General features: G+C 44.0%; 36 protein-coding genes and 2 pseudogenes. 8 read left to right on the forward strand and 30 right to left on the reverse strand.

Annotation, left to right across the window (positions count from 1 at the left end):
* Positions 1-14 precede the first annotated feature (14 nt).
* The 4 genes from AC3E8G_RS08920 to AC3E8G_RS08935 all read right to left on the reverse strand — a co-directional run bounded on the left by AC3E8G_RS08920 (position 15) and on the right by AC3E8G_RS08935 (position 4,042).
* Positions 15-779, reverse strand: a complete 765-nt coding sequence (locus tag AC3E8G_RS08920) for a CPBP family intramembrane glutamic endopeptidase (protein ID WP_490677555.1) — start codon at positions 777-779, stop codon at positions 15-17.
* A 400-nt stretch (positions 780-1,179) separates the two neighbouring features.
* Positions 1,180-1,854 (reverse strand): potassium channel family protein, encoded by a 675-nt coding sequence (locus AC3E8G_RS08925; protein ID WP_414283919.1) that lies wholly within the window; start codon positions 1,852-1,854, stop codon positions 1,180-1,182.
* A gap of 9 nt (positions 1,855-1,863) precedes the next feature.
* Positions 1,864-3,246 (reverse strand): TrkH family potassium uptake protein, encoded by a 1,383-nt coding sequence (locus AC3E8G_RS08930; protein WP_490677534.1) that lies wholly within the window; start codon positions 3,244-3,246, stop codon positions 1,864-1,866.
* A gap of 31 nt (positions 3,247-3,277) precedes the next feature.
* Entirely contained in the window at positions 3,278-4,042 is a 765-nt protein-coding gene (locus AC3E8G_RS08935) for a nucleoside phosphorylase (protein WP_490677535.1), read from the reverse strand.
* 157 nt (positions 4,043-4,199) lie between these two features.
* Here AC3E8G_RS08935 and AC3E8G_RS08940 point away from each other — a divergent pair, with 157 nt between their 5' ends.
* On the forward strand, positions 4,200-6,914 hold the full coding sequence (locus AC3E8G_RS08940; RefSeq protein WP_490677536.1) for a DEAD/DEAH box helicase family protein: 2,715 nt from the start codon (positions 4,200-4,202) through the stop codon (positions 6,912-6,914).
* A gap of 58 nt (positions 6,915-6,972) precedes the next feature.
* On the opposite strand, the gene AC3E8G_RS08945 is transcribed toward AC3E8G_RS08940, so the two are convergent.
* Positions 6,973-8,010 carry a zinc-binding dehydrogenase gene (locus tag AC3E8G_RS08945; RefSeq protein ID WP_490677537.1) on the reverse strand — a complete coding sequence of 346 codons (1,038 nt, stop codon included), beginning with the start codon at positions 8,008-8,010 and terminating at the stop codon, positions 6,973-6,975.
* A 78-nt stretch (positions 8,011-8,088) separates the two neighbouring features.
* The gene (locus AC3E8G_RS08950) at positions 8,089-8,994 is read right to left on the reverse strand and encodes a cation diffusion facilitator family transporter (protein ID WP_154858382.1); all 906 of its coding nucleotides are present in this window, start codon (positions 8,992-8,994) and stop codon (positions 8,089-8,091) included.
* 136 nt (positions 8,995-9,130) lie between these two features.
* Here AC3E8G_RS08950 and AC3E8G_RS08955 point away from each other — a divergent pair, with 136 nt between their 5' ends.
* Together AC3E8G_RS08955 and AC3E8G_RS08960 are read left to right on the forward strand one after the other, a co-directional pair.
* A complete protein-coding gene (locus AC3E8G_RS08955; protein WP_490677556.1) occupies positions 9,131-9,694 on the forward strand; it encodes a TetR/AcrR family transcriptional regulator in 564 nt (187 codons plus the stop codon).
* Positions 9,695-9,706: 12 nt separating this feature from the next.
* The gene (locus tag AC3E8G_RS08960; protein ID WP_195324086.1) at positions 9,707-10,039 is read left to right on the forward strand and encodes a glucuronide permease; all 333 of its coding nucleotides are present in this window, start codon (positions 9,707-9,709) and stop codon (positions 10,037-10,039) included.
* A gap of 48 nt (positions 10,040-10,087) precedes the next feature.
* Here the strand turns inward: AC3E8G_RS08960 and AC3E8G_RS08965 are convergent, their stop codons facing one another.
* From AC3E8G_RS08965 to AC3E8G_RS09005, 9 genes and pseudogenes are all read right to left on the reverse strand, one after another.
* Positions 10,088-11,026, reverse strand: a complete 939-nt coding sequence (locus AC3E8G_RS08965; protein WP_490677538.1) for an AEC family transporter — start codon at positions 11,024-11,026, stop codon at positions 10,088-10,090.
* A gap of 225 nt (positions 11,027-11,251) precedes the next feature.
* Positions 11,252-12,769, reverse strand: a complete 1,518-nt coding sequence (locus tag AC3E8G_RS08970; RefSeq protein WP_490677539.1) for an ABC transporter permease/substrate-binding protein — start codon at positions 12,767-12,769, stop codon at positions 11,252-11,254.
* Entirely contained in the window at positions 12,762-13,490 is a 729-nt protein-coding gene (locus tag AC3E8G_RS08975; protein WP_490677540.1) for an ATP-binding cassette domain-containing protein, read from the reverse strand. Before AC3E8G_RS08975 ends, AC3E8G_RS08970 begins: the two co-directional genes overlap by 8 nt.
* 159 nt (positions 13,491-13,649) lie before the next feature.
* Positions 13,650-14,798: a DUF4767 domain-containing protein gene (locus tag AC3E8G_RS08980; protein ID WP_490677541.1), complete on the reverse strand. Its 1,149-nt coding sequence runs from the start codon at positions 14,796-14,798 to the stop codon at positions 13,650-13,652.
* Between the two features lie 110 nt (positions 14,799-14,908).
* A complete protein-coding gene (locus AC3E8G_RS08985; protein WP_490677542.1) occupies positions 14,909-15,769 on the reverse strand; it encodes an alpha/beta hydrolase in 861 nt (286 codons plus the stop codon).
* A pseudogene (locus AC3E8G_RS08990) lies at positions 15,756-17,049 on the reverse strand (PTS transporter subunit EIIC). Before AC3E8G_RS08990 ends, AC3E8G_RS08985 begins: the two are co-directional and overlap by 14 nt.
* A 122-nt stretch (positions 17,050-17,171) precedes the next feature.
* Positions 17,172-18,170 (reverse strand): UDP-glucose 4-epimerase GalE, encoded by a 999-nt coding sequence (gene galE, locus AC3E8G_RS08995; RefSeq protein WP_490677543.1) that lies wholly within the window; start codon positions 18,168-18,170, stop codon positions 17,172-17,174.
* Between the two features lie 62 nt (positions 18,171-18,232).
* Complete coding sequence (galT, locus tag AC3E8G_RS09000; protein ID WP_490677544.1) at positions 18,233-19,705, reverse strand: UDP-glucose--hexose-1-phosphate uridylyltransferase; 1,473 nt, start codon at positions 19,703-19,705, stop codon at positions 18,233-18,235.
* A gap of 12 nt (positions 19,706-19,717) precedes the next feature.
* Positions 19,718-20,884: a galactokinase gene (locus AC3E8G_RS09005; RefSeq protein WP_490677545.1), complete on the reverse strand. Its 1,167-nt coding sequence runs from the start codon at positions 20,882-20,884 to the stop codon at positions 19,718-19,720.
* A gap of 141 nt (positions 20,885-21,025) precedes the next feature.
* On the opposite strand from AC3E8G_RS09005, the gene AC3E8G_RS09010 reads away from it, so the two are divergent.
* Both AC3E8G_RS09010 and birA read left to right on the forward strand, forming a co-directional pair.
* Entirely contained in the window at positions 21,026-22,027 is a 1,002-nt protein-coding gene (locus AC3E8G_RS09010; RefSeq protein ID WP_490677546.1) for a LacI family DNA-binding transcriptional regulator, read from the forward strand.
* Positions 22,028-22,055: 28 nt separating this feature from the next.
* A complete protein-coding gene (gene birA / locus AC3E8G_RS09015; RefSeq protein ID WP_490677547.1) occupies positions 22,056-22,997 on the forward strand; it encodes a bifunctional biotin--[acetyl-CoA-carboxylase] ligase/biotin operon repressor BirA in 942 nt (313 codons plus the stop codon).
* Between the two features lie 1,133 nt (positions 22,998-24,130).
* Here birA and AC3E8G_RS09020 read toward each other — a convergent pair.
* The 5 genes from AC3E8G_RS09020 to udk form a co-directional block, all read right to left on the reverse strand.
* Complete coding sequence (locus AC3E8G_RS09020) at positions 24,131-24,343, reverse strand: DUF3272 family protein (protein ID WP_048690913.1); 213 nt, start codon at positions 24,341-24,343, stop codon at positions 24,131-24,133.
* A gap of 38 nt (positions 24,344-24,381) precedes the next feature.
* Positions 24,382-26,058: a DNA polymerase III subunit gamma/tau gene (dnaX, locus tag AC3E8G_RS09025; protein WP_490677548.1), complete on the reverse strand. Its 1,677-nt coding sequence runs from the start codon at positions 26,056-26,058 to the stop codon at positions 24,382-24,384.
* Entirely contained in the window at positions 26,058-26,555 is a 498-nt protein-coding gene (locus tag AC3E8G_RS09030) for a GAF domain-containing protein (RefSeq protein WP_272078723.1), read from the reverse strand. Before AC3E8G_RS09030 ends, dnaX begins: the two co-directional genes overlap by 1 nt.
* Before the next feature lie 150 nt (positions 26,556-26,705).
* On the reverse strand, positions 26,706-27,377 hold the full coding sequence (locus tag AC3E8G_RS09035; RefSeq protein WP_048691382.1) for a YoaK family protein: 672 nt from the start codon (positions 27,375-27,377) through the stop codon (positions 26,706-26,708).
* Positions 27,378-27,443: 66 nt separating this feature from the next.
* Positions 27,444-28,079, reverse strand: a complete 636-nt coding sequence (gene udk / locus AC3E8G_RS09040; RefSeq protein ID WP_048691384.1) for a uridine kinase — start codon at positions 28,077-28,079, stop codon at positions 27,444-27,446.
* A gap of 207 nt (positions 28,080-28,286) precedes the next feature.
* On the opposite strand from udk, the gene AC3E8G_RS09045 reads away from it, so the two are divergent.
* A complete protein-coding gene (locus AC3E8G_RS09045) occupies positions 28,287-29,264 on the forward strand; it encodes a Gfo/Idh/MocA family protein (protein ID WP_490677549.1) in 978 nt (325 codons plus the stop codon).
* Between the two features lies 1 nt (position 29,265).
* Positions 29,266-30,354, forward strand: coding sequence for a DEAD/DEAH box helicase (locus tag AC3E8G_RS09050; protein ID WP_490677550.1), 1,089 nt, complete (start codon positions 29,266-29,268; stop codon positions 30,352-30,354).
* Between the two features lie 32 nt (positions 30,355-30,386).
* Here the strand turns inward: AC3E8G_RS09050 and AC3E8G_RS09055 are convergent, their stop codons facing one another.
* The 5 genes from AC3E8G_RS09055 to AC3E8G_RS09075 all read right to left on the reverse strand — a co-directional run bounded on the left by AC3E8G_RS09055 (position 30,387) and on the right by AC3E8G_RS09075 (position 35,466).
* The gene (locus AC3E8G_RS09055; RefSeq protein WP_490677551.1) at positions 30,387-31,757 is read right to left on the reverse strand and encodes a polysaccharide deacetylase family protein; all 1,371 of its coding nucleotides are present in this window, start codon (positions 31,755-31,757) and stop codon (positions 30,387-30,389) included.
* A gap of 210 nt (positions 31,758-31,967) precedes the next feature.
* Positions 31,968-32,354, reverse strand: coding sequence for a lactoylglutathione lyase (gene gloA / locus AC3E8G_RS09060; protein WP_023022851.1), 387 nt, complete (start codon positions 32,352-32,354; stop codon positions 31,968-31,970).
* Positions 32,355-32,719: 365 nt separating this feature from the next.
* Positions 32,720-34,093, reverse strand: coding sequence for a sensor histidine kinase (locus tag AC3E8G_RS09065; RefSeq protein WP_490677552.1), 1,374 nt, complete (start codon positions 34,091-34,093; stop codon positions 32,720-32,722).
* Complete coding sequence (locus AC3E8G_RS09070; protein ID WP_006596563.1) at positions 34,083-34,757, reverse strand: response regulator transcription factor; 675 nt, start codon at positions 34,755-34,757, stop codon at positions 34,083-34,085. The genes AC3E8G_RS09065 and AC3E8G_RS09070 overlap by 11 nt, the downstream gene beginning before the upstream one ends.
* A 112-nt stretch (positions 34,758-34,869) precedes the next feature.
* Positions 34,870-35,466 (reverse strand): hypothetical protein, encoded by a 597-nt coding sequence (locus AC3E8G_RS09075; protein ID WP_490677553.1) that lies wholly within the window; start codon positions 35,464-35,466, stop codon positions 34,870-34,872.
* Between the two features lie 208 nt (positions 35,467-35,674).
* Here AC3E8G_RS09075 and AC3E8G_RS09080 point away from each other — a divergent pair, with 208 nt between their 5' ends.
* Positions 35,675-36,217: a biotin transporter BioY gene (locus tag AC3E8G_RS09080; RefSeq protein WP_490677554.1), complete on the forward strand. Its 543-nt coding sequence runs from the start codon at positions 35,675-35,677 to the stop codon at positions 36,215-36,217.
* A gap of 55 nt (positions 36,218-36,272) precedes the next feature.
* Here AC3E8G_RS09080 and AC3E8G_RS09085 read toward each other — a convergent pair whose 3' ends face one another.
* The 5 genes and pseudogenes from AC3E8G_RS09085 to AC3E8G_RS09105 form a co-directional block, all read right to left on the reverse strand.
* On the reverse strand, positions 36,273-38,816 hold the full coding sequence (locus AC3E8G_RS09085; protein ID WP_490677557.1) for a M1 family metallopeptidase: 2,544 nt from the start codon (positions 38,814-38,816) through the stop codon (positions 36,273-36,275).
* A gap of 131 nt (positions 38,817-38,947) precedes the next feature.
* Complete coding sequence (gene phoU / locus AC3E8G_RS09090; protein WP_006596567.1) at positions 38,948-39,601, reverse strand: phosphate signaling complex protein PhoU; 654 nt, start codon at positions 39,599-39,601, stop codon at positions 38,948-38,950.
* A gap of 14 nt (positions 39,602-39,615) precedes the next feature.
* A complete protein-coding gene (gene pstB / locus AC3E8G_RS09095; RefSeq protein ID WP_048717263.1) occupies positions 39,616-40,374 on the reverse strand; it encodes a phosphate ABC transporter ATP-binding protein PstB in 759 nt (252 codons plus the stop codon).
* A 36-nt stretch (positions 40,375-40,410) separates the two neighbouring features.
* Positions 40,411-41,214, reverse strand: a complete 804-nt coding sequence (pstB, locus tag AC3E8G_RS09100) for a phosphate ABC transporter ATP-binding protein PstB (protein ID WP_048689960.1) — start codon at positions 41,212-41,214, stop codon at positions 40,411-40,413.
* A gap of 11 nt (positions 41,215-41,225) precedes the next feature.
* Positions 41,226-41,494: pseudogene (locus AC3E8G_RS09105) on the reverse strand (phosphate ABC transporter permease PstA); the annotation flags it as partial.

Consider the following 41,494-nt stretch of genomic DNA (forward strand, 5'->3'; position numbering starts at 1 on the left):
TTTCAACTCTTTTATTAACTTCCCCAGTTGATTAAAAGATAGAGGATGCTAGAACCAAACATATCAGCCAAAGCATGCATGAGGAAGAATGGCAAGAGGTTTTTGATCACCTTCTTGTAGAGGACATAGTAAAAGAGTCCATAGATCACTCCAATGACCACTGCCCAAAGCAAACCTTGGTAGGTATGGAAGGAAATCCGAATCAAGGTCGAATAAGCCAGTGCCCACCACTTGTACTTCTGATTAACAGATGTCATGACTCCTAAGAAGAAGAACTCTTCGTAGAAACCATTGAGCAAGGCGTAAGCAATCGCTATTGGACTAAGCGCTAAGAACTTGTGAATAATCTGCATGGGATCGATATAAGAGAGGAGATTGATATTGAAGTAATCGTACTCTCCACTCACCGTTGTCACGATATCCCCAAACAAACCGACGATGGCAAAGATCAAGGGGACCCAAAAGAGAACGGACCATTTAAAGCGAATCGGAAGCTGTTTAAAGTCGAAATTCCGGAGAAATAAGTAGGCCAAGGCAAGGGCTAATAAGATAATCTGCAGGGTGAAGTTGCTCGAGTATGCTGCCCCATCCGTAGCTGTATTGGTGGCCGTTTCAGTAGCTGCGGTGACGGTTTGGGCGACTGGCTGAAGACTGGCAAGGAAGAGCTCTGTAGACCAGACAATAAACTGCCCAAACATGATCGCAGTCACAATAGCGATATCAAACCACTTAAGCTCTTTTAAAGGCTTTTCAGGTCGTATCAACTTTAAAATTTTCATCATTCATCCTTCTATTCCCACATTGGAAGTGTTTTTGATAGTTCTACTATAAAAGAAGTAGCTTAAAATAACTTTAATTTTTTGCTAGTAATAAATATGTATCAGTATAAAACGACCATTTGGTCGTTTTAGAATGGAGACAAATTATTATTTTACATACAACAGTTAGATGATTTCCCAAAAATGAGTTTTATTTTCAGTCATTTAAGAAGATCAAAAACTATCCGCTGTGAGAAAAATGCCTGAAACGTAATTGTTTCAGGCATTCGGAATTATTGAGACCTTAGGCTCAATAATTAGTCATGGAACTTTTAAAAAGTTCGCTGACGTCCGTACTCACCTAAGGAAAGTTTTTTAGAAGACTTTATCTTCAATCTGAAACGATCATTCGGTCGTTTTCCTAGTTTGTCTCCTCTAAGAGGTCTTGGATTCTATCCAGATACTGGTTGTCTGTCACCGCCATCACGCGCACCCCTTCTGGCCAGATAAAGTCGGGACCAATCTGACTTCGCAAAGGCTGGTCTTCCGCATCTCGATAGCCAATAATATTGAGTTGATATTGGTCTCTGATTTCCAAGTCTCGGATGCTTTTTCCTACCCAGCTAGCTGGAACTGTAAACTCGACCACCACCACTGCTTCATCCAACTGGAAGACTTCAATCCCGTGTTGGAAAAGGATCATCTTAGCTAGAGACATCCCCGCTTCTACCTCTGGTAGGATGACCAAATCAGCCCCAATCTTCTCAAGGACTTCCTTGGTCACTTCATTCTTGACCTTGACAATGACTCGCTCAACACCAAGGGCCTTACAGTGCATGACCGCCAGCACACTGGACTCCAGGTTTTCCCCCGTCGCGATCACGACTGTGTCACAGGTACCGATATCAGCCGCATCCAAGAGGTCCATTTCTGTAATGTCTCCAACAATTCCAGTCGTAATCATGGATTCATATTGGTTGATCACATCTGCGTGATCGTCAATTGCAATAATATCCACATCCTGATCCTGCAGAGTTTTCAGGACACTCTGTCCAAAAATTCCTAATCCTAAAATTCCAATGGTTCGATTCTCCATAAGTTTCTCCTATCCAATAATGATGTCTGCCTTGGCATACTGCAAGGTATCTGCTTTCTTGGCTTGGTAATTGTTCAAGCTAACCATGAGGGTCAAAGGACCAATCCGTCCGATAAACATGAGGACCATGATAATGCCTAGTCCAGCTCCATTTAAGGTTGAGGTTACATTGGCGGTCACTCCCACTGTCGCTAGAGCGGATACCACCTCAAAGACCAAATAAATAAAGCGTTGGCCATCAGGCGTCACCAAACAGATTCCTAATAGCCCCACTAAGAAGGTCAACTGGAAAATCACCGCCGTCCCAAAGGAACGTTGAACAATGTCTGGTGAAATCGTACGTTTTCCTAAATTGGTATGTGGTAGCCCCAATAGTTCCTTCCGAGCCAGGAGCAAGAGGACCAGGAAGGTGGTGATTTTCATCCCCCCTGCTGTCCCACCTGGTGCTCCACCTAAAAACATCTGCAAGAGATAGACGAAGAGCGTCACTGGTCGGACTGCTGTATAATCTAAGGAAGCAAAACCAGCTGTCCGCATGCTGACGGTTTGGAAAAAGCTGACTAAAATTTTCTCTCCCAAGGGGAGGGCCCCAATGGTTGCCGGATTATCAAACTCGGTCAAGAGACTGGTGACTGTCCCAAAGAGGAGGATCGCAGCTGTTAACCAGAGAACCACCTTGGTATGGAAGCGAAGAGTCCGCCGTCCTGATTGATTGCGGGCCTTGGTAGCCAGGTCAAACCAAACCATAAAACCCAAGCCCCCAGTAATAATAAGGGCAGACAGGGTCAGGTTCACCAGCCAATCGGTCTGGAAACTCATCATACTATCGCCCCCAAAATTATCGAATCCCGCATTACAAAAAGCTGAAATCGCGACAAAGATGGAGTTAAAGATTCCATGCCCCCAGCCGAAGCGAGGAATGAAGCGAATCATGAGGAGCAAGGCCCCCAGTCCTTCGATGGTAAAGGTGGTTATGAAAATAGAACGGACAAAACGGGCCAAGCTCTGGTTATTGCTAAAGCTAAAGCTGTCCCGAATGGTCTGTCGGTCCTTGTAGCTGAGCTTTTGACGACTTTCCATAAAGAAGAGACCGATAAAGGTCAAGATCCCCAGGCCACCGATCTGAATCAAGAGCATACAGATCAACTGCCCCCAGGCATTGTAGGTCGAGGCTACTGATTGGGTAAAGAGCCCTGTCACACAGACCATGGAGACTGCTGTAAAAAGGTGGTCGACATAACCTGCTTTTGAGCTTGCTTGCTGGACAAAAGGCAGACTCAATAAGAGGGAGCCAATTAAGATAACCAAGAAAAAGCTGAAAAAGAGCCTCCTTGCTGGAGATAGACTTTTAATCTTGGACTGCCATTGTTTTAAAAATAATTTGACTAACATAGCTTCATTGTACCATAAAAAGAGAATAGACCTACAAGTGAAGAACCATTTCTAGGCACAATTCTAAGGCTTTATCGAATGCTTCAGATCCCCAATCACGCTGGTCATAATTTTCCAGGTCTGCAAGAGAATCTGCGGTAAATAGGAGCAAGCCCCAAACCGCATCACGAAGCTGGGCTACAGCTGCAAGTGAGGCACACTCCATCTCCACAACGCTACACCCTTCTTCAATACGATAAGCAACCTTGTCGGGCGTCTCTCTATAAAAGCCGTCCGTCGACCAAGTCAGGACCTCTTGATAAGGAATTTCTTTTCCTTTCAAGACAGTTTCAATGGCGGTCAGCGCTTGACGATCCACCTCTATATAGCGAGATGGCGCCACATAATGGTAACTAGCTCCCTCATCTCGCAAGGCCTTGGTCGGGATCAAGAAGGTATTTTCTTCCAAGTCCACCAAGACGCCACAACTTCCTGAGGAAATAATTTTCTTCACCCCATAGCCGATCAACCAATCCATGAATTGAGCTGCAGGGGCTGATCCGACTGGCGCTTGCGCCAAGCAGATATCCTCTCCTTGGTGCTCCATGACATAAACCGGATAGGTCTTGGTAGCTGAGACAAAGCTAGCCACTTGCTCAGCACCGACAGCTTCGGCAAAGCGCTCAATCTCATCCTCCAAGAAAGCGTACACACATTTTTCAGGTAGATGCAGATTTAGTCCCTCATGAGTCGGCATAATGACAGCCTGCGGATTGTCGTCAAACTCTAAAATAGGAATTTCATGTTTATGGATCATCTATTGCCTCCAAACTTGTTTGTAACATTATATAAGTCCATCTAGTCTGTGTCAAGGAGAGATAGCGAAAAGGACTATTTTCCTTCCACAGCAACTCCCCATATAACTGAATACTTTCAACTATGATATAATGGGGACAGTACAAGTGAGGAAACCAATGTTACAAGAACTAACCTTTACAGGCCAATGGAGACACTATCAAAAACGCGTTCTCGATAAGAGCGACGCTTTTATGGCGGATGGCCACCTGCATTTAGTAGCAGCTCCTGGCTCTGGAAAAACAACCCTGGGAATCGAATTTATCAGACGCTTTGGGCAACCAACCCTGATCTTGGCTCCTACGGTCACGATTCGTCAACAATGGGTGGACCGGATTATCCAAGCATTCCTAAGTGATGAAAGCCAAGCGGAGCAATTGATCTCTCAAGACCTCAAACATCCTAAGCTGATTACAGTGGCTACCTATCAGGCCCTACACAGCGCCATGAACCAAGTCGTCGGTCAATCACAAGCTGAGGATACCGATGACCAGGCAGAGATTGAAACGTTTGATTTCAAAGACTTTGATATTTTTACTACTTTCAAAGCCATCTCACTCGGGACCCTTTGTTTAGATGAGTGCCATCACCTGCGCAATGAATGGTGGAAGAGTTTGGAAGCCTTTCGTCAAGCCTTCCCTGACTTAAAGATGATCTCCCTCACCGCTACCCCTCCCTATGAAGGAGACCCTGCCCTTTGGGATCGTTATATCCGCATGTGTGGTGAGATTGATGAGGAAATTACGGTTCCCGAATTGGTCAAGGAAGAAACCCTTTGTCCCCATCAGGACTATGTCTACTTTGCCTTTCCAACCAAGGAAGAGCAAGAGCAGTTGGACGCCTTTAGCCAACAAAAGAATGCTCTCTTACAGCAACTGACTTCCGATCCCCTCTTTTGCCAATACCTGCAAAACTGCCAGGCCTTATCGGGTCAGATCAGCGATGATGAATTGCTCAATGATCCCCAATATCTCTCTGCTACCCTGATCTTTCTTCGAAGCAAGGGAATCGCCTTTCCCAATCGTTTCCAGGACCTTTTAGGAGCCAAGAAACTACCTGCTTTCACCATGGACTGGCTTGAAATCCTCCTGCAAGGTCTGCTCTTTCAGGTGCCACACTGGTACAATCTACCAGAGGAATATGAAAAACAAGTCCTCCATGAACTAAAAGCAGCGAGCTTAATCGATCGAAAACAAGTTAAACTGGTCCGCAATAAAAAACAAGACCTTCTGCTGAATCAATCCCTCGGAAAACTCAATGCCATTCGAGAGATTTTCAAGGCGGAATACCAGGCCCTCGGAAGCCAACTGCGCCAACTAGTATTGACAGACTATATTCGCCAAGACTTTGAAGTTCATCTCGGGGACAAGGATGCCCAATTTACTCAATTGGGAGTGCTCTCTTATTTCGAATCTATTCGCAGGGAAAGCATAGAGCTAACTACTCCTCCTGCCATCGCTGTCTTGACCGGCAGCATCGTCATCATCCCGACGGTTGCTAAGCCAAGATTAGTAAAACTTCTAGGAGAGAATCGTTTGACTTACCAAAGTGTCGGCCAATTATCTCCTGATGACTTTCTCAAGGTTCGCTTGGTTGGTTCTCAACATAATTTGGTGACAGCTGTAACCCAGCTCTTTCAAGAAGGGCTCATCCAAGTCGTCATTGGAACCAAGTCTCTTCTAGGAGAAGGCTGGGATGCTCCTTGCGTCAATTCCCTGATCCTAGCGAGCTTTATCGGTAGCTTTATGCTCAGCAACCAAATGCGAGGTCGTGCCATCAGAGTGTGGCCCGAAGATCCAGACAAGACCAGTAATATCTGGCATCTAGTCTCCATCAATCTTTCCCTAAAGAAATGGTATGAAAAGTCCGATCTTGAAAAAGAAGAGATCGAAGCCCTCACTGATCAGTTGAAAGAATACAGTCCGGATCTGGAGCTCTTAGAAAGACGGATGAAGCAATTTTTAGGTCTCCATTACAAGGAGCCCTTCATCGAATCTGGTATTGAACGTCTAGCCTTTGACAATATCCGCTATACAAAAAAACAGTTGCAAAAACTCAATGAAGAGACCTTAGAGCGCTCCACCCATCGTCAAGAACTCCGAGACGGCTGGCAAAAAGCCCTGCCTATTCTGGAGAATATGGAGATTGCAAACGAGGTCCAAGTGGATAAACACTTCCTGCCCCTGGCCCTATTTTTTGACGCCAGGAAGCTAGCTCGCTGGCTGACGGCCGCTGCTTTGACCGATGCTTTCTCCAACCTGATTTACTATTCACATAGAGGAGGAGGGAATAAAGCGTCTCTAATTCTTCTATTCGTCTTAGCTGTTCTCGCTCTCCTTGCTTGGCTCCGCTACTATCTCTATAAGACCCCTTATAAACGGTTAGAAGTCTTTGGGCAGGCTATTCACCAAGCCCTGCTCCTTTCAGGTCAGATCCAGACCCAAGAAACCCGCATCCAAGTGGTCCGAGATAGAAAGGATGCCATCAACACGCTGATTTATTTGAAGGGCGGAACCATGCGGGAGAAGGAACTCTTCTCGCAAACTATGATTGAATTTTTCGCGCCGATTGAAAATCAGCGCTATATCTTGAAAGCACAAGAAAAGGTATCCGATCAGACAGAATATTTCGCTGTACCAAGCCTCTTTGACAAACGAAAAGAGGACGCCCAAGCCTTTGTGGCGCAAATTCGAAAGAGCCTAGGCAAGTATACCCTCGTCTATACCCGAAGTGCGGAAGGTCGTGCCATTCTCCTTGATGCGCGCATTAAGGCCTTAGCTAATAAACAAGAGCGTATCTTCACCAAGAAACAAGTCATGTCGGATTTGAAATAAGAATTTATTTCACAATAGAAGAAAAGTCTAGCAGAAACGATTCTACTAGACTTTTTCATTACTCAATGATAATCATAGCCTTAATAGTCTTGCGTTCATCCATATCTTTATAGGCTTGATCAATCTCGTCCAAGCTATAACTATGGGTGAAGACGCGACCTGGATTGATATCGCCATCAAGGACAGCCTTAAGCAAGAACTGTTTGTCGTAGGTAGTGACAGAGGCTGCTCCACCTGCTACCGAGATGTTTTGAGCAAAGGTCGAACCAAGGGCACGATTATTGTAATGAGGTACGCCGACAAAACCTAAACGTCCTCCATTGTGAAGAACCCCAAGGGCTTGATCGACAGCTACTGCGGTACCGACACATTCAAGGGCCGCATCTGCTCCGCCACCAAGGATTTCACGGACCTTGGCAATCCCTTCTTCGCCACGCTCCGCTACTACCGCTGTCGCACCAAATTCCAAAGCCATCTGTTGCCGGTCTTGGTGACGGCTCATAAGGACGATTTGAGACGCACCACGCATCTTAGCTGCGATAACCGCACATTGTCCAACAGCTCCGTCACCAATAACGACAACCTTGTCACCTTTTTGCACATTAGCTACACGCGCTGCATGGTAGCCCGTTGGCATGACATCAGCTAGCGTCAAGAAGGATTTGAGCATAGCTTCTGTATAATCAGATGGTTGACCTGGAATCTTGACAAGGGCCCAGTTAGCATACTCAAAGCGCATGTACTCCGCTTGCACCCCATCAGACCAGTTGGTGCCGATATGACGGTCACAAGTCCCATCGTAGCCAGCACGACAGGCATCACACTCCCCACAACCATGGGTGAAAGGTGCGATGACAAAGTCTCCTGGTTTGACCGTTGTAATGGCTTCTCCGATTTCTTCGACAATCCCAATGGCTTCGTGGCCACTATTTTGATGCCCTGCTTCAATATCTGGATTGCGGTAGCTCCAGAGATCGGATCCACAGACACATGTGCGGACGATGCGGAGAATAACATCATCCGGCGCTTCGATTTGCGGACATTCTACTTCTACTAGACCCACTTGCCCAGCTTTTGTATAGACTGTTTTCTTCATAGGAACAACCTACTTTCTATTGCTTACTTACCTATAGTATACACTTTTTCTTAGGCTTCTGCTCATACCAACTCTTCATTAATGGTGGTGATGATCATGCCCATGACCTTGATCAGCTTCCAGTTCTTCGATCTTGCGTTTATGGGCTCGGTGGGTTGCCAGATCTTCATCGACCTCAATAGTAACATTTTGAAAGCCACAGTCTTTAAGCAAGGTGCGGATAGACTCTTTACAGCCTTCCATATGCTTGACATGCTCTAAACAAACATGGACAATGGCGTTTTTTTCCAGGCCATCCATGGTCCAGAGATTGAGCTGATTGATACTAGTCACATAGTCCAGCTGCTCCAAATCACTCTTGACTTGCTGGATATCCACTCCTTCTGGCACAGCATCGAGGAAAATCTTGAGCGTACTCCAAAAACGTGGAAAGGCTTTGGACAAGATGAACGCAGAAATTAGAAGAGATAAGAGGGGATCGAGGAAGTACCAATCAGTGTAGCGCAAGATGATGGCGACGATAATCACCGCCAACCAACCTAGTGTATCCTCAAGGAAATGGAGACTCAGGATGGATTCATTCTTAGTCTGCCCCTTACGGACGATGAGACTGGCTGTTAGATTTATGGCAATCGCAATGACTCCCAACCAAAGCATCCCCTCATAATCCACCGGCTGAGGCTCGATTAGCTTGCTGATATTCTCTAGAATGACTAAACTAGAGCCTGTTATGAGGATGACTGCTGTCAGGATGGCCCCCAAGAGGCTAAAGCGCTTGTAGCCTAGGGTATAATGGCTGTCCTCCTCCCGATTGGAAATACTTTCGAGAAAAGCTGAGATACCAATAGCCAAGGCATCTCCCAAGTCATGGACAGCATCCGCTAAGATTGCACTGGAGCCAAAGAGACCGCCAAAGATAAATTCGATGATGGCAAAGCTAAAATTTAAGACAAAAGCCAGCCAAACAGCAAATTTTGAACTCATTTTTGACCTCCTTTAATATATGATATAATGGGAATAGATGATTTTCTCACTAGTATTATCTCCCACTCTACTTAGAAAGGATAGAAGCAAACCGTTCTTTGTGTACGTTACTGAACAGTTTGTTCAAATTGTCTATATGAGTCAAACTGACCGGCGGATTGCTAAAACAAAAAAAGCGATCTATACAGCCTTCTTAGAACTGTTAAATAGTAAAGGTTACCAAGCGACGACTGTTCAAGATATTATTGATCGGGCAGATGTTGGGCGATCTACCTTTTACAGTCATTATGAAAGCAAGGAACTCTTGCTGGACGAACTCTGCCACTACCTCTTCCATCACTTGTTTGAGAGAGAGGCACACCTAGCTGCAGAAGACTACCTGGCTCACATCTTTCTCCATTTTCGAGAAAATCAAGACCACGTGACCAGCCTCCTTCTCTCCAAAAATGATTATTTTCTCCGTCAACTTCATAAGGAATTAGAAGCCCATGTCTATCCTATGGTGGCAGATGATTTAAAAACAGCTCATCCTGCGATTCCAACTTCTTACCTCAAGCACTTTGTCGTCACCAACTTCATCGAAACCTTGACCTGGTGGTTGAGGAAAGGGAAAGCTTATAACGAGAAAGAAGTTGTCAGCTTTTATTTAGATGTCATGGAAATGACAGCTAAACAAGATAAACATTATTTTTCTAGCTAGAAAGGAAATCTTATGAACCTCCTTATTCTTCTTGGTATTTTTACAGCCTTCTTAGCCCTTGCCTTTCCCCTCCTTCATTTATTGGCTAGCCTTTCAGAATTAAGAAAGGGCAAGAATACTCTAGGAAATCAGCTTCTGTTCATTGGAAGTTGCCTTGCGACCTTTTCTCTTATCCTCTACTTCTTTTTGCCGATTGTTGCTTTATTCCTTTGGATGATTGGCTGTGGTTTGATTTGCTACGGGGCCTATTGGAATGGCAAGCACAAAGAAAACTTCAAACCAGTTCATCATGTTATTCGAGTAGGTATCGCTCTGGTCCTTACCATCTTGTTAGCCTTGTTATAAGAAAAGCTCAAGTTTTTAAAAAACTTGAGCTTTTGTATTTGCTATTTGTTAAGCCATCAACAGCATAAGAATAGGAATCACCACCATGGTAGCTAGTGTTGTCTCTGTCACCATGACCGCTGCATAATCACTATCAGCACCGTAGAGTCTGGCAACAACCGGCGCATTGGTCATCACAGGCATGGCGGACTGGATGATAAAGACTTGCTTCATCAAACTTGGAAGGGGCACCCAGTAGACGATGGAGGCCATCAAGAGAGGGGCAACCACGAAGCGACCTAGTAGAATCAGTAGCTGATCTTTTCCAAGTACCAACTGCTTTACACCTATATGAGACACTGACAAACCGATGAATATCATAGACAAGGGGGTCGTTAAATTACCCAGATACTGCAAATCACTGGCTATAAAGGCTGGCAGCTGGATATGAAGGATCACCAAGACTATCCCTAAGAGAAAGCCCATCAGAGGCGGAGAAAAGACTTTTTTCAGACTCGTTTTGAGATCAAACTGCGCTTCTCCCTCACCATCTCGCTGGATCAGGTAGGTTCCCAAGGTCCAGAAAAAGGTCGTATTGCACATGTAATAGATCAAAACATAGGGAATACTAGCATCTCCAAAGAGGGCCTGGTTAATAGGGAGACCAACGAAAATGGTATTGGAATTAAAAAACATGGAAATAAAAAGGCCACGACGGTCCTGTCTCACCGCAAAGATCCTGGCTACACCTGTCGCGATGCCAAGCAAAATAACCATAGACAGGGCAGGAAACCGCAAGCCTGGCAACATTTTAAGCAGATCTGCTGCTGTGAAGCGTTGCGTGATGGTGTAGAGCATATAGCAAGGTAGGGCGACTTGAGTGACTAGTTTAGCGATCAGGCCACGTGACTTGTCATCAAACCAACCTTTTTCACCGATGACAAAGCCCACTAAAATCATGCCCAGGATGACGAGAATCCCCGATATGCTCCTCAAAAAGATGTCCATGTATTCTCCTTTTACTTTTTTGAAATGAGAGTATGTCTACAAGTCTCAAAAACTATTCTAGTATATCATAAAAAGAGGTGGGCAACATGGCCAACCTCTAATGAGTTTTTGGTAATCCGTTTTTCTCCTTCTTAGTAACCTTTAAGCATTAAATAGATCAGGTTCATAGAGAAATCCTAGGTAAGTAACTTAAATAAAGTTTTTTTCAATTTAAAATTCGCATTATTACTTGATGATCCCTTCTTTCACCAGAAAGTCACGTGCCACTTGATTAGCTGACTTGCCTTCTACTCCGACTTGGTAATTCATCTGGCTCATTTGGTCTGCTGTGATTTTACCAGCCAACTTATTGAGAACAGCTTCCAACTCAGGGTGTTTTTCGAGCAATGCAGTTTTCATGAGGGGCGCCCCTTGATAAGGTGGGAAGAGTTGCTTGTCATCTTCAAGGACCACCAGGTCATAGCGAGCCAGCTCGGCATCTGTTGAGTAGGCATCTGTTATCTGGATATCGCCAGACTGGATAGCTTGGTAGCGAAGGGCTGGTTCCATGGTGGAGACTTGTAGATTAAGACCATAGACCTTCTGCAGGCCCTTGTTTCCGTCTTCTCGGTCGTTAAACTCCAAGGTAAAGCCTGCCTTGAGTTGCCCTTCCACCTTTTTCAAATCTGAAATGGTCTTAAGACCATACTCCTGGGCAATTTTCTTAGGCACTGCGACAGCATAGGTATTCTGATAAGCCATGGGTTTGAGCAAGGCTAGGTCGTCTTGTTGCTTGATCCCATCTCGGGCAGCTTTGTAGACTGCTTCTGGATCATGACCGACTTGTGGTGCTGGCTTGAGGAGACTTTCGGTCACGGTCCCTGTAAACTCTGGATAAATTGCGATATCTCCTTTTTTCAGAGCTTCGTAGAGGAAGGTGGTCTTACCAAAATTCGGCTTGACGGTCACTGTCATATCCGTATTTTCTTCGATCAAGATCTTATACATATTAGCTAGAATTTCGGGTTCTGGTCCTAACTTCCCAGCAATGACCAGGTTTTCTTTTTCTGGTTTTGAAAGAAGACTTGGTGTATAAGAAGCTCCTAATCCCAGGATCATTACCGCAAAGGCAGCAAAGATGGTCCGCAATTTGGCCTTTTCCATCCATTTGAGAAGAAGGTTAAAAGCGATAGCTAAGAAGGCAGAAGATAGGGCACCGATCAAAATCAGACTGGCATTATTGCGGTCAATCCCTAGAAGGATAAAGGAACCAAGTCCCCCAGCTCCAATCAAGGCAGCTAGAGTAGCGGTCCCGATAATCATCACAGCTGCTGTCCGAATCCCAGACATAATAACAGGCATGGCCAAGGGAATCTCGAACTTCTTGAGTCGTTCCCACTTGGTCATCCCAAAGGCGACCCCTGCTTCTTCAAGGCTTGGATCAATCCCTTGTAAACCAGTGATGGTATTTTGAAGGATGGGGAAAATGGAGTAGATGACGAGAGCTGTCAAGGCCGGAAGCGTCCCAATGCCCATAATGGGAATGAAGAGGCCGAGAAGAGCCATGGAAGGAATGGTCTGGAAGATCCCAGCCACCTGTAAGACCCAGTTGCTGGCTCTCTTGCGTGTACTTAAATAAACAGCTAGAGGGACAGCAAGAAAAATAGCAAGGAGCAAGGTCAGTAATGACAGTTGCAAATGTTGACCCAGTGCAGTGCCCCAGTCGCCAAATCGTTCTTGAAAGGTTGCAAGTAGTTTAGACATGGTGAGCACCTCCAAATAAATCTGCGACAAAGTCGTTGGCTGGCTGGGCTAGGATGGTTTTAGAATCCGCCACCTGCACAATCTCTCCTTCTTGCAACACTGCAATCCGGTCGCCTAATTTTAAGGCCTCGTCCGTATCATGAGTAACGAAGATGGTGGTCATACCAAACTCTTTGTGCAATTTTTTAGTCAGAGCCTGCAACTGCTTACGGGAAATAGCATCGAGAGCAGAGAAAGGCTCATCCATCAATAGAATTTTTGGTTCTCCAATGATAGCCCGCACAATGCCAATCCGCTGTTGCTCCCCACCAGACAATTCACTAGCCATGCGATTTGCATACTCTGCAACAGGGAGCCCCACCTTGGCCAAGAGTTCTTCTGTTTTAGAGGCGATTTGTTCTTTAGTCCAGCCCTTCATCTCAGGAATTAAAGCAATATTCTCAGCTACAGTTAGATTTGGAAAGAGAGCAATGGCCTGCAAAACATATCCAGTAGAAAGACGTAACTCCCGTTCAGCATAGTCCTTGATGCGCTTCCCATCCATATAGATATTACCATCAGTCGGCTCCAAGAGACGATTGACCATCTTGAGCATGGTAGTCTTTCCAGATCCTGAAGGACCCACTAGCACCATGAATTCTCCATTTTCAATGCGGAGATTGACATCTTTTAAAATGTTTTTATCCGTGTAGCGCAAGGCTACATGTTTGTATTCAATCATTCAGATTACTCTTTACTTTCTTCATTAATCTCAACTGAAGTTCCTAGTCTTTAACTTATACATGAAATTGTAATACTCGCCACTACATCTGTCAATTGATTTGATTTCAAATGCTGAAGAAAAAGAGCTTGGCCAAGACCAAACTCTGGATAATGAAAATTATTCTTCTTCCACCAATCGTTTGAACTCTGCCTGGAGTTCAGCATTTTCTGTCGGTTTTAGATACATTTGTCCTCCATTAGTTGTATCTGAATGAAAAACAATAGGTTCTCCCGTATTGGTGATAGCGAAAAAGTAACTATGAACATCTGGAAATTTATCCCAATTACTGTAGCGTTCTACAATTCGATATTGAGCATTTCCTAGACCTGTATCCGTATACTCGGCATTCATTTTCTCACTTGGTCCATCATCCCTAAGTGTATAGAGGTGGTCAGGCCCTACATCCCCTCCTGCGATCCCCTTTTGGTAATTGGGTTGTCCTAGTCTTTCTCCCCAGTCCTTTATAAAAGCTTCGAGTTTCGCCGATTTGTTAGCATTCCAAGGAGCTTTTAGTTGTGTTTCTGATTTAGTTGTACGACCAGAAACTTCAAATTCCTGCCATTCGAGACCTCTTAAATCAATTTGATCGGATGCATTTTTTCCAAAATCAGCAGCAATATCATTTGCTTGTATTTGAATCTCTTCTTCTTGGAGGATAGTCGCTTGCTCTTGCTTAGCATTAAGCTGATAAAGAGTCCCATAACCTTGCCCCGTTCCCGAGGACCAGCTAAGCTCTAGAACTTCTCCTCCTTTATAGACAAGCGCAGCATTTCTTGCTCCACCATGACCTGCCACGAACCCTTCTGCCAAAAGGACAGGTTTCCCAGCTTGCAAATAGTAAAGACCGGTTAAGAAATATTTGCCACTCACATTTAGGTCTGCAATCAACAGTTCCTCTATCCCATCATTATTCAAATCCGCAAAGGCATAGCGCATTTCATCTGCTCGGTTAACTGCATTCTCGATTGCCCAACTATTGATTGGACGCTCAGTTGCTTGTAAACTTTGATAGAGACTTGCAATACTTGCTGTATCCTTTGGCGAGGTCAAAATCTTTTGATAATCCTCAAATACAGGCTGGTACAACTTCTTGTAATCTTTTTTTACTTCTTTTTTAGTGACCTTTTTACTAGAAGATGCTAAAGTCGTTGTTTCCGAGCTGTTATTCAACTGACTAGAATGTCGAGGAGTTCGTTTGCTACAACCAACCGTAACAAGTCCTGCTGCTAGGAGAATGACTGCTCCCAATTTCTCTTTTCGTCTCATAAGTTTCTCCTTTTGTGTCATCCTTGATAGCTGTACTTTTCTCTTTATATTATACCAAAAAAGAAGGCTACACCTAATAATTTGTGTAAAACCTTCTGATTATATATGATTTAATTCGGATTCTTCTGCTCCCGCCGATTTTGATGTTCCTGAGTTTCAATGTGTTGCTTGATCAAGGCGACCACTTCATCATTAGTCGGAAGGTCCGAGTGTTGCGCATCCTCTCCTGTCACCGTAATCTCTGAATAACTAGCTGCTTGATTTTGATAGATATACTTACCAGCTGACACACTAGCATCCGGAACCAACTCATCCGAGTCATAGGTAATGGTCCCTGCTACTGAATACATATGAAGGGTTGTCGGGATAGCTTCTCTGTTCTTGATAAAGTCTGCCAACATCTCTGATTTATTTTTGATGTTGGTCTCGGTAAAGTTATAAGGGGTCCCAATGGTCATGAGGGTCTTGAGATCCACATCATAATCCCCTAGATAATTTTCAATAAAGGCAGTATAAATCAAGCCTCCATTGGAGTGGGCCAGTCCCTTAAAGTTATTGAAGTTGTATTTTTCTTGCAAGGCTTCAAAGGCTTGGTTAACCATCTTGGCTTGTTTTTTAATATTGCTGTAGCCATCCTTGTTGTTTTCAAAACCAATGACGATAATCGGCTCATTGTCCTTGGCATCAATACTCCCACTATAAGTAATGGTCCCATCATTCCAAACCTTGACCTTGAGCAGGCTGTGTTTGGTTCCTTGCCGGTCTTGGTTGAGCTTGGTCACCAAGCCATCAAAGCGATTTTCCGTAGCGGAACTTCCCGGGATCATGATAATAGGCGATAGTTTTGAATTATAGAATTTTTCGATTTTCTGGACATTTTTTCGAGTCCAGCTATAAGAAGGCACGGCCAAGCCAATCAAGAAAAGGCAGACCAAGGTGAAGACCAGCGCTGTTTTTTTAGAGATTTTCATGGTTTCCTCCTTCTTCTAGCAAACCTTTCCGAACTTGGTTGCCCATACGGACAAAGGGAATATAAAGGGCCACGTCAAGGGCAAAGCAGAGGAGACTCACAGCTAAAGCTCTTAGGCTTCCTCCCGTCCCAATAAAAGCATAAAGGAGGCTAGGTGTCCCATCTGGCACTGGATAGACAGCTGCTGGCATCAGTTTGAAGCACAAAGCCAGAGCTGCAATTCCCATATTGACCAAGGGGATTAATAAGAAAGGAATCACATATAGCAGGTTAAGAAGAACCGGGATTCCTACCATAAAAGGGGCGCCATTGTTAAAGAGGCTTGGAAAGATACTAAGGAAACTAACTTTCTTGTCCTTTTGACTTCGTGAAACCAGTAAGATCGCAACCAAAAGTGCCAAGACTGCACCAACTCCTGCCACCATACCATAACTGCGGTACAAATTGGTCAAGCTATAAAGATAAGGAATGCCTGTCGTCGTATGATTGGTGATAGCATAAGTCAGATTTTCCAAGGCAAAACTATCATCCGCAATCGAGTTCAAAGCAAAAACTTGACTATTTCCTACCCAACCCGATAAGCCATTCAAGAGTCCCATGACAAAGGTGGATAAGAGATGATGACTGGTCACCGTTAGTGAACTGAAAAACTGACCGATGGTCTGAAAGACACGGTACTGATTGCCCAGGACTAAGAGGCCATTTAAACTGACTCCTAAGAGCAGAGACAAGAAAATGGGACGTACAGTCTTGGGTTGATAAATAAAGTCTTTATTGACGATTTGGTCGTCACTGGCTTTGGACAGACGAAAAATCTGGCCAATTAGGTAACCTAAAAAAATCGCTAAGAAAATATTGGTTGTCGCAGGTAGATTGATGTGAGATAGTTGCCCTTCCCGAAGAGGCCCCATCAATAATCCCTGTGAGCTAACAAGAAAACTGACCATAAGAGCTGTCACACCAGCCGTCCCTGTACTTCTTCCATAGTGCCCAGCTGTATATTTCCCTGCAAAATAGGTTGCTAAAGGTCCAGCCAAACCACTTGTAAAATTAGAAAGATTGGACAAGACTTGACCCGTGACCTGAAACCCTGGGAACCAGTCCGAAACAGAAAAGAGCATATTTATATAACCTCTATCTGAAAAGAAGGACTGGGAAATCACGCGAACAATTGCTGAGAAAAAGTAAAAATGGAAAGAGAGATACCAAGGTCTTCTGGGTTATTTGTACAAATCCACGCTCTCGAAACCAGAGAAATTTTTGCACCAAATATTTTATCATTGTCGCTCCTACTATCCTTGTTGACACGTTAGGTGACATTACTCGTGCACACCCTTCTGTTTTCTTCATTATAGCATATTCCCCCACACAAAAACTCAAGCCAACTGACTTGAGTTTTCTTCTTATCGATCATTGTAGCCGTCTGGGTGACTGGAATGCCATGCCCAGGCGGTTTGGATGATGGTTTCGATATTGTCAAATTTTGGTTGCCAGCCAAGGATGGCACGCGCCTTCTCAGAGGATGCGATCAAGGTATCAGGATCTCCTGGTCTGCGATCGGCCAGCTCAAGTGGGATCGGATGACCTGTCACCTTGCGGGCTGCTTCAACGATTTGAAGATTGGAGAATCCAGTCGATGAGCCCAGGTTAAAGGCAGTCGATTCATTCCCATTTCGGAGATACTCAACCGCTAAAAGATGGGCATCTGCCAAGTCAAATGGATGGACGTAGTCCCGAACATTGGTGCCATCTGGTGTCTGGTAGTCATCTCCAAAAATAGAGATTTTCTCGCGTTTGCCTTGGGCTACTTGCAAGACGATCGGTAAGAGATGGGTCTCTGGTCCATGGTCTTCTCCGATGGATCCATCTGGCTTGGCACCAGCAACATTAAAGTAACGAAGGGGCACATACTTGATGCCGTAGGCTTGATCGGCCCAGCGCATAATGGTTTCCATCATGAGCTTACTTTCGCCATAAGGGTTGATTGGTTTTTGTGGAGTGGTTTCAAGAATCGGAATTTCTTCTGGAATACCGTAGGTGGCTGCGGTTGAAGAAAAGACGATGTAGCGCACCCCACATTCATGCATGACTTCCAAAAGTTTGACCATGCCAGCTGTATTGTTGTCAAAATATTTCAATGGATCGACCATGGACTCAGCAACCAGTGAGTAAGCCGCAAAGTGGATGACCGCATCAATATCGTCATGTTCCTTAAAAACAGTGCGCATGAAATCTTGATCCGCCAGATCTCCTTGGTAAAAGATGGCATTTGGATGTACAGCAGCTCGATGACCCGTCACCAAGCTATCGACAACCACAACTTTTTCTTGTCCTTCATTGACCAAGCGGTCTACCATGTGGGAACCGATATAGCCAGCTCCTCCGAGTACGAGTATTGCCATTAGTTTTCCTTTCGATTCTTTTCTTACCTTTATTTTACCAAAATTTTAGGATTTCTCCACACTTAAAGTGTCGCGACAAAGCGTCTAAAGGCTGCTTGACCTTCTGCTGTTCGCTTGTAGACACCCGCATCTTCCAGCACGCGCGCAAAGATCTGGCCAACCGATTCATGAACGATTGCTTCTGCTTCTGCTTCCTCAGCGATGGATGGGTGAGCTGCTTTCAAGTCATCTGCCCATTCTTGATGGTAGCTAGCCACACTGCATTCACGACCAAGCAGATAGTCTTGGACCTGCTTGAGCTCCTCCTTGAGACGGGGTGGCAAAATCGCTAGGCCCATGACTTCAATCAGGCCGATATTTTCCTTTTTGATGTGTTGCACATCCGCATGTGGGTGGTAAATGCCATCTGGATGCTCTGGTGAGGTTTGGTTGTCCCGGAGCACCAAGTCCAGTTCATAATGCCCATCACGGATTCGTGCAATGGGGGTAATGGTATGATGGGATTGACCGTCGGATGTACCTAAGACTTGAACAGCTGGATCCGAGTAACATCGCCAGCTTTCCAAAATATGGTTTGCCAGGTCAATCAGTTGCGCCTTGTCATCTGATTGCAAGCGGAGAACGGACATTGGCCAGTTGACAATCCCTAGCGATACAGCCTCAAAGCCCTCAATGCTAAAGCTTTCCTCAACAGGAGCTCGCTCCATAAGGAAGGTATGCCGTCCGCCTTGGTAGTGGTCATGAGTCAGGATAGACCCCCCTACAATGGGCAGATCTGCATTAGACCCCGCAAAATAGCCTGGGAAAGTATCGACAATGGTCAAGAGGCGTTCAAAAGTCTTTCGACTGATGGCCATAGGGATGTGCTGGCTATCAAGGAAAATGCAGTGTTCATTAAAGTAGGCATAAGGCGAATACTGGAAGCCCCAGTCATGACCAACCATCTCAAAGCGAATGATCCTGTGATTGGCACGAGCTGGATGGTCTAAGCGACCTTGATAGCCTTCATTTTCAAAGCACAATTGGCAGGCTGGATAATGACTAGCTTTAGCAAGTTTAGCCGCTGCAATGTCTTTAGGATCTTTTTCGGGTTTTGACAGATTGATAGTAATTTCAAGAGAACCGTAGGGAGTTTCTGCCTCAAAGGCTATATTTTGTGCAATAGCCTCTACTTTGATGTAGTCGTTGCGCTTAGAGAGGGCATAGAAATCAGCAATCGCGTCTTCCTTGGACTGACGGTAGGTCTCCCAGAAACGACGATTGACCTGACTCGGACTGGGGGTGATCCAATCCATCAACTCCGCTCCCAGGCTTTCCTTTGCGGCCATGCTATCTGGGATCTTGCTATTGGCAACAGCGATCTCCACCAGCTGCTCTTTGAGTGCGATTACATCTGACTTATGAGCTGGCGCGTCAAGCCCTTCTTCTCCGATACGACTCATGACACGATTTTTTAGATAGATCCGATCCATCTCTTGGTAGTCACTTGCCGCAATAACGGCTGTGACAAATGCATCTAATACCTGTTCTGTCATCCTATCTCCTTTTTAATCGAGCACCCGTGTTCCTGCAGCCACCTCTGCAATATAGAAGCTTGGCGCATAGCCAACGACTTCTTCATAACGGTTACCGACAGCTTCTTCAAAAGCCTCAACCTTCTCTTTATTTACAAGGGCGATGGCGCAACCACCAAAGCCTGCTCCGGTCATACGAGCTCCTAAGACACCGTCTTGTTCCCAGGCTGTATGCACCAAGGTATCCAATTCTAAACCAGTCACTTCGTAATCATGCTCCAAGGATACGTGGGAAGCATTCATGAGACGGCCAAAGCCTTCCAAATCACCTGCTTCAAGTGCCTTACGAGCTTGGAGAGTCCGTTGGTTTTCAAGTACAGCATGACGAGCCCGTTTGATGCGATTTTCATCCTTGATCAAGTAGCTGTAGGCATCAAAAGTCCAGAGGTCCAATTCCCCTAAGGTTTGGATGTCTAGTTTTTCTTGGAGTTCAGAGACGGCAGTTTCACATTCCGCACGGCGTTCATTGTATTTTGAATCCGCTAATTCCCGGCGTTTGTTAGTATTCATGATGACTACGACATTGTCTTTGAGGTCCAGCGGTACCAGATCATACTCTAGGGTGTTGGTATCGAGATAAATAGCCCGTTGATCGGCCCCCATACCGATGGCAAATTGGTCCATAATGCCAGAGTTAACTCCGATGAAATGATTTTCGGTTTGTTTGCCGATCTTGACCAGATCTAGACGTTCTAACTGAAGATCATATAGTTTCTCAGCGATGACGCCAATCAAGAGCTCAAGCGATGCTGAAGAAGAAAGACCAGATCCATTTGGAATATTGCCGTAGACATAGACGTCCATTCCGCTATCAATAACGTGACCAGCTTCTTGCAAGAAGTGGAGCACACCTTTTGGATAGTTGGTCCAGTTGTGCTCTTGTTCAAAATGGAGGTTTTCAAGTGGGACTTCAATGATCCCCTTGTCTTCAAAGTTTCCTGAGAAGAAACGCAAGACCTTATCCTCACGCTTTCTTGCCGCTCCGTAAGTCCCGAGCGTGATAGCTGCTGGGAAGACATGGCCTCCATTATAGTCAGTGTGTTCACCAATCAGATTAATCCGCCCTGGTGAAAAGAAGGTATGATCAGCTTCTGCTCCAAAGACTGTTTGAAAAGCGTTCCGAAGTTCTTTAGTATTCATTGAGATTACCTCACTTATATAGTTATTTATCTTTAGTGTAACCCTTTTCATCAGGCAAATCAATTAGTTTACTAAAATTTTAGTAAAATACACTAACTAGGTCAAAGCTATGATATACTAGAAGACAGAAGGAGAAAACTTATGGCTACATTAAAGGATATTGCCAGTCTCGCTAACGTATCCATCGCCACTGTCTCACGTGTGCTGAATCAAGATACAAGTCTTTCTGTAACGGAAGAAACCCGCCACAGAATTTTGACCGTTGCTGACGAACTAGGCTACACCAGACATCAGAAAAGTGGGAACTTTAAGAAAGAAAAACAACAAATTGTCATTATCCAATGGAAAAGTGAAGAGGGAGAGCTGGACGACCTTTACTACTACAACATCCGTTTAGGCATTGAAAAAAGAGCACAGGACCTCGATTATGGTATCCTCCGCTATTTCAATGATATTCCCTTTCGATTAGGGGAGGAAGTTGTTGGGGTCCTTTGTATCGGAAAGTTTAGTAGGGTACAGATTGTCGAACTAGAAAAGCTAGCCAAGCCTCTGGTTTTTGTTGATAGTAACACTCTCAACCAAGGGCATCCTTGTGTCACGACTGAATTTGAAAATGCTGTACAGACTGCCCTTCACTATTTACGAAAACAAGGGTGTACAACGATCGGTCTCCTAACCGGTGAGGAAAAAACGACCGACCTACTGGAAAGTATTCCCGATCCTCGACGAAGAGCCTATCGAAACTACTGTATTGAAAGAAACATTTATCACCCTGAACTCATCCTCACAGGTAGTTTTACAGCTCAATCAGGCTATGACCTCATTTCCTCTAAGCTTCAGTCTGGCTCACCTTTACCAGATGCCTATTTTGCTGCCAGTGATAGTTTGGCCATTGGGGCTCTCCGCGCCTTTCAAGAAGCCGGCATCAAGGTCCCTGATGACATCCAACTCATTTCCTTTAACGATACCAGTTTAGCCAAGCAAGTCTTTCCTCCACTCTCAACCATCACTGTTTTTACAGAAGAAATGGGACGCACCGCTATGGACGTCCTCAATAAGCAAGTCCTAACACCGAGAGAAATACCGACCCTCACCATGCTAGGAACCAAACTCACCTTAAGAGAAAGTACCAAGAATGGATGATCTTCCATTCTTTTAGAAATAAGAACTTATGAAAACACACGAAATTTTATACCAAACCTTATCCCAAGCCCAGGATTATGTCAACGGCGAGCAACTAGCCCAGGAAATGGGCCTGTCTCGCACCTCTATCTGGAAGGCCATCCAGCGTCTAGAAAAAGAAGGCATCGAGATTGAGTCTGTTAAAAATCGAGGCTACAAGATCCTTTCTGGAGACCTCCTAATCCCCCAAGTCATCGAAGGCCTTTGTCCATTGACAGTCTCCTATAATTCCCAGTGCCAATCCACCCAGTTAGACGCTAAGAATGCCATGGAAGCGGGTGGCCAATCCGCTACCCTGTATCTGGCTCCTTTCCAAACAGCTGGTAAGGGTCGTTTTGGGCGCGACTACTTCTGCCCTTCTCAAGGGGGAATCTACATGTCTCTCCACCTCAAGCCCAATCTCCCTTTCGATCAAGCACCTGCCTATACCCTCATGGTCGCAGCTGCTATCTACAAGGCTCTGAAAAATCTAGCCTTATTGGATGTCGATATCAAGTGGGTCAATGACATCTACTACAAGGGGAAAAAAGTCGGAGGCATTCTGACTGAAGCCATCAGCTCTATCGAAACAGGCCTTATCACAGATGTTATCATTGGTGTGGGTCTCAATTTTGCCATCACCGATTTTCCAAAGGAACTGAAGGATAAGGCAGGATCTCTCTTTGGCTCTCAGCCTCCCATTAGCCGCAATGAACTGATTGCTGAGATTTGGAAGGAATTTTTCACCACTCCAGAAGAGGAGCTGATCTACCTCTACAAGCAACGTTCACTGGTCCTAGGTAAAGAAGTCCGCTTCGAACAAAATCAGACCAGCTACCAAGGTCTGGCTAAGGATATCTCAGACAGTGGACAACTACTAGTCCAACTGGAGGACGGCCAAGAACGCTGGCTCAACAGTGGCGAAATTTCCCTCAAACAGTGGGACCTGTAAAGCAGACCAACAGCTCAAAAAAGAGTCTGAGATAAAACATTTCTCAGACTCTTTTGTGTGAAGACAGATCAAAGCTTTTTAAAATAATTCTTGATATATTCTAAGCATATATCAAGTAAGAATTTGATAAATAATAATACAATTCCAATCTTCACAAACATGTAATATTTAAATGTGGTGTCTTCAAATTGACTCACAAAAATCGGAAAGTTTAAAATATTATACTCATTGATAAGAAAATAAAGTGAGATACAAATGGATAAAACCAACGCCACTATAAAAATTTTTTTATGTAATTGCATTTTTTACCTTACCCTTTCTTGTTTTACAACATTAAATACCAATCACCAATTTTATATAGCCTGATTCATTCTTTTCCTCCTCTTTCTAACAGGCTATTTTTATCGTTTTTACATCTTCATCATACACCAATTTCAAAATCATTCAAGTCTGTTTTTCTAATTATTTTTATGGTATAATAATAAAGTTGGAGTGATAAATAAAAACTCAGCAACTATTATAGTAAACTCTATAAAATTAACTTTTTAGATAACAGCGTGATATACTTAAGGTTCTTAAAAGTTCAAGTATTGTATATATAAAAAACCATGGTGTATACTGACCCTAAAAAGTTAGACAATTAATTGATACAAAGGGTTTCGTTCTGTATTGCACAGGACTAAGTCCTTTTCTATAACAAAATTAGCTCCATAATTCTTACTTACATAAAGTAGTCAGGTTACTCTTCAAAAAATGACTGTTATTTTTTGAGTCAGGTAAGGAAATTAAAAAATTTCCGCTGTGAGAAAAGTGCCTGAAACACAATTGTTTCAGGCACTCGGGAGTTTTGGGAGTAAAACAGTTCGGGGAACTGTTTTAGCCTAAGCCTAGAAATATAAAAGCGAAGGGGTCCAAAACTAATTGAACACGGGCTGCGGATTGTGTCAAAAAGATAAGTTATCCTAGAATCGAAAGATTCTGCGTCAAACTTCCTATTTTGACTTTATCCGCAGACGCCCTTTGTATCTTAATTAGTCATGGAACTTCTTCGAAGTTCGCTGACGTCCGTACTCACCTAAGGAAAGTTTTTAAGTAGACTTTATATTCAATCTAAAATAAGCACCTCTTGGTACTTATTTTTTATACTTATCTCGTTTTTTCTGATTGAGCTGTTGATCGATACTTTCGACCAATTTCCCTAAGATATAGCTGACTTGCAAATTTCTCAGTATCAAGAGAGCCCAGAAGATAGCTGCCAGGTAGCTTTCTCTCATTACTGCATCATTGAAAAAATAGGTTTCAAAGGCTGTAAAGATAGCCATAGTCCAAAATTGACGTTTATTCATATTGTTATTCTACCACGATTTTCTGAAAAAAGCACAGGCTAGTCTTCTTGGATCTTAATTTTCTCAGAGAGAAAATCAAAACCTTCCGGAATGACAGGCTCTTCTGCCACCTCTATCTCTTCCTTGTGACCACGCGCTTTCTTCGAGAATTCCGCCCGGACCTGGGTCCACTCCTCCATGGAAATGGCCAAAATTTCAGGTGAGAATCCTGCTGCATTGCTTAAAATATTGCCAAACATGGTATTGAGATTATCTCTCTTCATGGTCTGTTCAGCATTAAAGGCAGACTCAAAAGCTAAAATCGCATGGCGTTCATTGGCCGCAACCGGTTGAGAACCGATTAACAAGGCCTTATCTGCCCCTGCTAAGCTTTCAATAATTTCCCCCCAAGCATTTTGCAGGCGGATGAGATTGTTACGGGCTAAATCTGGATTTTCAACCGCTTCTTGTAAGATGGCTTGAACCTTATTGCGATCCACCCGATAGCCCTTGCTGGACTTTTGTGGACGGGTTGGAGCTGACTTGGCTACAGGAGCTCCGCTCCCTACTTGAGCTAACTGACTTTTCAGTAACTCCACTTCTCTTTTAAGTTGGTCTATTTGTGCCAAGAAATCCGCTGGAAGAGCCGTTTGACTAGCTGAAGAGCCCTCACCCTTGTATTCTGCCAAGCGAATGGTCATCATCTCTGTATAGATCTTGGGCTGCAGGCTGTTTTTAATATCCGCTAAGCTCCTTGTCGCAAGATCAATCCAAGCAAAGAGGGTGGCTTGTGGAATGGCTAGATTCTGGTTAAATCTTTCACTGACATGGAGATTTTCCCCACCTGTCTGAACAATCAGGAGATCCCGCAAATACTGCAAGAGATCTGTCACAAAGCGGGCCATGTTTTTCCCATTATCAAAGATGAGGTTTAACTGGTCCAAGGCAGCTGTTGCATCTTGTGCTGCCAAGGCTGCTACATAGAGATCCAAAGCTTCCTGACTGATGGAGCCTGTGATTTCTTCTGCCGTCGCAGTGGTCAATTGGGCACCAGCTGTCAGGCTGAGGGCCTGGTCCAAAATGGACAAGGCATCCCGCATCCCACCTTCTGCCCGACGGGCAATAATGGCTACAGCTTCTTCTTCATAATCAATGCCTTCTTTATCCAAAACAGCTTTTAGGTGGTCTTGAATGGCTGGCGTCTTGATGGATTTGAACTCAAAGCGTTGAACCCGCGAAAGGATGGTTGCTGGAATCTTGTGCAATTCCGTTGTCGCTAAAATAAAGACCACATTTTCTGTCGGTTCTTCCAAGGTCTTGAGAAGGGCGTTAAAGGCTCCCGTCGAGAGCATGTGGACCTCGTCAATGATATAGACCTTATGAGGGGCCAAGCTAGGCGCATAGGTCGATTTATCACGGATATCGCGGATCTCATCCACCCCATTATTAGAGGCAGCGTCAATCTCGATAACATCCTCTAAACTGCCATTGGTAATAGCTTCACAGATATAACATTCGTTACAAGGCTCTCCCCCTTTTTGATTGGGGCAGTTCATGGCCTTGGCAAAGATTTTCGCCACACTGGTCTTCCCCGTCCCACGAGGGCCAGAAAAGAGATAGGCATGGCTAATTTTCCCCTGTTCGACAGCTTGTCGTAGGGTCGTCGCAATAACCTCCTGCCCTACAAGCTGGCCAAAGGTCTGGCTTCGGTATTTACGATAGAGGGCTTGATACATTAGTCTACTACTCCAAACATCCTAAAATTCCAATTTGTTTTTTCGAGCAAGATAGCTACAAAACGTTCCAAATAAAGACGATCCAGGTCGTCATAATCTCCCACCCGATCCGAATCTAGATCCAACACTCCCAGCAACTGGTCCTTCAAGACCATAGGAACCACAATCTCACTCATGGCCCGACTGTCACAAGAGATATAATTGGCATGCTGGGTCACATCCTCGATGACCAGCGTCTCTCTTTTCTCTGCTGCTTCTCCACAGACACCTTTTCCTAGAGCGATATGGACACAAGATACCTGTCCTTGAAAAGGGCCTAAAATCAACTCATTTTGATCATAGAGGTAAAAGCCCACAAAGACGGAATGAGGTAGAGCTTGATTAAGCAGAGCACTGGCATTGGCTAAATTGGCCAAGGCATTGCTCTCTCCTTCTAAAAGAGCTTCTAACTGGGCTAGTAAGAGTTTGTAATTTGATTCTTTTTCTTGCGTATTCATAACCTTTATTATACCAAACTTTGGCTAGAAAATTAAGTATTTACCACGGTGCCAGCCTTGATAAAAACCCAGCTTGACATCAGTAATAACAAGCAATTGTTCTTAATAAAAAAGCCAAGGAGCAAGGTCCCTGACTCAGTAAAAATTCGTCTAAGCGTCTCTCCGAACATATTGAATCGCCCGATATGTCAGAAAGAGGGTCAGAACAAGGGAAACAAACCAAATGGTCCGAAGTCCATAATATTGGATGAGGAAAGTGGATAGGATAGCCCCTCCGACAAAACTCCCAATCAAGGAGGTCATAAAGAGGGATTCCCAGAAAAACTCCATCTTGCGATCCCGCACAAAATTCCCGTAAGCGACCATGGTCTTCTTGAGATTCCCCGTCATAAAGGAATGGTTGTAAGCATAGCCATCGACTTCTCCAAAGGAAATAGCTACAATCCCCAAGCTCAGCCCAAAGAAAGGGACAATCAGAACATTGGGCACTTCTTTTGGCAGAAAGCCAGCCACCAAGGTCGTCAGGACCAAAGGCACCAAGGTACTAAGTCGCCAAACCGAATGACTAAAGAAGCGCTGAAAGACGGTCATCAAAAAAATCCCGATCATAAAGGCCAACATGGTGGCTAGTTTGACCTCCACATCAGATATTTCATGGCCGATTAACCCAACGGATAGAAAGACCACGTTTCCCGTTTGGCCAGCCGCCAAGGTCCCTCCTCTTTCGATAAAGGTGTAGGCATCTGAAAAACCTGCACACATAGTCAGCAGGCAGGCAAAAGCCTTACTTCTGGAGTGAAACTCCCTTCTTAACTTTTTCATATTTCTCCCTATTTGTCATGGAAAAGAGGCTGGGACACTACTTCCTAACCTCTCTCATTTGTTATCTTATCCTTCACGTGATTCGCTCAAAATCTTCTCAATCTTGGTCGTAATCAAATCAATGGCTACGGTATTGGTAACACCTTCTGGAATGATGACATCCGCATAGCGCTTGGTTGGCTCGATAAACTGATGGTACATCGGCTTCACCACTCCCAAGTACTGCTCGATGACGCTGTCCAAACTCCGACCACGCTCTTCCATATCTCGCTTGATCCGGCGAATGATCCGCACATCATCATCGGTATCAACGAAAATCTTGATATCCATCAAGTCGCGAAGACGCTTGTCCTCCAAGACCAAAATCCCCTCAACGATAAAGACATCCTGAGGCTCCTGGCGATAAGTCTTAGCACTACGCGTATGCGCTGCATAGTCATATGTTGGTATATCAACCGGACGGCCAGCCAACAACTCATTGATTTGCTCAATCATGAGGTCTGTATCAAAGGCAAAAGGATGGTCATAGTTGGTCTGAATCCGCTCTTCAAAGGTTAAATGGCTTTGATCCTTGTAATAAGAATCGTGCTCAATCATGGCAATCTTCTCATCCGGGAAGTGGGACAAAATTGCCCGAGAAACACTAGTTTTTCCCCCACCAGAACCGCCTGTTACACCGATAATAATTGGTCTGTTTCGCATCTTCTTCTCCATTTTCTATAATCCTATTTATTCTATCACAAAAGCGGTCACTTGACCACGACTTGAACCATTTTTCTATGGCTTTCATCCAAAATCAAAGAAGGATCTCCTTTCCCCTTCCGTCCCAGTTCGAAAGGCCCATTCCATCTTTTTAGGGTGAAACATGATATAATGAAACCAGTAAATACCTGATTGAAAGGAGCTGCCATGCTGAAACTTGGTATCATCGGCACCAGTGCCATCTCCCATTCCTTCCTGGCCGCAACAAAAGAAACAGGCCACTATGAGTTAAGGGCAGTCTATTCGCGGACCTTAGAGAAGGCTAGTAGCTTCGCCCAACCCTATGGACAAGTGGCCCTCTATGATGATCTGATTGCCTTTTTAGATAGTGACCTGGATGTCATCTACATTGCTAGTCCCAATTCACTCCACTATCCCCAGGCAAAGTTAGCCCTTCTAGCTAAGAAACATGTCATCCTTGAAAAACCAGCCGTCACTACTCCCAAGGAATGGGAAGAGTTGGTTAAATTGGCCAAGGAGCACCAGGTCTATCTCTTTGAAGCAGCTCGCAACTATCATGAAAAAGCCTTTGCGACCATCCAAGACTTTCTCAAAGACAAGACCATCTTGGGTGCCCACATGACCTATGCCAAATACTCTTCTAAGATGCCTGAGTTCTTAAAAGGGTCTACTCCCAATATTTTCTCTGACCAGTTTGCAGGCGGAGCCCTTATGGATCTGGGTGTCTATCCCCTCTACTTTGCAATCGGCCTCTTCGGTCAACCTGAATCAGTAACCTATCAGGCGCGGCAATTGCCTAATTCAATCGATTTGAACGGACATGGTAGCTTGGTTTATTCTGACTTTGTCATCGGCATTCAAGCCGGCAAAGATGTGACCAGCAATCTTCCTGCTGAAATCTACACAACAGATGGCACCCTCTTTCTGAGTGGCATTGAAGCTGTTAGCGAGGCTGTTTTTCAAGACCATTCTGGAAACAGCTACCAGCTTCCAATCACTCCCGCCCCTCATAACATGCTAGAAGAAGCCCAGGCCTTTGCTAGTATGATGACAGAGGGCGACCAGATACTTTACCAGACTTGGCTCCAAACTGGACAGATGGTCCATCAAGCCCTCTATGCTATGCGCCAAGATGCTGGAATACACTTTAAGGACGAAAACTAATATGACACTAGCATTCCCACCGCTCTGGCAAGAGCAACTCAAAACCCTCGGCTTTGAGCAACTCACTGAAATCCAGGAACGCCTCTTTGAGCCGATCACCCAAGGGGAGAACGTACTTGGAGTCAGCCCGACAGGAACTGGGAAGACTCTGGCCTATCTCTTCCCTAGTCTTCTCAAGCTAAAGCCTAAAAAAGCACAACAATTGCTGATTCTCTCCCCCAATACAGAGTTGGCCGGACAAATCTTTGATGTCACTAAACAATGGGCAGAGCCTCTTGGACTCAGTGCTCAACTTTTCCTTTCTGGCTCTAGTCAAAAACGGCAAATCGAACGTCTCAAAAAAGGACCCGAAATTCTCATCGGAACTCCAGGCCGTATTTTTGAGTTGATCAAGCTCAAGAAAATCAAGATGATGAATGTCGATACCATCATCCTGGATGAATTTGACCAACTTTTCAGCGACTCTCAGTATCACTTTGTCGACAAGATTTGCCACTACGCGCCACGAGATCATCAATTTATCTATATGAGTGCAACGACCAAGTTTGACCCAGAGCAAATCGAACCCAATACCCTGACCATTCAGGTAGAAGGGCAAAGCTTGGACAATATCCAGCACTTCTATATGGAAGTGGACAAGCGAGAAAAGGTCGAACTCCTCAGAAAACTCTCCAATGTGGAAGACTTTCGTGGCCTCGTTTTCTTCAATAGCTTGTCCGACCTAGGAAGCGCCGAAGAAAAACTCCAATACCGAGATGTTAGCGCAGTCTCACTTGCTAGTGACGTCAACGTCAAGTTTCGCAAAGTCATTCTGGAACGCTTTAAAGACCACCAGCTGACACTCCTTCTGGCAACAGACTTGGTGGCGCGAGGGATTGATATCGACTCTCTAGAATGTGTCGTCAACTATGAAGTCCCTCGAGATGCCGAAACCTACATCCACCGATCTGGGCGTACCGGACGCATGGGTAAAGAAGGCTATGTCATCACCTTGGTTAGCCATCCAGAAGAATTAAAAAGCTTGAAAAAATTAACCCCTGTTCGTCCTTTAATCCTCAAAGGAGCTCAACTCTATATAGGGGAAGAATAAGAAAATCGTTCGTAATTCTACGAACGATTTTTTTAATTCCGATTGTAATAGAGGCGATGACTTTCCACTTGGTGGTTTAAGAGTTCATCAACCGTGACGATAGTGTAGCCTTGCGATTGAAGGTATTCAATCACAGCTGGGAGGGCATTGATTGTCGTTTGGTGAATATCATGCATTAGGATAATTGATCCTGGTTTAACTTGTTTTTTCACCTCTGCTAAGATCGCTTCGGTGTTATGACTCTTCCAATCCAAGGTGTCCACATCCCACATGATAAAGGCTTGATCCACTGCATATTGAATGGCACTATTAATCGAGCCATAAGGAGGACGAGTAATCTTCGTTTGCACTCCAGTCACCTTTTGAATCACTTCTTTGGTATCCATAATTTCTTTTTGAGCTGACTCCAAAGGCAACTTAGTTAAGACAGGGTGGTTCCAAGTATGGATCCCGATTTCATGTCCTTCCTGACGGACCCGTTTAGCCACTTCCGGATAGGCAGAGACATTCTTCCCAAGCATAAAGAAAGTCGCTTTAACATGGTATTTGTTGAGGATATCTAGCGCTTGAGGAGTCGTCGTTGGATCTGGGCCATCATCAAAAGTCAAGGCAACCATCTTAGCGTGTCGTTGGGTTTGGTAGGCCTCATAAGCTTGAAGATCTCCAGGATTCAGGCGAGCAGAATCAATCACATCATAGAGCTTCGAAAGTGGGACATCGAAGGTTTCCATCCCCTCAATAGTAACTGGAAGGGTGATGGAAAGAACCCCTTGATTATAGGTGAACTGCCAGCTTGCCATATCACTTGCTGAGACAGCTTGCATCAGCTCTTCGATTCGATCTTCCCCTAGCTGTAGGAAGACCAGCTGAGAACGCAATTCTGTTAAGAGGGTTTCTTTGGCTAAATCAGCATCCGTAAACAATTGGGAGAATTGGAAGACCGTCCCCTCATCCGTTAGATAAAGGAGGGGTAGTTTGTCGATCCCATCTTTGATGAACTTGCCGTTTTTCCATTTGTACTGGGTCTTCTTCACCTGATAAGGATGAACCCCGACAAATGGGTCTTCTGAACGTTCGGTATGATAGAACAATAGCTCTTTTGCTTGCTGGTTCTTCTTCTCTTCTTGGGGAAGAGAGCCAACGTCAGCCAAAATTCTCTCTTTGACCACTGCGATAGGTTCTTCGTTATTTTTCGGGTAGTAGGCAGCAACATATGAGTGACCGACCATTCCTTTTTGAAGAATGGTATCTTTGTCTTTTTCAACTGCTTCTTCTTCCTGGATTGCTTTGGAAAACTGTTGATTATAATTTTTGATAGCGCGTGCTTCCTCAATCTTCTGATAAGCAAGATAAATCCCCCCGATGAAAAGGAGGTTGAGGAGGATGAGAATAAGTATTTTCAAGTAGGATTTCTTCATACTCTTATTATAGCAATTTTATCACCAAAAAACAGTAGAAAACTCTAGAATCTAGAAAATAAAACCTAATATATTATAAGGAAATTAAAGTAGCTCAGTCCTAACTCCTGTCACTTTGAACCGACAATTTTCAAGCAGAAAAAAAAAAACAGATGTGGTAACACCTGCTCTTTATCACATGTTATATGATGCTGATTATAAGGACTTTTCACGAATCACTTCGACTTTGTAGCCATCTGGGTCCACAATAAAGTAATAGTTTGGAAGCGTTCCTGGCAAGCCTTTAGGATCTGTCACTTGGTAACCTTTTTCCTTATGCTCTGCATGAAGGGCTTCAAGGTCTGGCGTACTCAAGGCAACATGGGCAAAGCCATCTCCAATGACGTAAGGACCATGATCATAGTTGTAAGTTAATTCCAACTCATAGTCATCCCCTTCTAAACCAAGATAAACAATAGTAAATTTGTATTCAGGAAAATCTTTGCGACGCAATTCCTTAAAGCCAAACGCATCTGCATAAAAGGCAATTGATTTTTCTAAATTCTCCACTCGCAAACAAGTGTGTAACATTTTTGAAGCCATACGACACCTCTTTCTTTTTTTACTATTATACACTAGTCAGGCAAAAATAGCGATTATTTGAAATAGATGAAAAAGCTGAGGATTCCTCAGCCTAAATTATCGAAAAACTTATGTTATATAAAATAAGCCAAGTTATTCTAAAAAATAAGAACAACTCCTTATTATGAGCGCCATCCATGTAGGTTCTGAAACTTTCCGCCGTGAGAAAAGTGCTTGAAACAGTTATGTTTCAAGCACAGGGGAGTTTTGAAACCTTAGGTTCAAAACTAAGTCATGGAACTTCGTAGAAGTTCGCTGACGTCCCTTCTCACCTTTGGAAAGTTTTAGAAGTCTTTTGCTTCATCTAAGTTAAAGATTCCTCAGCTTTACTTGTTTTTCGTTGATTTAGAAGTTGATTTCTTTTTACTGTCTGACTTGGTTGCTAGTTTCACTTCAAAAATAGCACCTTTAGGCTTGTTATCTCGAACAGTAATGGTACCATTAAAGGCTTCTACGATTTGCTTGGCTAAGGATAGGCCTAAACCAAAACCACCTTTTTGACGGGTCCGCGCCTTATCCACTCGGTAGAATCGATCAAATATCCTCTTTTTATCTTCGTCTGCAATCCCTGGTCCATTATCCTCTACCCGAAGATAGAGATAGCGATCCTTGAATTGGGCGACAAACCGTATCTTTCCTTCTTCCTCTGTGTATTTGAGGGCATTATCATACAAAATGGTCATCAGCTGTTTCAGTAGGACCTTGTCAGACACCAGACTCCTTTCGACCTGATTCTCATACTCGAAGATTTTATCATTTTCCTCGGCAATGATTTCATAATTGGCAAAGGTTTGGTCGAAAAAAGAGGGAGGGATTTCACAAAACTCAGGTTTAATCCCATCATCTCGACGGGCTAAGTTTAAGAGATTGGTCGTCAGTAAGCGCATATTGCGAACCTCATCCAAAGAGGAGGCGATGTTCTCACTGGATTCCATGATCGTTGCCTCTGGTTTTCGGAACAGGGCTTCCAAACGATTTTGCAAAACAGCTAAAGGTGTCCGCAATTCATGAGAAGCATTTTCGACAAAAGCCTTCTGCCGATTCATGCTCTCTAAGAGAGGTTTCACACTGATTTTAGCCAGGAAGATACTTGCAAAGAGGGAAATGCCCCAGAAGCAAATCATGACCAAGGCGATTTGGCTCTCGTGTTTTTCACTAGTCTGCTCCAACTGGCTGATATTGGTCATGATCACGGCGTATTTCACCCCATCGATATAATCATCAGGGTCAATATCCACCAAATAAGCCCGATAGCTTTCCTTCTGCTTATAATGGTTGGTGATTTGAATCTGCTTGATCTTATTTAAATAGCTACGACTAAAGGTCACTGTTTTTAGATCCAGGAAACCATTATCCGTCGTCACATTTTCAAATTTATCATTCAAAAGGATGGCTGTACTATTAGAAGTGACCGATGGTCTAGGGCCATCCTCGGGACCAGGTTCATCATCTTCTGGTCGGTCATCAGCTGGTTCGTCTCTTCCCATCCCATTTCCTGTACGATTTGCCAAGCTAATAATAGAATAACGATCTTTACTCAGCATCTTTAAATTTTCATCAACCGTTGTATAGAGACTTGACCGCATCACTTGAATAATAATCAAGGTCATGGTTGAGAAAATTAAGGTAAAGAGTCCGAAATAGCGGATGAAATAAGAAAAGTCATCCGCATTAACAGTTTTTTTAATTTTATTGAGCATCTTTCAGAATGTACCCCACGCTACGCAATGTTTGGAGATTTTTTGCAAAGTCAGTTCCTTTTAACTTCTTACGAATCTTAGAAACATACACTTCGACAACCGAAATGGTCGTATCACTATCAAATCCCCAAAGTCGATCAAAGATTTGTGTTTTTGGCAGGATAACATTTTGATTTTGAAGGAAATAGACCAAAAGATCAAATTCTTTCCCTAGTAGCTCCACTTCTTTCCCTTCAACAAGCGTAGAGTTTGTCGAGAGATTAACGGTTACATTTCCATAAGATAGGGTATTTTCATTGACCTTACCAGAGCGCTTCAACAATGCTTGGATTCGCATCTTGAGTTCTTCTAGGTAAAATGGCTTGGTCAGGTAGTCATCTGCTCCCAACTCAAACCCATGGCCCTTATCGTCCAAACTCTCTTTGGCTGTCATGATCAATACTGGAGTGGAGACACCCTTATCTCTCAATTCTTTAAGAACTTGGAAACCATCTTTTTCAGGGAGCATGAGATCTAGCAAAATAAGGTCATAGATGCCACTTTCAGCCTCATAAAGGCCTTCGTCTCCATCAAAGACCTGCATGACATCTGCAAAGTCATCTAAAAAATCAAATACTGAATTAGACAAACCGAGGTCGTCTTCTACTAATAGAATCTTAATCATGTGTACTTCTCCTTCTCATTCTTCCACACAAGGATGATGAGTATTTTCTACTCTATTATAACATGACAAGGCCTTATTCAGTAGCATTCAGATAGCGATTTCAACTTTTTTCTTAGCCTGCTGTCCCTGTCTCATCCTTTGATGAATTGTTTGAATTGCTTGATGATTTTTTCGAAGAGGATTTCTTGGAGGACTTTTTATTGGATTTCCCATTTTGTTGGTTGTCTTGTTGACCTTGAGGACCTCCATCTTGTGGTGGTTGGCCATTCCTATTCCCTTGTCCTGGTCCACCGTTTTGGCCATCTTGCGGTGGCATACCGCCTAGTCCACCACCAAAGCCATCTTGTCCTTGACCACCTTGTGGCCCCTCTCCTTGAGGAGGCTGACTATTCATTTGTCCTTGTCCTGGACCACCATTTTGCCCATCAAAACCTTGTGAGTTAGAAGGTCCATTTTGTTCTTGATGATTCCCATGGCCATTTTGTCCTTGAGAATTTTGGGCAGGCTGATTGCTATTTTGTGTAGCTACCGCTGCTTGTTGGCGTTGGGGAGCTGTATTGGCTGTCGCCAACATTCCCAAGCCAAATCCACCAGTCATCCCAACGATGAGTCCTCCTGTTGCTGCGGCAGTTGCCCACCACTTAGGACTTTTCTTAACGACAATCATTTTTTCAGTTCTTTGTTGCTTCTGTTCATTCGAAGTTTGCATTCTATCATTTCCTTATATTTTTATTTAAACAAGGCCTTTGTTTAGATAGGGATAGTTTACCGATTCTTCCTTAATCGTGACTAAATTTTTTCTTAAACTTTCCTAAAATGAGAAAGGAGACATTTGTCACAGCTGAATAGAGGACTTGACAGGCTTACCTTCTTTTTTGTAGAATAGTTACCATAAAAATAAAGAGAGGTTTACTGTTTTGAAAAAAATAGAATCAATGACATTAATTGCCCTTGGAGCAGCGCTGATTGCTGCCCTATCCCCTTTTACAATCCCACTTGGACCCATTCCTATCACGCTTCAGACTTTAGCGATTGGATTGATCGCCAGCATCTACCGTCCAAAAGAAGCCACCCTTTCCGTTCTCATTTACCTCCTCTTAGGTGCCATTGGCCTCCCCGTCTTTGCAGGTGGTAACGGAGGCATCAGCTCCTTCTACGGTCCCACTGCCGGATTCCTTCTCTTCTTCCCTCTTCGAGCTTTGGTGACTTCTATCTTTGCTGGCCAAAAAGGACAACCCATTCGCATCTTCCTTGCTAACGCTTTAGGGGAAGTCGTTCTCTTTATTGGGGGGGCCTTAGGTTTTATGCTCATTACCCACCAGACTTTGGATCTCACCGTAAAACTGGTCGTCCTACCTTTTGTATTACCAGATTTGATTAAGATGACTTTGACAACGATTTTCGCGGTCATTCTATATCGAAACCTCAAACATCTCCCTTATTTCAAAAAAGAAAAATAAAAAACTCTTAGAGAGACTTGCAGATCTGCATAGCACTCTCTAGGAGCTTTTTTCTTTATTTCGTTGCTAGAAGGGCTGTTTCAACCGCTGCTTTCTCCCGATCAATGAGATCGATACGAGCAGCAATTTCTTTGATTCCCATCTTGATATTGCGGCTGATCGCCATATCATCCAATTGAGGCTCAAAGAAGGCCTTGTATTCATTCAACCGTTCACGGGTCTTGAAACAATTAGCTGGGTAAATGACAAACTTATCAAAGCTCATATCACCACCGAGTGCTTTCTTGATCCAATCCCAGTTTTCACGCGCCCAAGTCCAAGTTCTTCCTTGGGTAAAGTCATCGTGCAAGAAGTTGTAGTACCAGCTCATAGCCAAGTCCTGTGGTTTCACCACATCCTTGTTCTTCCACTCCTTCAATAGAGCTTCCAAAGTTTCCTTATCCTTGGTATAAGAAAGTGCAGCCGCCAACTGGCGTTTAAAGTTTCCATCAACTGTCTTCACATAGGTATCCAGGTATTGTTGGCTAAGCTCCTTGGTTTCCTGGTGCTTGATTTGGTTGACCAAGATTTGCAAGCGAATAGCTGCTGGAAGTTTTTCCAAATCATCGGCATGTGCTTCAAAGATAGCGCTCGCTTGTGCTTTTGCAGCTTCATCATTGGCCTTGATCATATTAGCAATCATTAGCTGACGAACTTTTTCATCTTCTTCTGTTTCTCCAGGCTTCGCTTCTAGACCCAAGCGTTCAAAGTTGTAACGGTTCAAACGTTTCAACAACTCATGGAAGGCCACTTCTGTTTCAGTTCCTTCATCCACAAAGAGATTGATTCCAGCTAAGACGCTCGAAACAGCTGAAACAACCAAGTAGGAACTTTCTTCTGTCAAGTGTTCAATCACTGGCAAGAGGCTTGCATAAGAAATTTGACCACTTTCCGCTAAGAGACGGCGTTCTTGAACCACTTGTAATTTTGAAGTGCTATCTAAGTTAGCAAGTTCAGCAAGGATGTCTTCTAACAATTCCCCACGGTAGTCACTGATATAGTGAGCTGTATTTTCTGTATTGAAGCGAAGAGCTCCGCTGTTAGCTGCTTTCAAGGCACTGTAGTTTGGAATTTCTAAGACTTCTGTATCCAAGGTATCTGGAATACCTGTCCAGTTGCTATTTAAAGGAACAACCCACTTACGGCCTTTTTCTTCTCTTTCTCCGATGAAGAACTGCTCTTGACGGATGATCAAGGTATCGTTTTCTACAACAGCTGAGACAACAGGGTATCCTGGTTGCTCCAACCAAGAATCCATAAAGGCTGCGACATCACGACCTGAAGCTTGCCCAAGAGCATCCCAAAGGTCACGACCGATGGTGTTGCCGTATTGGTGTTTTTCAAAGTAAATCTTCAACCCTTTACGGAAGGCGTCATCGCCTAACCAACGGCGAAGCATGTGCATGAGACGGCTACCCTTAGCGTAAACGATGGCTGGGTCAAAGAGGGTGTTAATCTCGTCAGGGTGTTTGACTTCCACATGGACGGATTGAACGCCATCTGTAGCATCGCGTTTCAAGGCAGCAGGCACACCAGTTGTTTGGAAGTCTTCAAAGATATTCCAGCTTGGTTCGATGGCATCCAAGCTGACATATTCCATCATATTGGCGAAGCTTTCATTCAACCAGAGGTCATCCCACCATTTCATGGTCACGAGGTTTCCGAACCATTGGTGAGCCAATTCGTGAGCCACCACCAAGGCTACTGTTTGACGGCTTTGGGCAGTCGAGTTTTCATCTACAAGGAGATAAACTTCACGGTAGGTTACCAAGCCCCAGTTTTCCATCGCTCCTGAAGAGAAGTCTGGGAGGGCGATATGAAGGGATTGAGGGATTGGATACTTCACACCATAATAGTCTTCATAAAATTCAATGGCACGAACGGCAATATCCAATGAGAAGTCCAAGTTTTCTAATGGGTGAGCTTTGGTAGAGTAGACACCGACTAGGGTTCCATTCTTGGTCTTAGCTGTCACTCCTTGAAGGTCTCCAGCCGCAAAGGCCAAGAGATAAGAAGACATACGTGGAGTCGTATCAAACTTCCAAATCCCTGTTTCTTTACGGTTTTCCACATCGATTTCAGGCATGTTAGAAAGAACAATTTCTCCCTCTTCTTGGTCAAACTTCACAGCCAAATCAAAGGTCGCTTTGGCTTCTGGCTCATCCACACTTGGGAAGGCTTCACGTGCAAAGTGGCTCTCAAACTGAGTAGAGATCACTTCCTTCTTCACACCATCTACTGTGTAGTAAGAAGGATAAATTCCTGTCATATTGTCTGTGATCTTACCAGAATAGGTCAGAGTAACTGTCACTTGACCTGTTCCTTCCAATTCAACATAGACTGCTTCATTGTCATCATCCACCGTAAATGGACGGGCTTGACCTGCTACTTCTACTGTTTCGATGGTCAAATCCTTTTGGTGAAGAGAGATGCGAGTCTCTTTTGCTTCTCCGCTAATGATCACTTTCCCTGAGAAAGTTTTACTAGAGCGGTTCAAATCTAAGAATAGATCGTAGTGCTCAGGTACAAATGTATCAATAAAATGTGCAACTGCTTGCATGAGTAACTCCTTCTTCATTTTTTCTCACCTTCTATTCTATCATAAATCCTACTAACTGTAAGGTAAGAGGGGGCAAAACCAGATCTACAAAAAGACAAAAGTCTGAGATCATGACCTCAGACTTACTTTTCTTATAATTCCACAATTTTTCCAGTTTCGAAGTAGACAACCCACTCACAGATATTTTTAGCGTAATCACCAATACGCTCCAAGTAGTTGATGACTTGGAAGTAATCACGTCCAGTAATGATCAAGTCAGGATTATGCTTGATTTCTTCCGTTGCCAACTCTTGAATACGATCATAATACTCATTAATCTTTTCATCGCGAGTTGCTACTTCATAGGCCGTTTCAACATCCCCTTTTAGGTAGAGCTCCAAGGTTGCTTCAACAAAGTCTTTGACTTCTCGACCCATTTTGCTGATTTCTTCTTCTACAACCTTACTACGAAGTTCTCCCTTCATACGGATGGTTGCTCGAGCGATAGATACCGCATGATCTCCCATCCGCTCGACGTCAGATACAGCTTTTAAGACTGTCATAACCATCCGAAGGTCCTGAGAAACCGGTTGTTGAAGGGCAATCATCTCAAAGGATTTGCGCTCCAACTTCACTTCATATTCGTTAATCTCTGCATCATCTTCGATCACCTGACGTGCTAGATCACGATCATGAGTGACAAAAGCCCGAACCGTGCGGTTGATCTGGGTCAAGACTTCATTTCCCATGGCATAAAACTGGTTATGAAGCTTTTCTAAATCTTCTTCAAATTGTACACGTAACATTTACTTTCCCTTTCTTATCCAAACTTCCCTGATACATAATCTTCTGTTTCCTTACGAGCAGGGTTCAAGAAGATTTTTGAGGTGTCATCATACTCGATGAGGTCCCCATCCAAGAAAAAGGCCGTTCTATCCGAGATCCGACTAGCTTGCTGCATAGATCGCGTCACCAAGAGCATGGTATAACGATCCTTCAAGCCATAAAGTGTTTCTTCAATCTTCCCAGCAGAAATTGGGTCTAAAGCTGAGGTTGGCTCATCCAAAAGGATAATCTTTGGACTGGTTGCCAATACACGCGCCACACAAACCCGTTGTTGCTGTCCTCCTGAAAGCCCAATCGCAGAATCATGGAGACGATCCTTGACCTCATCCCAGATAGAGGCATTTTTCAAGGAAGTTTCGACTGCTTCATCCAAGACTTGCTTGTCCTTGACCCCATTGATCATGAGTCCATAGGTGACATTGTCATAGATAGACATAGGGAAGGGGTTGGGCTGTTGGAAGACCATCCCGATTTCCTTACGGAGCTCCACCGTATCGGTCCGTGGACTATAGATATTGTGACCATTGTAGATGACGGTTCCTGTCGTCGTCACCTCATGGTTCAAATCGCCCATCCGGTTGATGGCTTTGAGCAAGGTAGACTTCCCAGATCCAGACGGTCCGATTAAAGCCGTGATTTCTTTAGGGGTGAAATCCAGTGACACACTATTCAGTGCCTTTTTCTTATTGTAATAAACCGACAAGTCCTTGACTTGCAAAATTGGTTCTGTCATGTTTTCATCCTTATGTTGTTTCTATGTTACCAATTCCTATCCAAAGTGACCTGATACATAATCGTTGGTTGATTGGAGTTTTGCATTTTGGAAAATATTGGCTGTTTTATCATACTCGATTAAATCGCCTAGATAGAAGAATCCTGTATAATCGCTAGCACGAGCAGCCTGTTGCATGCTGTGGGTCACGATAATAATGGTGTAATCCTTCTTCAACTCCAGCATGGTTTCTTCCAACTGGGCTGTTGCGATAGGATCTAAGGCTGAAGCCGGCTCATCCATGAGCAAAATCTCTGGTTTGACGGAGATGGCACGGGCAATACAAAGGCGTTGCTGTTGACCTCCTGAGAGGGTCAAAGCAGACTTGTGCAAGTCATCCTTAACCTGATCCCAGAGGGCTGCTTGCTTCAAGGATTTTTCTACGATTTCGTCCAGGACCTTCTTGTCTTTGACTCCTGCACGTTCGTGAGGGAAAGTAATATTGCGGTAGATGGACTTGGCAAACGGATTTGGTCGTTGGAAGACCATCCCGATATGCTTTCTCATTTCATAGACATTGATATCAGGACGGTTAACGTCAATCCCTTCATACCAGATCTCACCAGTCACACGCGCAATATCAATGGTATCGTTCATCCGGTTCAAACTTCTAAGATAGGTGGACTTTCCAGATCCAGAAGGACCAATCAAAGCTGTAATTTTATTCTTCTCAAACTGCATATCCACGCCCTTGATGGATTCATTTGAACCATAGTAGACATGCAAGTCTTTGGTCGAAAGGACCACTTTTTCTTCAGGAAAAGTAATGATATGTTTCTCATCCCAATTGTACTTTGACATTTCTTCTCCTTTTATGCTGAGGTTAATTTCTTATGGAGGTAAGTACCGAGCTTACGCGCTCCAAAGTTGAAAATCAAAATAAAGATCAACAAAACTGCTGCAGATCCAGCGGATACTTCAATCGCATCTGGAATGGTTCCTTCACTATTGACCTTCCAAATGTGGACTGCTAGTGTTTCTGCTTGACGGAAAATAGAGATCGGACTGGTCACACTAAAGAGGTTCCAGTTACTCCAATCCAAGGCTGGGGCAGACTGACCAGCTGTATAAATCAAGGCCG

The sequence above is a fragment of the Streptococcus sp. SCPM-O-B-15294 (M123) genome (assembly GCF_058200455.1).

Bases quoted from the DNA above. Each gene is read 5' to 3' on its own strand.
- AC3E8G_RS08920 (WP_490677555.1), bottom strand. From the start codon at position 779: ATGAAAATTTTAAAGTTGATACGACCTGAAAAGCCTTTAAAAGAGCTT.
- AC3E8G_RS08925 (WP_414283919.1), bottom strand. From the start codon at position 1,854: ATGGAGAATCGAACCATTGGAATTTTAGGATTAGGAATTTTTGGACAG.
- AC3E8G_RS08930 (WP_490677534.1), bottom strand. From the start codon at position 3,246: ATGTTAGTCAAATTATTTTTAAAACAATGGCAGTCCAAGATTAAAAGT.
- AC3E8G_RS08935 (WP_490677535.1), bottom strand. From the start codon at position 4,042: ATGATCCATAAACATGAAATTCCTATTTTAGAGTTTGACGACAATCCG.
- AC3E8G_RS08940 (WP_490677536.1), top strand. From the start codon at position 4,200: ATGTTACAAGAACTAACCTTTACAGGCCAATGGAGACACTATCAAAAA.
- AC3E8G_RS08945 (WP_490677537.1), bottom strand. From the start codon at position 8,010: ATGAAGAAAACAGTCTATACAAAAGCTGGGCAAGTGGGTCTAGTAGAA.
- AC3E8G_RS08950 (WP_154858382.1), bottom strand. From the start codon at position 8,994: ATGAGTTCAAAATTTGCTGTTTGGCTGGCTTTTGTCTTAAATTTTAGC.
- AC3E8G_RS08955 (WP_490677556.1), top strand. From the start codon at position 9,131: ATGAGTCAAACTGACCGGCGGATTGCTAAAACAAAAAAAGCGATCTAT.
- AC3E8G_RS08960 (WP_195324086.1), top strand. From the start codon at position 9,707: ATGAACCTCCTTATTCTTCTTGGTATTTTTACAGCCTTCTTAGCCCTT.
- AC3E8G_RS08965 (WP_490677538.1), bottom strand. From the start codon at position 11,026: ATGGACATCTTTTTGAGGAGCATATCGGGGATTCTCGTCATCCTGGGC.
- AC3E8G_RS08970 (WP_490677539.1), bottom strand. From the start codon at position 12,769: ATGTCTAAACTACTTGCAACCTTTCAAGAACGATTTGGCGACTGGGGC.
- AC3E8G_RS08975 (WP_490677540.1), bottom strand. From the start codon at position 13,490: ATGATTGAATACAAACATGTAGCCTTGCGCTACACGGATAAAAACATT.
- AC3E8G_RS08980 (WP_490677541.1), bottom strand. From the start codon at position 14,798: ATGAGACGAAAAGAGAAATTGGGAGCAGTCATTCTCCTAGCAGCAGGA.
- AC3E8G_RS08985 (WP_490677542.1), bottom strand. From the start codon at position 15,769: ATGAAAATCTCTAAAAAAACAGCGCTGGTCTTCACCTTGGTCTGCCTT.
- galE (WP_490677543.1), bottom strand. From the start codon at position 18,170: ATGGCAATACTCGTACTCGGAGGAGCTGGCTATATCGGTTCCCACATG.
- galT (WP_490677544.1), bottom strand. From the start codon at position 19,705: ATGACAGAACAGGTATTAGATGCATTTGTCACAGCCGTTATTGCGGCA.
- AC3E8G_RS09005 (WP_490677545.1), bottom strand. From the start codon at position 20,884: ATGAATACTAAAGAACTTCGGAACGCTTTTCAAACAGTCTTTGGAGCA.
- AC3E8G_RS09010 (WP_490677546.1), top strand. From the start codon at position 21,026: ATGGCTACATTAAAGGATATTGCCAGTCTCGCTAACGTATCCATCGCC.
- birA (WP_490677547.1), top strand. From the start codon at position 22,056: ATGAAAACACACGAAATTTTATACCAAACCTTATCCCAAGCCCAGGAT.
- AC3E8G_RS09020 (WP_048690913.1), bottom strand. From the start codon at position 24,343: ATGAATAAACGTCAATTTTGGACTATGGCTATCTTTACAGCCTTTGAA.
- dnaX (WP_490677548.1), bottom strand. From the start codon at position 26,058: ATGTATCAAGCCCTCTATCGTAAATACCGAAGCCAGACCTTTGGCCAG.
- AC3E8G_RS09030 (WP_272078723.1), bottom strand. From the start codon at position 26,555: ATGAATACGCAAGAAAAAGAATCAAATTACAAACTCTTACTAGCCCAG.
- AC3E8G_RS09035 (WP_048691382.1), bottom strand. From the start codon at position 27,377: ATGAAAAAGTTAAGAAGGGAGTTTCACTCCAGAAGTAAGGCTTTTGCC.
- udk (WP_048691384.1), bottom strand. From the start codon at position 28,079: ATGCGAAACAGACCAATTATTATCGGTGTAACAGGCGGTTCTGGTGGG.
- AC3E8G_RS09045 (WP_490677549.1), top strand. From the start codon at position 28,287: ATGCTGAAACTTGGTATCATCGGCACCAGTGCCATCTCCCATTCCTTC.
- AC3E8G_RS09050 (WP_490677550.1), top strand. From the start codon at position 29,266: ATGACACTAGCATTCCCACCGCTCTGGCAAGAGCAACTCAAAACCCTC.
- gloA (WP_023022851.1), bottom strand. From the start codon at position 32,354: ATGGCTTCAAAAATGTTACACACTTGTTTGCGAGTGGAGAATTTAGAA.
- AC3E8G_RS09065 (WP_490677552.1), bottom strand. From the start codon at position 34,093: ATGCTCAATAAAATTAAAAAAACTGTTAATGCGGATGACTTTTCTTAT.
- AC3E8G_RS09070 (WP_006596563.1), bottom strand. From the start codon at position 34,757: ATGATTAAGATTCTATTAGTAGAAGACGACCTCGGTTTGTCTAATTCA.
- AC3E8G_RS09075 (WP_490677553.1), bottom strand. From the start codon at position 35,466: ATGCAAACTTCGAATGAACAGAAGCAACAAAGAACTGAAAAAATGATT.
- AC3E8G_RS09085 (WP_490677557.1), bottom strand. From the start codon at position 38,816: ATGCAAGCAGTTGCACATTTTATTGATACATTTGTACCTGAGCACTAC.
- phoU (WP_006596567.1), bottom strand. From the start codon at position 39,601: ATGTTACGTGTACAATTTGAAGAAGATTTAGAAAAGCTTCATAACCAG.
- pstB (WP_048717263.1), bottom strand. From the start codon at position 40,374: ATGACAGAACCAATTTTGCAAGTCAAGGACTTGTCGGTTTATTACAAT.
- pstB (WP_048689960.1), bottom strand. From the start codon at position 41,214: ATGTCAAAGTACAATTGGGATGAGAAACATATCATTACTTTTCCTGAA.